We start from the raw sequence: 56,302 nt of genomic DNA on the forward strand, positions 1-56,302 counted from the left end.
CAGATTCAAGGCTCTGGGCGGCTGCGCTTGCCGGACGGCGGGATCATGCGGATCGGCTATGATAGTCAGAATGGCCGCGATTATACCGGCATCGGCGCGCTGATGCGCACCCGCGGGCTGCTGCAACCGGGGCAGACATCGATGCAGGGTATCGTCGCCTGGCTACACGCCCACCCGGAAGAGGGCCGCGCGATCATGCAGGAAAACAAGAGCTTCGTGTTCTTCCGCGAACAGCAAAGTGCCGCTCAGGGCGCGCTGGGCTATGTCGTGACCGGGGGGGTGAGTGCTGCCGTCGATCCCAAATTCGTGCCGCTGGGCGCGCCGATCCTGCTGTCGATGGATCGGGCTGATGCCTCGCGGCTGTGGATTGCGCAGGATACGGGCGGCGCCATCCGGGGGCCCAATCGCGTCGATACATTCTGGGGGGCAGGGGATGAGGCGCGCATGATCGCCGGTGGCATGGCCGCGCGCGGCACGGCCCTTCTGCTCCTCCCGCGTGGCACGGTCGCGCGGCTGGCGGCGGGGAGCCCCGATGGCGGAGCGCCGATTAACCGCTGACGAAGCGGCGCTGTGGCGCCGTGTGATGGCCACCGTCCGACCCGCGCGCGCCGCCCCGGCAAAGGCGAGCCTGACGAAGCCAGGCGATGTCTCAAGTGATCCCGCACCAACCAGGACGCAGGCGGCCAAGCCTGCAAAGGCTGCCCGTGCTGTTGCTAAGCCCGCCGCTGTGCCACCCGCTCGACCCAAACCCGGCGTGACGCTCGACGGCAGCTGGGACAAAAAACTGGCGAAAGGGATTGTCTCGCCCGACAGCGCGATCGATCTGCACGGGCATACGCTGGAATCGGCTTATCGCGTGCTTGATACGGGGCTTGATCAGGCAATCCGGCGGGGCGACCGGGTGCTGTTGCTGATTACCGGCAAACCGCCGCGCCCGGAAAGCGAACGGCCGCATGCGCGCGGGCGGATTCGCGATGCGGTTGGCGATTGGCTGGCGGCATCGCGCCATGCCGCCAGGATCGCCGCTGTCCGCCCGGCGCACCCCCGCCACGGTGGCGCTGGCGCACTCTATATTGTTCTTCGCCGCCCGGCTGCCGAACGAAATTATTAACCTTTCGCTGTCATCCCGCTGCAATTGCAATCGGCGCGCGTTCGCGATCGAAAGGGAGCCCAAAACGGGATGGAAGGAGCCTCGCTCAAGAGCCGCGCAATTACTTTTGCGATGGCATCCGGTGCGGTGGCCTTTATTTTGGCGCTGGTCGCCACGTCCAATGGCGCGATCGATGCTCAAAGCGTGTCGCGCGCGCTGATACCGGCGATTGTCTGCGCGGTCATGTGTTGGGCGTCGACCGAACGCGCCATTGCCTCTACCGCCGCCGCCATTGATGCCGCGATTGCCCGGCTCGCGCGCGCTGCCCATGGCGACCTGCAGGGCGAAATCCCCAAGGAAATCGGCGAAAATGTGCCGCAATTGGCCCAGGCGATGGAGCGATTGTTCGAACAGATCGGCACCAATCTGGACAGTGTCCATCGGCTGGCCATGTTTGATCCTGTTACCGGGCTTGCCAATCGCACCAATTTTCGCCGCAGCTGCGAACGACTGCTGACGGAGATGCCGGCGGGCACGCCGGCCGCGCTGTTTTTTATCGATCTCGATCGCTTCAAGGCGGTGAACGATACGATGGGCCATGCCATGGGCGATATGCTGCTCGGCATGGTCGCCAATCGGCTTCGCGCCGTCGCCGATCGCGTCACAGCGGACAGCGGCAAGCCGCAGCCCCTGATTGGCCGGTTGGCGGGTGATGAATTCACCATGTTCTTCCCCGAAGTCGGTGATCCGGCTGAGGCGGCGCGGATCAGCCGCGGTGTCTTGTTCGCGCTGGGCGAAACCTTCGATATTGCGGGCCATGATGTTGAGATTGGCGCGTCGATCGGCATCGCCATCAGGCCGGAGCATGGATCGACCCTGACCGAACTGATGCGCGCTGCCGATGCGGCGATGTATCATGCCAAGGCGACCGGTCGCGGACGCGCGGAGCATTTTTCTGAAACGCTCGCAGCGCAAATTGCCGATCGCGCCCAGCTTGAATGCGATTTGCGCGCCGCGATCGACCTCAATCAGTTCGCGCTGGTCTTCCAGCCGCAGATCAGCCTGCCTGAAGGGCGCATCGTCGCGGCCGAGGCGCTGCTGCGCTGGCGGCATCCTACCCTTGGCGTCAAACTGCCCGGTACGTTTATCCAGCGGGCTGAGGAAACCGGCCTGATCGTCGAGATTGGCGAATGGGTCATCGCCACCGTCGCCGATACGATCGCGCGCTGGGGCGACATGGGCATTGAACAACGGCTGGCGATCAATATCTCGCCGCGCCAGCTTGATCATGTCAGCTTCTTCCGGCGCTTGCGCGAAGCGATGCATGCCGCCAACGCACCGGCGCGGCTGCTCGAACTCGAAATTACCGAAACGCTGGCCATGCATTGCAGTGAGGAAGTGATCGACGCGATTGCGACGCTGCGGGCCGACGGTGCGACCATTGCGATCGACGATTTCGGCACGGGCTATTCCAATCTCGCCCGGCTGCGCGATTTGCCGGTGGATCGCGTGAAACTCGACCGCAGCCTGATCGAACACATCGCTGTAAAGCCCGAAGCGCGGACGATTGTGCAGGCGGTCATCGGCCTGATCCACGGGCTTGGGTGCGAAGCGGTTGCTGAAGGTATTGAGACCGCAGCCCAGGCCGATGTCCTGCGCGTCATCGGCTGTGACGTGATCCAGGGCTATGCGATCGCCCAGCCGATGGATGAAGATGATTTCATCGCCTGGTCGCGCACCGACAAGCGTCAGGCACTGGCCGGCTGAAGGGCCTGCGTGACGATATCGGCATAGATATCGGTCAGCAGGTGCAAATCCTGAAGGGCGACCGCCTCATCAAGCTTATGCATCGTCGCATTGACCAGGCCGAATTCCACCACCGGGCAGATTTTCGACAGAAACCGCGCATCCGATGTGCCGCCGCTGGTTGATAGTTCAGGCGCGTAGCCGGTCTGGCGTTCGATCGCCGCGCTGATCAGCGTTGAAAAATCGCCGGGCGGGGTAAGAAATGCCTCCCCGGAGACGCGCGCCATCACTTTGGCGCCGGGCGCATGGCGATCGACAATCTCGGTAATGCGCGCGGCCAGCGCGTCGCCGCGATGCAGATCGTTGAACCGGATGCTCAGCCGCGCACTCGCCAGCGCCGGGATGACATTGGTGGCCGGATTGCCGACGGTGACATCGGTGACCTCGATATTGGAGGGCTGAAACCAATCGGTCCCCTGGTCGAGGTCGATCGCCTGGATTTCGCTTAGGATCGCGGTCATCCGGCGGATCGGATTGTCAGCGAGATGGGGATAAGCGACATGGCCCTGCTTGCCGGGCACATCGATCCAGATATTCAGCGAACCACGCCGTCCAATCTTGATCATGTCGCCAAGCCGGGCAACCGATGTCGGCTCGCCGATCAGGCACAGATCGGGCTTCAGGCCCTGTGCCGCCATTCGCTCCATCAGCGCCACGGTACCAAAGATTGCGGGGCCTTCCTCATCGCCGGTGATGATCAGGCTGATCGTGCCCGCATCCGCCGGTATGCGCGCAATGGCAGCGACAAAGGCGGCAATCGCCCCCTTCATATCGACCGCGCCGCGCCCATAGAGAAGGTCGCCGCGCTCTGTCGGCACGAACGGGTCACCGGTCCAGCCGGGGCCCGGTGGAACAACGTCTAGATGCCCGCCAAAGGCGAAATGCCGCCCGCCGGTGCCGCGCACCGCCAGCAGATTTTCAACCGGCCCATCGGGGCTATGGCCTGTGACAAAGCGGTCGACCGTGAAGCCCAGCGGGACCAGCATCGCCTCCAGCGCGTCGAACACCGCAGGCGCTGCGGGGGTGACGCTTTCACAGGCAATCAGCGCCTTGGTCAGCGCGACAACATCGGGCAATATTGTGGTGGCATTCATGGAGGCTGCATTGCCCAAGCTCGATCTCGACACAATCCCCCAAGCGAACACCACCGGCTATCCCGATCCCTATGACAAGCCCATGGCAGGCCGGTGGTTCCGGCGGTTGGCCCCGGCCGGTGGGCTGACGGCGATGGGGGTCAGCCATGTCGTGCTCAAGCCCGGCGGCTGGTCCTCGCAGCGCCATTGGCATGATGATGAGGATGAATTTGTCGTGATGTTGACGGGCGAAGCCGTGCTGGTCGACGACACGGGCGAAACCATTGTCCGGGCGGGCGATTGCCTCACCTTCGCCATGGGCGATGGCAACGGCCACCATCTGCAGAACCGGTCAGACGCTGATTGCAGCTTTATCGCCGTTGGGGCCGGCAATTTGAAAGGGACCGGCCACTATGCCGATATCGACATGATTTTTGACGATCAGGGCTATTACCACAAAGACGGCACGCCCTATCCGACCAAGCGGATACGCTAGCCGATCATGCCGCAGGTGGCCGCTCATATTTGTCGATCACCCATTCTTCGTCCTGCGCGGCGGCAATCCAGTCTTGCATCCAGCGATGGCCAATCACTGCATCGACATACGCCTGGGCGAAGCGCGGCGTTGGCAAGCCATAGGTGGTGATGCGCGTACACACCGGCGCGAACATGATGTCGACGGCGCCGAATGCGCCGAACAAATAGGGCTGGTCGCCGCCGAAGCGGGCACGCGCCTGCGCCCAGAGTTCGAAAAGCCGCTCCAGTTCGGCCGTCACGTCAGCATGGGGCGTTTCTGGCGCAAAAATCTGGCGAACATTCATGCCGTGGCGACTGCGCAACGCCGCGAAGCCGGCATGCATTTCAGCCGCCAATGACCGGGCAAAGCCGCGCGCGGCGGGGTCACTGGGCCAGAATTTCGTCCCGCCGGTTTTTCCATCGAGATAATCGATGATGGCCAGGCTGTCCCAAACCACGGCATCGCCATCCCATAGGATCGGCACCTTGCCGCCCGACGGCGCGATATCGGGTGCTGCGCGCCGCGTCTGCCAGTCAGCGTCGAACAGTGGCACGACGACTTCGTCGAACGCCAGCCCGGATTGCTTGCAGGCCAGCCAGCCGCGCAGTGACCAGGATGAATAGGCTTTGTTGCCGATGATGAGTTTAAGCATCTGCCCGGAATAGCGGTCGGTCAGCGCGGCGGCAACCGGGAGCGCAGCACTACAGCGCCTTCAGGCAGATCGCGTCGAGGCCGAAACTCTTGACCATCACCATGCCTTCGATCGTCACCAAGAGGCGGGCGGCATCGGCTTCGCGGGCCTCAGGCGTGGGACCGTCCAGCTGGGCGATTCCCCAGGACAGAAACGCGCGGCCGATCTGCTCCGCGACTGGCCGATAGAGCGAGTCATTGCGCGCCGCCATGCTCGCCACTTCCAGCCAGACGCGCATATAAGGCCAGAATGCGTCGGCCAGCACCAGGTCCAGCAAATGCGCTTGTAGCGCCGCCCGATCGAGCTTGCCACGGGCTGTGCCTGAATCCATCAGCACCATCATCCGCTGCGCAATGCGTTCCAGCGTGGCGGCCATCACGGCCGTTTTGTCCTTGAAGTAATAAAGCAGCATCCGGTCGCTGATGCCGGCCGCTTGCGCCAATGGCCGCAGACTGGCTGCAGACAGCCCTTCAGCGAGGACAAAATCCGCCAGCTTGTCGAGCAGGGCATCCCGGCGCTCGTCTGATTTCACCATTGCTCGTTCGACCCTTGCGGCGTGTGCAGCGTAATCATCGCTACAATCATCCGTCCCCTTCGCACAAATCGGCGCAACAGGGGAGGGGCTGTCAAAGGAGACTGGCATGCCGACCGGCCAAGAGGCGTGAGATGGTCTGCTGGGCGCATATCTGGTGCTCATATCGAGCAATATTGGTGCCCTATTCTCTCACCTGAGGCGGGGCTGCAACACCGTTTGAGTTTGTGACGCAGCCGATACAATATCATTGCCGCAGCGTGACATATGTATGAAACTTGCACCAAGGCGCGAATGACGGTCGCCGTCGGCAGGGACGGAGTGCAGTAGCACGGGCCGGCCAGCGACCACTTTGTGCGCCTGGTTTTTTTGACCAACCGCCCGGTCTCTCCGGGCAAATTCGGGGAAATGATGATGAAGCGAATGACTGCCGGTATGAAGCGCCTTGCCAGGCTGACCCATGGAACGCTTGGCCAATTGAGCGGCGCTTCGGCCATCGCCGTAGCCGCTCTGCTGGTAGCAAGTCCGGCGGCCGCCCAAAGCACCGACTCTAATACCGCCCCAAAGGCTGAAGCTGCTGCGGAATCGGGTTTCGACATCGTTGTTACTGCCCGCAAGCGTGAGGAAAGCATTATCGATGCGCCGGTCGCGATCAGCGCCTTTGGCGGGGAGACGCTTAAGTCGCTCAATGCGCGCAATCTGGAAGATGTCGGCAAATACGTCCCCAACCTGACGATCAGCCGGTACGGCGTTGGCAACACCGCCCAGGCCGCGATTTTCATCCGCGCCATCGGCTTGCAAGACCATTTGATCACGACCGATCCGGGCGTTGGCGTTTATCTGGACGGCGTCTATCTCGGCCGTCAGCTCGGTTCGAACCTGTCGCTGCAGAATATCGAACGGATCGAAGTGCTGCGCGGTCCGCAGGGCACGCTCTATGGCCGCAACACATTGGGCGGTGCAGTCAACATCATCACCCGCAAGCCAGGCACCGACGAATCGATTGAGGTCGATGCGCAGGTCGGGTCGCGTGGGCGGATCAATGGCAGCTTTTATGCCGATACCCGTATCTCGCCGACGCTGGCGGTGTCGCTCAACGGCAGCTACCAGAGCCGGGATGGCGTTGGCGATGCAGTCAATATCGCCAGCCCCAGCGCGCGCATTGGCGAGCAAAATGATTTCAGCGGCCGCGCCGCCGCTTATTGGACGCCGACCGACAATTTCTCGATCCTGTCCTCGGTCGATTTCGTCCGCGCGCGCGACGGTCAGTCACCCTATCGCGTCGATATCTATGATCCCGTTGCCGCCGGGTTCACTGCCGCAACCCAGGTCCGCCCCGATGATTCGGGCACGGATGTGCCTGGCCTGGAGTCGACATCGCTTGATCTGTTTGGTGCGTCGATCACCGCCGAGCTGAAGTTGAGCGAGGAAATCACGACCAAGCTGATCACCAGCTATCGCCAGACCAAATATACCGGTGGTTTGTCGGATACCGACAATATCTCGCGCCAGTCGGTCTTCCCGGAGACGGGCGATGCCGAGCAGGTGTCGGCCGAACTGCAGCTGAACGGCGAATTCGATGCGTTCAACTTCGTCAGTGGCCTTTATTATTACTATGAAAATGGCAGCAACGAATCCCGCCCGGCATTCTTTTTCGGTGGCAATAGCGACTACCGGATCCAACAGCGCACCAACAGCTATGCCGTCTATGCCAATGGCAGCTACAACATCACCGATCGGCTCTCGATCGGTGCGGGCGTGCGCTATTCGAATGATGACAAGCGGGCAACGGCGCGCTTTTCAAGCTTCGCCGGCCCCGTGACCCGTAGCGCTAGGTATGACGAGGTGACGGCGCAGGGGAACATCACCTACAAGCTGGACGACAACAACTCGGTCTATGGCACGATCCAGCTTGGCTACCAGCCGGGTAGCTTCACGCCGCGCCCCTTTGGCGGGCCGAGCTCGTTCAACGCATCGCCCGAAACGACCGCGACCAACTATGAGATCGGCTATAAGGGCCGCATCACCCCCAACTGGGTCGTGCTGCTCTCGGCCTTTACGACCACATATGACGATCGCGGACTGCCTTACTCGTTCATCAACGCCAATGGGTTCAACACGGTAATCATCGCCGCTGACGCCCGCGCGCGCGGGATCGAGGCGGAAACCACGGTCACGTTTGGCGGGTTCAAGCTGAAGGGGTCGCTGGGCTATCTCGACAGCACGATCACCCGTGTGAATTCGCTGCCGCCGGCCTTCTTCCCGACGGGCGGCACCCCGGTTGCTGGCGCACCGACCGCGCTCAGCCCCGATTTCACTGGCGCGGTGACGGCGGCCTATACTTATGATCTGCCCAGCGGATCGATCACCGCCCAGGCCGATTATTCGTATCGCGGCCAGCAATTCGGCCAGCCGGTCGCACGAACCAGCGAAATCATTAATCCACGCAGCCTGGTCGGCTTCAACATCAAATATGAAAATGAAGCACGCGATCTGGCGTTCAGCGTCTATGGCAGCAACATCTTCAACAAGGTCTATGACCAGGGTCGGCTCGACCAGGGCGGCTTTGTTGGGGTGGTTGTCAGCAATGACCGCAGCGAGTTCGGCGTGCGGCTGACCAAGAAGTTCCGTCAGCGTTGATCAGTGAAAATCACCGGGGCGGCATGTGCTGTCCCGGTGATTGCCTAGAGGGTGATGACTTTGGATTGGTCCAAACCATACGCCGTTCGCCCTGAGCGAAGTCGAAGGGCATGCGGAGCGTGTGGGCTTCGACTTCAGCCCTACAGGCTGAAGCCAGTCCTGAGCGCCTGCCTTGCCAGGCAGTCGAAGGGCTCAGCCCGAACGGGTATGAGGTTGAATCGACCTAGCGTCATCACGCTCTAACTGATCGCTTCGATCACCGCCGCGCGCAACTCAGGGATTCCGAACCCAACTTCGCTTGAGGTCGCCATGATGTCCGGATGCGCGGCGGGCCGTTTGCGGGCTTCTGCCGCCGTCGCATTGGTGACGTGAAGCAGCTCGGTCGGCTTGATCTTGTCGGCCTTGGTCAGCACCAGGCGATAGCTGACCGCTGCCTTGTCGAGCATTTCCATGATCTCATGATCGACATCTTTCAGCCCATGGCGCGAATCGACCAGCACCAGCACGCGCTTCAGCACCTGCCGCCCGCGCAGGAAATCGTTGATCAGGAAGCGCCATTTCTTGACCATGTCCTTGGGCGCCTTGGCAAAGCCATAGCCCGGCATATCGACGAGGCGGAAGGCGAGGGGGGCGCCCACGTCGAAGAAGTTCAGTTCCTGCGTCCGCCCCGGCGTATTCGATGTGCGCGCGAGGGCATTCCGGCCCGTCAGCGCGTTGAGCAGCGATGACTTGCCGACATTGGAGCGGCCAGCAAAGGCAATTTCCGGCACATCGGGATCGGGCAGAAATTCCAGCGTGGGTGCCGATTTCAGGAAGCTGATCGGCCCGGCAAATGCCTTGCGCGCTGCCTCCAGCATGTCTTCGTCAAATTCAGCCATGCCGGATCATTTCTTTGGAATCGGCTTGGCCGGTGTTTTCGGGGTCGCGACCAGCATTTCAGGATGCCGCGCATAGAGCAGCCGCTGCTGCAGGATCGTCAGCACGTTGGAGGTGATCCAGTACAGCTGCAGGCCGACCGCAAACGGCGCCATCACGAACATCAGCATCCACGGCATGATTGCGAAAACCTGCTTCTGCGCCTCGTCCATCGGAGCCGGGTTCATCTTGAACTGGAAGTACATCGACACGCCGAGCAGGATTGGGATGATACCGATCGCGATGAAGACGGGCGGGGTAAAGGGAAGCAGGCCAAACAGATTGATCGGCGTCAGCGGATCGGGCGCGGCCAGATCGCGGATCCACAGCACGAATGGCTGGTGGCGCATTTCGGTCGACAGCAGCAGCACCTTGTACAGCGCATACATGACCGGAATCTGCAGCAGCGTAGGGCCACAGCCGCCCAGCGGGTTCACCCCTTCGGCCTTGTAAAGTGCCATGATTTCCTGCTGCTGGCGGGGCTTATCGTCCTTGTAGCGTTCCTGGATCGCCTTTTGCTTGGGCTGGATTGCCTTCATCTTCGCCATCGAGGCGAACTGGCGCTGGGCGATCGGGAACAGCAGGCCGCGAATGGTGATTGTCAGCAGGATGATCGCGACGCCGAAATTGCCGACCAAACGGAACAGGAAATCGAGATAATAGAAGATCGGCTTTTCGACGATGCGGAACCAGCCCCAGTCGATCGCCTTGTCGAAATTGACGATATTGCCCTGGTCCTGATATTTGTCGATCAGGCGAACTTCCTTGGCCCCCGCGAAGAAGCGCGTCGTCTGGCGCGCGACCTTGCCGGGCTGGACCTTTACCGGCGTGGTCGCGAAATCGGCCTGGAACGTGTCGCCCGCCGCGCGGAAACCGGCATGAACCTGGGCATTTTGATCGGGAATCAGCGCGGTCAGCCAATAGATATCGCCAAAGCCGAGCCAGCCACCCTTATTGTCGAAATAATTGGGCCCCGGCTTCACATTTGCGCCGAACACCGAACCGAAAAAGCTGCGGTCCGTGCCCTGCAAATTGGGGTAGCCGATGTCGTAATTCGCGCCATTGCCGAAGACGCCGATTGGCCCGACATGGTTGACCCAGCTATCCGGGTCCTTTGGAAGCCCGGTACGTGAGACCAGGCCATAAGGGCGAGCCGTGACGGGCGCTGCACTGCCATTGCCGATCGATTGGTCGATCGTGAACATATAATCGGCATCGACTGAAAATTTGATCTGGAAGCTGACGCCCTGCGCATTGGACCAGCGCAGGGTGACGGGCTTGCCGGGGATGAGGGCCGGTGCGTCAGCGGTCCAGACGGTGTTCTTGTCGGGCGCGGCGATGCCGTCTCCGGCCCAGCCAAAGCCAGCGAAATAGCTATGTTCGGTTCCCGATGGCGACAACAGCCTTTCCGGAGCCGATTTCTTGTCGATCGTCTGGCGATGATTGAGCAGCACCAGATCGTCGATCCGCGCGCCCTTCAGGTTGATCGAGCCTTTGAGCGACGGGGTAACGATCAGCACACGCGGTGTTTCGGCGAGCACGACGCGGCGATCGCGATTGGTCTTCGCGGTATCGACGACAGGCGTGCCGGCGGCACTCGTCACGGGCTTGTCGGCCACAGGGGTGGTTTTGGTGATCGCTGGGCGCTTTGGCGCTGGCCATAAAGTCTGTGCGACGATCGGCCAGCCGACCAGGATCAGCGCGGCGATCGCCAGGAACAGCACCATGTTGCGATTTTCTTGATTCACTGGAAACAGCCCCGATCGTGCAGACGTGAATTTTTAAGGAACAGGGTCGTAGCCGGACCCGCCCCAGGGATGGCAGCGCGCGATGCGTTTGGCCGCGAGCCAGCTTCCCTTGAGCGCGCCATAGCGGCGAAGCGCCGTGATTGCATAGGCCGAACAAGACGGCGCGTATCGGCATGAGGGCGGTAAAATCACCGATGGGCCCAATTGCCAGCCGCGCGTCAGCAGGATCAGCAGCTTGGCGATCATCGCGCTAGCTTCCCCAGCGCCTTTACCAGATCAGCCCGCAACTGCGCAAAATCGCGATCTAGGCCACCAGCGCGGCCAATCAGCACATGATCGCAACCGGGCAGGCCGGCCGTTGGCAGCACATCACGCGCCAAGGCACGCAACCGCCTTTTCATGCGGTTGCGGATCACGGCGTTGCCGATTTTCTTGGTCACCGTGTAGCCGATCCGCATGTCCGCCACGCCATCGGCCCGGTCACGCGCAAGCAGGACGAATCCCGGCATCGGCGCGCGTTTGCCCGCATTCGCCGCCAGAAAATCGCGGCGAATGGTGAGGGTTTTTATGCCGACAGCTTCTTGCGACCGCGGGCGCGGCGTGCGCGCAGGACGTTGCGCCCGCCCACCGTTGCCATCCGCGCGCGGAAGCCGTGGCGGCGTGCACGCACCAGATTGCTCGGTTGAAAGGTCCGCTTCATCACTCATTCCCTGATCATCAGAATGGAAAAGGCCGCCAAAAGCGGCGGCCGAATGTTGGCGGGCCTTAAGCCAAGGTGCGCCCCAAGTCAACGATGACAATTGGTCAGACGCGGCGGCCACCGACGAAATCCCTGATCGTGCGCAGCGCCAGCCGGAAGCGCGAGAGTTTCTTGCCTTCTTTGTCTACCGGCCTGTCGCGTTCGAATCGGCGCAGCGCGCTTGCGCGCCGCAGCCCGAGATCGGCAAAATAGCCCAGTTGCGGCCAGCGGCGCTTCAATCGGACGAAGAACCGCTTTGACCAAGCCGAATTCTGCAACATCAGCGCCAGCCCGGCGGCAAACACGAAAACCCCGCCTGGCCCCGGAATCGCGCCGACGATCGGCGAGACAATGATGATCAGCGCACCAAGCACGGTCAGCCCAGTGCGAAGTGCGGCGCTGCGGGGGCGAATGGGGTGCAGTTCGCTCATCGGGGTGATGTGGGTCCGGTGTATTGTTTTAACAAGACAGTAGGGCTGTGCTTTCTTGTTTTAAAAAAGCAGGTATGAACAGAGGATTAGCCGCGCGGCGGAGGCGAAATGGTCGCGATTGTTTCTACAGTGGCATATCTCGGGCTGGAAGCGCGCGCTGTAGAGGTGCAGGTTCAGGTGGCGCCGGGGGTACCGGCCTTCAATGTGGTGGGGCTTGCCGACAAGGCCGTGGCTGAAAGCCGGGAACGCGTGCGCGCCGCCATCGCGGCACTTGGCCTTGCTCTGCCCCCCAAGCGCATCACCGTCAATCTTTCACCGGCTGATCTGCCCAAGGAAGGATCGCATTATGATCTGCCGATCGCGCTTGGCGTTTTGGGCGCGATGGGGGTGATCGATGCCGAAACGCTGGCGGACTATGTCGTCGTCGGCGAATTGGGGCTGGATGCGCGGATCGCGACATCCCCCGGCGTGCTGCTGGCCGCCTTGCACGCATCGGAGAATCAGAAAGGGCTGGTCTGCCCCGCCGCGCAAGGATCCGAAGCGGCCTGGGCGGGCACGATCGAGGTGATCGCCGCGCCGGATTTGCTGTCGCTGCTCAATCACTTCAAGGGCCATGGGCTGCTGGCATCGCCCGCGCCGGGAGAAGCCGACGCGCCCGATCACGGCCCTGACCTGCGCCAGGTAAAGGGCCAGGAAACCGCCAAGCGCGCGCTGGAGATCGCAGCGGCGGGCGGCCATAATCTGCTCCCGTTGTTGACATTAGACCCCCATAGTGACCTGACGCATCCATGGCCACCAAACACACCCCCGCTTCCCCGCGCAAAGCCTACTCCTACCTTCGTTTCTCGACGCCCGAACAACGCAAGGGGGACAGCGAGCGGCGGCAACGTCAGATGGCTCAAGCCTACGCGACAAAGCACGGACTCACGCTTGATGATGGCCTGACATTTCACGATCTGGGCGTATCTGCCTTTCGTGGCCAGAACGCAGGGGCGGGTCGGCTGGCGTACTTCCTGGAGGCTGTTCACACCGGTCTAGTCCCTCAAGGTTCGGTTCTATTGGTCGAACAGCTTGACCGCCTGAGCCGCGTAGCGCCGCGCAAAGCTGTGGAGGCCCTTGGGGCCATTTGTGACGCAGGGGTGTCGGTCGTCACCTTGAACGACGAACGCGAATACACCTCAGAGTCCCTCGACAATAACCCTACGGACCTTCTTATTTCGGTCGTCACCTTCATGCGGGCGAACGAAGAAAGCGCCACCAAGTCTAGGCGTCTGAAGCAGGCGTGGGAGGCCAAGAGAGAAGCGGCTGGGAGCGACAAGCCGCTTACCGGCATGGCTCCCGCGTGGCTGAACGTAAGCCTAGAGGCCGGAACCATCGAACTCAACGAGGACCGGGCGGCCATCGTTCGCCGGATATTCGATATGACGTTGGCAGGGGTTGGACAGCACTTGATTGCTGAGACGTTCAACCGGGAAGGCATCAAGCCGTGGGGGCGGGCACGCTTTTGGCAGCGGTCGTACATCGCCAAGATATTGGCTAACCCGGCTGTCGTCGGGACAATGACCCCGCACCACATGGACTATACCAGCGGGGTGAAAAGCCGAAAGCCGCTAGAGGCGCTGGAGGGCTACTTTCCAGCCGTGGTGTCCCCCGAGACCTTTGCGGACGTACAGGCCCTTGGTGCCTCTAAGAGAGCGCCGGGGCGGGGGAAGGGGGGCGGGGCCCCGCTGTCCAACGTCCTAGCCGGAATGGCCAAATGCCCTCTTTGCAACAGCACAATGACGAGAGTGCAGAAGGGGGCCCGAAGCCGACCATCCCTTGTCTGTGTGAAAGCCAAGGCGGGGGCGGGGTGTGAATATCATTCGATCCCCTACGCCTATATCGAGATGGCTATTCTGGAGAGGCTCTCTGAGCGGCTTCGCGATGTGCCAGCCGGGGGCCCCGGAAATGACGATGACGAGCAAGCTATCCTGAACCTGAGCGAGCAACAGGACGCCCTAAGGCACAAGGCGCGGACCCTCTTGGACAACCTTTCCTTTGAGCGATCCCCGGCCCTCGTCGCGCGGCTACGAGAAACTGAGACCGAGCTTGAGGCCGTTACCGCTACCCTTTCGGCCCTATTGGAACGGCGTGAGGTAACGTCCGGGCCCCTTATCGGGAATAGGGTGGGGCGAGTATTGGACCTGCTATGCCCTGAGCCGCCTGAGGGGCGCTTGGCGGACCTTGAGGACAATATCAACCGGGCAGCGCTCAACGCCGCGTTAAGGGGCATATTCACAAGAGCGGTGATAAACTGGTCAAACGGAACAGTAGAGTTTGAGTGGACGCACGGCGGAACCACTGAATTGCCATTCATGTGGGCAAGATAGTCGTCATTTGTGGATTATCGCTACTTGTGGTCACTGTGAGACTCCGCTGTCACTACTGAGATTTGTTAGATTTTACAGATTGCCTAAGCTGTCCTGTCTACCCCAACACTGTCTTGCGTCTATCGGGGCGCAATGCGGGCAGTATGAACCATGCCGATCGGTCCAATCGAATTAACAGACGGGTGTGCAACTCCAATGGGGGACGGGCACTATGCGGTCCAGCAGCGTGACGAATACGGCAAGCCTCAGTCGGTAGTTGTGAATGTCGATGATCTGCATAAGATGCTTGCGGCCCTGAGCGCTTGAAGGGGCTTTGGGGCCATGCTCCCCTGTGACGCACTCAGGGGCCCGCCAGAGGCCTATGGAGACTTAGGGGTCGCCCGGTGACACTTAGGCATCATCGCGCCCTGTGAGTCCTCTATGGGCCCCTGAGGATGCCATGGGCCTTGGAGCCTAAGGCAAGGTGATAAAAAACCCCCCACGACCCGAAAGGGCGTAGGGGGCTTTGCTGCTACTTGATCTCGGTAATCGTCCACCCCTTGGGGGCTGAAGGGACCGGGCGGGGTCGGCTGACACGAGAGTGCGAGCTGCGGCGGGGCTTGTCGAGCGAAGGCGTCAATCTCGAAGTGCCAAACCAAATCGGCTTGCGGTACCATCGGCGTAGGGCAAAGGGGACCCGTGGACATAGGGGACCCATAAGTCACCTTAGGGGACCCACTGATGCCTGAGGGCATCCCTACCCCCGATACCCCCGCCACGTGCCGCTGCCCGCCGCCCGTGCCGGTTGATGGCGCACATTGGCCGAAAGGCGCGGCTGGCGCTGTGACATTCGCCGTGCGACATTTGAGCCGCATTGCGGGGACGATGGGCCTACTGGGATGCAATGGGGGTATTCCGATGAAACACGCCTGGACGCTGCTCTTGCCGTTGGCGGCCTGTACCCCGAGCCCGAACGATCGCATTTGCACCACTCCCACGGAGTTGCCAGCGGTGGGAGACTGGGCCGGTTGCGTCCACCGCTGGTCTTATCGCCTTGCGAAAACTGAGGGCCCCGTCTCGGTAATCGCTAAGAGCGTAGTGGGCGGATGCGCCGATGCGATTGCCGCCGCCGACGATCAAGCCGCTAATGATGCAATGGCAGGCGAAACCGAGAAGCCAAAGCCCCTAGCTGACAAGGCCCTAGGGCTTGCGCTGTTTCATGTCGCTCAAGCCCGCGCGGGACACTGCGCTATTCCCTAGGCCGGAATGCCGTCCGTTTAACGAAAACGACGGTTGCTAGTGTGCGAGGCATTGATCGAAGCGAAAAGGCCGATGTAGGCTACGCCTAAACAATAGGCGAAACCGATGCCTCTCGACATTGAAGCGATAGTGAAACCCCTAACCGATCTGGCAGAGCCGGTGGTCGGAACAATCAGCGATACGTGGCAAGCCGTCATAGGAGACCGTATCGCTGTATGGCGTCTAATGAACGCATTGAACCTCCAAAAGAAGGTTTCGGAACAACTGCTTTCAAATGGTCTCATAATTAACAGCACTCAAATTCCCGAACGCTATGCGTTTGCGTGGTTTGAAAAGGCAACCGAGCAAGACGAGCCCGAAATCCAAGAACTGTTTGCACGCTTACTTGCACGGGCTGCCGAGGGAGATGCCGATGCAATTGATCGTCGGCACATCGATACTCTTGCGAGTTTTACCCCGACAGACGCGGTAGTGATGAAGAAGTTTTATGAGCATGGGTGCGATAGACCGAGACAGATGTTTGACGACGAAGAAATAGACCCACAAATAGAAATGGATGAAACGCATTTCCATTTTTCTATCAAAAAAGAGATGGGCAGCATCAACGCGTGGAAGGCAATAGAGCATTTATTGGTTCTAGGAGTGATAGAGAGGAGCTTTGAACCTCATCAAGACACTCTTTCTACGGCGTTCAGTCGTGGCAAAAGCGGTTATGGTACACTTTGGCCGAATAAGTTGAACTTTACGCTTTACGCCAAGCTTTCAGCCACAGCGAACGGATGGTCTCTACATCGCGCTCTCGATTAAAACGTAACCGTGCGCCTCTCGGCCCGCCGCCACGATCCTGCCTATCAAGCACCGCGCCCGTCTGTATTGAAAACGAACGGTTTCGAGCCCTGCCTATACAGTGTATCGAATAATAGCTTGACAGGGTTTGCGATACAATTGCATTAACGAGCTACGTTATCGATACAAGGATGCACGACATGGCCCGCACCTTCGCCTATTGCCGCGTGAGCACCCTGGACCAAACTACCGACAACCAAATCGGGGAGATCACAGCGGCGGGCTTTGCCGTCGATCCGAAGCGCGTTGTGGAGGAAACGGTCTCGGGCTCCACCGCTGCCCGTGAGCGCCAAGGCTTCGCTAAGCTTATGGACCGCTTGGAAGACGGGGATGTGTTGATCGTTACTAAGCTCGATCGATTGGGCCGCAATGCCATGGACGTGCGGGCAACCGTGGAGGCCCTAGCGACTGTAGGCGTGCGGGTGCACTGCCTGGCCCTAGGGGGCGTTGATCTTACAAGTTCGGCCGGGAAACTCACAATGGGCGTAATCAATGCCGTTGCTGAATTCGAACGGGATTTGATCGTGGAGCGGACGCAGTCAGGGCTTAAGCGGGCGCAGGCGGCGGGGACGGTATTGGGCAGGCCTAGCGCATTGACCCCCGCGCAACAGGAAGCCGTGCGGGAACGGAGGGCCGTTGGGGCATCGCTGGGCACCCTTGCGAAGGAGTACGGGGTGCGTAGGGCGACAATCCAACGGGTGATGCGGAAGGCCCCTGAGACGCCCTGAGACGTCGAAGGCCTGGGGGTGGCGGCTCTCGGCAAGACAAACGAGGGCGTTGCGTCTAGGTGGGCTTCTACCGGGGCCTTAGAGGGCTGCTATATGCGGGCTGGCATCAACGGAGTTCCAGACTTCCGGTCAGTGTGTTGGTCCATTTTTGCACCCGTCACCCCTTCCATTTAATGTAACTTTATATCATTGCTGAGCGAGGCCGATCAGGGAGTCCGCCGCCCCCCCGCCTTGCCGCCTGCCTAGCCCTAATTTCGGAGACGACGTTCGGACGGCGGAGGTAGGCGTCGGAATATCGAAGGTCGTTCCATTCGCCGCGCCACCCTGAGAATTTCAAGGGGACAGGCGGAAGCCGCCTGTCGCTGTCGATCTGGAGGAACATGGCCGGGTTGTCCGGTCGGGCATTTGGGCAGAGTTGCCGCGCCTGTCGCTTGACCCATGCGGTGATCTGCTGACCCTTCCCAGCATCGTAAAGATTGGTCCAGTAGAACACGCCAGTCGGGGAAAGCACGATTGCGTCTGTTACACCCTCAGGCCCGTATTCCAGCGCGATGCGCTTGCAATGCGCCGGGAGCGATGGAGTGTTAACAAGGTCCGTGCTGGACGTAGGCCAGCCCAAAGCCTCTTGAAGGTCGAGTAGGGAGAAGTAGGGCACCCCGCCGTCCTCAAAGGTGATGGAGGCGATAGGCTTGTCTCCAAAGAGCAAGTCCGTGGAGGTTTCATCTGAATTGGTCATTGTCGGTTCCTTAGAGGTGGGATGAGGCCATCACGCCACGGGGAGGCCATGAGGTGCTAAAATATTCGGGCCATGACACCACCCAATGTCCGTGCGAACACAGTGTGTTAAGTGTGTATATCACCAGCAAGCTTGGTAAGATGATGTAACTTTGTATCATCGTCATGTCTGTGTCGGAGAGGGACCCCGAGAGGGCCTCATGCGGGCACTGCATCACTTTGAAATCTGAGGGCTGACGCCCGCCGCCGAATGCTCTATGCATAGCGTGAAGCTTGGAGCGATATGATGGTAATCCACCCGAGCGTTATCGGTACGCGCAAAGAGATGATCTATGAAGACGGCCAGTGGAAGAGCGTGCTGGTTGTAGAAACGGGCTTGCAGATCGACCCCGCAAGGCCGGACTATGACGCCAATCAGGAGGGTGCGCTCCAAACGGCGATCGTCGATTTTATGAAAGCGCATCCCAATTTGATCGATGCTGTTTATGTTCGATCGCGGCGTGCAGACGCCTAAGAGCCCCACCGACAATTAGCGCTCCCCCACCTCTCAGTGAATGCGTGGAACTGGAGGGGAGGGCATTCCCAGCGTGTTCGTGAAGTAGCGGGCGAAGGCGGCTTTGAGTGCTACCGCCGCTATGTCGCGCTTGGACCGAGGGACGCAAAGCGCGTCATGGACCGGCAGGAACCCGATGCCTTGTGCCCTAAGGTCCTTCATGGCCATCATCATGATTTCCGCTTCATGATATTGGAGGTCGTGTGTGCTTATGCCGTGGCCTCCTAGGCCCCTCAGGACCGGAAACCGCTCAAGCGCCGCACGTCTCGCACGGGCGTAGCGTTTGCCGCCGCCGTCCGGGCTTGAGGTGCCCAAGGCCCGCATGATCCATGTCTTTACGTCTTCCCGCTCGATATCGGGGAAGCTGTATGTCTCCCCGTCCGGTGCGAAGGGGAGCCCGAGAAGGCCGTGAAGGATCGTAAGGTGCGCTGCACTGAGGTCTACCTCTTCGACCTCTTCACTATTTATGCGGAGAGTGGCTTTGCGGGCCCTGCGGCCTGCCCCTGAGTCCTTGCCGCTATCACTCAGGCTTTCGTATGCGTCGGCACGTGGCATCGAATAGAACCGTCCGCCCCATTGCCACGCGAAGCCCGGTTGATCCGCCTTGCTGTAGAGACGGCGGAGGCCCGCGAAGGCAATTCCTTCAATCCGTCCATCCTCCATGAGGAAGGCGTTAAGGCCCTGCATTTCTGTTGCCAAAGCGGAGGCCGTCCGGTCCGTTGGGTCGATCGGCACCCGTTGGACCTTCTCAGCACGTCGGGCCTGCGGGGTTAGGCTCTTCTTCATTGCCCGCGCTTCAATCACGTCGCATGTGGTGGGCGGTGGAGCCTTACCCCTACTAAAGTGTGCCGCAAGGTTGCTTATGGTTACGCCATGCTCTTCGGCCATCTGGAGGAGGCGGGCTGTTGGCCTGAAGGAGGTCGGGGCGGACGGTGGCTGAACGAAACTCTCATCACCTTCGGCCTGGGGATACCTGAAGCCCTTGAGTTCCTCCAAGAGCCCTTGGCCGCCCATAGCGTCTCGCAGGGCCTTGAAGGCGGTGGGTGTGCCTGGATATTTGCGAAGCGCGACATCGGCTGTGCGCAGCTTGCTCCAGCGCCCTACCGCCCTGGCGTGGAGGAGGTCGGCAAGGAAGGGACCAAGCGCCTCTCTGTAGCGCCGCTGCATCGTGGGGCGGGCTTGGACCTTGCGACCCCTGGCGGGGACGATAACGTGATTTATGATGGTGGTGATGAATGCTTCAGCCTGTGGCGACTTGGGGCCGCCTGAGAGCAGCATAGAGCGGGCGAAGGTTCGGGCGTCTCGCCTATCGGACACACGCTCAGGAAGCATCATCTCCCCCAGCGACATGAGGACGTGCATGGGTGATCCTTATTGTAATTATGAATGGTCCATCTTGAGGGGACCTAAGGGCTAAAGGGGCCCACTAGCATTAGGCATAGTGCCCTAAAAACTCTGGACCGGAGACGGTCGGACGGCGCGGGTGGCTCGGTAGGTGGCGAAAGTCCCTGGATGTGTTTGGTTGTTCCATAGTGAGGAGTAATGGACCCGCCGCATGGCCCCTGCATCGGCTGGTTGTGCGTCAGTCAGGACTAACGGCGCAGCCGCGATCTGGACGCCATCGCGGAGGTTGTGAGCGGTTAGCGCTCGGCTTTCGGACAGGCAGTTTTCGGAAGGTTGTTCTATAGTCGGCACTAATGGGTGGTCCGGCCTAGACGCCACCTACTCCACCGCTCCAGTCTGAGGCCCCCTATCTTCCGCTAGATCGAACCGCCGCCTAAGGACTTCCATTCGCCGGGTAGGGCGGGGAGGGGAAGCAAAGCGATGGATGACTGGCAAAGCGCGGCGTTACCCTGGATAGCGATCGGGATATCAATCACTGCGCTATTCATTTCGTGGTTGAGCTACCGCGTAAGTAAGTCCAGCCAGTTATCTGAACGGCCTTACTTCGATGAAACCGACATTTCCAACGGGCAGACCTTGAAGCTATGCGGTGACAATGCCGAACATTGGCAACTCAAATCAATCCGCCTTCTTTGGCCGCTGACCAATCAATTTTGCCGTAACGACGGGACATATGATCCCGCGACCGGTAAAGTGAAGCCCATTATGGTTCCAGTCGGCCGAAAGATATACGGGTGCAAGGTAGTGTTCGTTTCCGATTCGTCCCGGCCATCATTTCTCTGGGCAAAGGCAGAATCAAAAACACGCCCCAAATACACTATCAGGCGCTTTATAAGAGTTAGACCTATAACAACCCAATGAATATTGCTTGAGCATTCACTTACGGCAGCCTTTCGAACGGCGTTCAACTGCGGCGGACTTACGACGCTCAGCGCGATTCCCTAATGCGCTCCTCTTTACTTGAACTGCCGACTTCTTCGCTGTTTCGTTCGTCAATTCTCGTAATAAGGCAGTTTGCGCTCTTGATTCTTCAAGAATCTTCCGATTGATTTCGGTTTGAGTTCGAGACTCTGCTAGAGCCTCCCGTGCATCATTGTCAGAGTTATGACCGACCCAGATAGTGTAGATCATCGCCAATATCGTAAAGATCAAATTCCAATCGATTCTTGTCCTGTCGCTTCTCTCAATTATTTTGGCTAGTTGACCACTGATTTTGCTCAACTGCTGAAGCGCATCATCTGAGACAATGGCCCCGGTCGCGGCCTCTTTCACCACCTGACTTGCAGCATCGAGTTTTTCCCGTGTCATACCGGGGGCGCGGAAGGCGGAAATCACTTCGCCTACAAAATCATAGGTGCCAGATTGAAGATTGGCATGCCCACCGCATTTTGGGCATGGCACACCGACGCCTTGTATCCTCACGCCTATCAAGTCTGAGAACACTATGTCTTGCGAAAGGCCGCGATATCCGCAGCGCTGACAATTGACGGGAATAGACATTGCCGCTCCTCTGTAGGGAACGATCGCTAGGCTGACTCATGGGGGGGCGTCCAGCGGTTAACGCCTGAAAGGTTCAGCCCCGTAAATGCACGAGGGTTAACTGCCAGTCCTAAAGGTCAATAGCGACCGTAAACTTCAAGGGAACCTAGCGCCCCCGTTGCCAATCGAGACCGTTGCAGCCAAAACACCTCCATGCGGAAACGGGCGGCAATCGAGATTGAGGCAGCAGTCATCGGGGCGCTCTTGCTTGCCTCAATTGTAGGTTGGATCATTGGGTAAATTACCTCCGCTCCTATTGGGGACCCAGGGGGTCTAGGAGGGCAGAAGCCCCACCCTGGTCGTGAGTGGCCAAATGGCCCCAGGTGTGCCGTACGGGGCTAACAGGCCCCCTCAGGGGCATATGACTACGGGCCGCCATTGACTGCGTTTCCGAATTGTTCGATATATGAACTAATGGTGTTCCCCACGGCGACCCTCGACCCCAAGCCCTTCAAGGCCTTCGATGCGCGACCTGCGCCGGACGTCATTAGGTCCTATGCCGAACAGATCGTAGCAACCGGACACCCCGAGTTGATCCCCGACCTTTATCACCAGCCGATAGGTAAGGATGAGCCTTTCCTAAACCTTCGCCCGCTCGAGGTGGCGAAGGATCGACGGGCGGACGGCACTATGATGCCCTGTCCCCGGTGTGCAACACCGAATAAGTTCCTGTCGGGATGGCTGATATTCCTCACAGACCTCAAGGCCATTGCTTGCGTCGGTAACGATTGTGCGGGCGGCGCAGTGCAGATGGCGGCGAACCGTGAATATGAAGAGCGATTGAAGAGAGAGCAGGAAGAAGAATACCTCCTGGAGGCCCTGCCGATGCTTAGAGATGCTCTGGCCGAAGCGGCTCTGCTTGCCCCACGGGCCGAAGTCGCCACAGCGCTCCACAAAGCGCTCAGGAAACTCAAGGAGCCTTTCGCTGCTCTACGCGATGCCGCCAGAAACGGAGGGCAGCTCAGCGTCAACGAGGTCATGCAGACCACGAGTGGCGGGCCATCGGGGATACGGACTAGAGGCTCCAGTGTCCAAACCCGAACGGTGCGGTTTGGCCTGCTTGCCGGGGCGGGGGCCTTCGTAGGCGCGTTCGATCCCTTGAAGGCCATTCAGGAGGTCCGCGCTGCCTTTGAGAAGTTCCAGTGTCACGATGACAATGCGGCTCTGGAGGCTGTAGCGAGCATGACGGACGAGCAACGGGCGGCGGCCTATAAGAGTGTCAAAAAGTCCTACAAGCGCCTGGCAGAGGCCCGTGCTGACTTAGACGGATTTTCCGCCTTCTTCACCGATGCCAACCTAGACCGGGTCAATGAATGGGGACGCCACCAGGACGCACCCGTGGCCATCGAGCTGATATTGCGTGGACAAGGGGACGGAGCATCCCGCCTTGACTATAAATATCGAAGCGGTGCCACGGCTGACTTCGCCAGTATCCCCATTCGTCCCGGCTACATTTGACGTAGGGGTCTTTTGGAAACAACATGCTGATGGTCGGCCCGCCGGGGTCGGGCAAATCGCTGATGGCATCGTGCCTTCCGGGCATTTTGCCGCCCCTGGATTCAAGCGAAGCGCTGGAAGTGTCGATGGTGGCCAGTGTTGCAGGCACGCTCAACGGCGGGCGGCTCACCCGCACACGGCCCTATCGCAGCCCGCATCACTCCGCCTCGATGGCGGCGTTGGTCGGTGGCGGGCTGAAGGTGAAGCCGGGCGAGGTTAGCCTCGCGCATCTTGGCGTGCTGTTCCTCGATGAACTGCCCGAATTCCAGCGCGCCGTGCTCGATTCGCTGCGCCAGCCACTCGAAACCGGCACCGTCAGCGTCGCGCGGGCGAACGCGCATGTCACCTTTCCAGCGCGGGTGCAGCTCATCGCGGCGATGAACCCGTGCCGTTGTGGGCATCTGGGTGATGCAGCGCTCGCCTGCTCGCGCGCGCCGAGATGCGCCGCCGATTATCAGGCCAAGGTCTCGGGGCCGTTGCTCGACCGCATCGACCTGCACGTCGATGTCGCCGCGGTCAGCGCCGCCGATCTCGTCCTGCCGCCACCGGCCGAGGGTTCAGCTGAGGTCGCCGCGCGTGTAGCGGCGGCGCGGGCGATCCAGTCGGCGCGCTATGCCGATACGGCGGCACGGACAAATGCGGAGGCCGACGGTCCCGTGCTGGACGCCGTCGCCACCCCCGACGATGCAGGCCGCAAGCTGCTGGCCCAAGCCGCCGAGGCAATGCGTCTGTCAGCCCGAGGCTACACCCGCATCCTCCGCGTCGCCCGCACGATCGCTGATTTGAGCGGGAGCGAAGGGGTAGGGCGCATCCACATCGCTGAAGCGCTCAGCTACCGGCGGCAGGCGCCGCGGAGTTAGTTGGAAAAGCAATTGGCGGGAATTGGTGAGCGTGGTGTTTAGTTGCCGTTCAGTCCGGTTTAAAAGCCTTGATATCGAACGGGACCGAAGAACTTAGCGCTCCGCCAAACTTGTCAGCCGCACATTGGGGGTGAGCGAACACTTCTTGCATAGTTCCGCTATGATCCTCCCATAAGCCTGAGAGAACAATGCGGACAGCGCCGCTGTCGGCTTTTGCTATGCCTTCATCGCAATAGCAGCATTGATATTCGAGTCTGCCCATCGTGACTGCTACATCGCGCTACGGTCGTATATCCGCAATAGAAGCGATTGTTGCCATCTCATCCACCCGTCACCCCGGCCTTGTGCCGGGGCCCACCTCCCCACCCGCAAGGTCGGCTATTGTTGTGCTGTCGCTCCCGGGGACACAATACCGCGCTCCCGGGGACACAATACCGAACTCGATCGACCGCCCCGCGCGCATGCCGCTGTCCTACAGCGCCGGCAAATGCTATCGCCGCGCTCGCTCTTTCAGACCGTCAATCATCACCCGTATTGCGTGCCCGCAACGCGGCTCCGCAATAGGCAATGGCAATCCGCAACTTCCGCAACTTCACGATGCGCAAGGCAGGCCCGACAGACGCCTGACCACGCCATATGCCACCAAGCGCCGGCGCCGGCCCCGATTCCAGAATCACCCTAATGAACGCCAACCAGCCCCGGCGCCGCAGCGATCGCATCAGTGCGAACATTCGGGAACATTCGCCTCCGGGCTAAGCACCAACCGACGCTCGCATCCCCGGAACGCGTCGGATCAGCGCGCCTCCGCGCCGCCGATCGCGACAATCTCAATCGCATCCGCCCGCCCGCCAAAATCGAGCACCTCGCCCACCTCAGCGCCAATGAGCGCGCGAGCCAGCGGGGCAGTAAACGGAATCTTGTCGTCCGCTCCCTCCGCCTCATCGCTCCCCACCAGCGTCACCTCGCGTTCCGCGCCATTCAGCGTGAATCGCACCCGCGACCCGAACGCCACCCGGTCGGCTGGCGGCGGTGGGGCGAGTTGCGCGCTGGTCTTGCGCGTGATCCAATAGCGCCATTGCCGCTTGGCATCGGCAAGGACCTTCTCCTCGGGCTCAGCCGCGATCACCGCCTCCACCTCAGCCAGCTTCGCCTCGATAATCGCCAGCCCGGCTGTCGTCACCAGATTGGGGCCCGGCGGAATCGGCAGCTCGAATTTGGGCTCCAGATGCTCCTCATCGCTCTCCCGGCGAAACGCGACGCTCATGATTTTTCCTTCATTGGCGATATATGGCGCGCAACGCCCGATAATCACAAGACGCCCCATCTTGCAGCAGCGCCCGGCTTGGTCTAGCGAGCACTGCGTTGCGGGCGTGGTGGAACTGGTAGACGCGCCGGACTCAAAATGGCGTTTGGCCTAACAAACTGACCAAAAAACATCGGAAAATCAACAATTTATCGTTAGGCGATCGACCTAAAAAACCCTTACACATGTCTTACACAGTTTGGGGTGTTCGATATGCCAGTTGAGACCCATGTTTTGATGGATGGAGCGCTTCACGTTTATCGCCGTGAGAACAGCCGCTACTGGCAATGCTCGACTTACCTTGGCAGTCTAAATCATAGACAGACAACCAAAGAGGTCAATCTTGCGGCCGCCAAGGATTTCGCCCGCGACTGGTATATGGAGCGGTGCGTCGAGGATCGCCAACGCCGACGCGGTGGCGCTCCCTTGCTGGACAACCCTGTCCAGCTCCTTGTCGCCGGTCCCGGCGCGTCGACCGATGGTCGGCGTCGGCGAACGCCCACTGGTCCTACCTTCGGCGATGCCGCCAATGCGTTCGCCAGCGAATTCGAGGTCATTACGCTTGGCGAGCGCAATGCCGAATATGTGAAACAGAAGTCGGATCACGTCCGCGTTCACCTCCTTCCGTTCTTCGGCAAGTTTGCTCTTGGCGACATCAACGCGGGCACGGTTCAGGAATATCGGGTGCATCGACAAACGTCGCGGCTCGACCCCAAAACTGGCAAGCCGAAGAAGCCCGCCCGTGCGACGTTGCACGGCGAGGTGGTAACACTGCGCCAAGTGCTGAAGACAGCCAATCGCAAGGGCTGGATCGACGCGCTTCCCGACATGTCGGCGCCCTACAAGACGTCGGGCAAGGTCGAACACCGCGCGTGGTTTTCGCCGGAGGAATACAAGATACTTTATGAGGCGACGCGCGAGCGGGCGAAGAACCCGCCGAAGGAGCGCTGGCGAGAGGTCTGCGAAACCTTCCACGATTATGTGCTCTTTATGGGCAACACCGGGTTACGACCCGACGAGTCTGCTCGTCTTCAGACGCGCGACGTCAAAATTGTGCAGGATGAATCGACCGGCGAGCGCATCCTGGAGATCGAGGTACGCGGCAAGCGCGGCGTTGGATTTTGCAAGTCGATGCCGGGGGCGATCCTACCGTTCGAGCGGGTTCGAAAGCGCAAGCAGCTAAAGCCGACCGATGTCATATTTGGGAAGACGCCGCGCGAGCTGATGAACACCGTGCTCGACGAGCTCAACCTGAAGTTCGATCGCGATGACCATATCCGAACCTGCTACAGCCTCCGGCACACTTATATCTGCCTGCGCTTGCTCGAAGGCGCAGACATTTACCAGGTTGCCAAAAACTGCCGCACAAGCGTCGAGATGATCGAGAAATTTTACGGACGACATCTGAAGAACAACATCGACGCGTCTGCGGTCAATGTTCGCAAAGCGAAGCCGAAACCGATCGCCGCTCGCAGAAAGGCCACGAAGCCCGCGACGTGACGCGCGGTGCTTGCCTTTGGCGTTGCGCCAAAATTTGGCTGCGCTATAGGCAACGGCGTCGCGGGCGTGGTGGAACTGGTAGACGCGCTGGATTCAAAATCCAGTTCCGAGAGGAGTGTGGGTTCGATTCCCACCGCCCGCACCATCTGATTTTGCAGGTTCCGACAAGCCCACCGCACGGGGGCTGGAACCTGCATCAGTGGAGCGCTTTGGGCTGGACGGCCCGCGCTCCGCTGCGCGAAATGACAATCGAACGGCATTGTCATGCTGGCATTCGGCAGACCATCCGGGATGCAGCCATCGCCAACATTTACGCAGTTCGTCGAGCCCTCTGGCTCGCGCAAGAGCTCCTTTGCGTTCATGCGGGCTTTGCCGACAGCATGGGTGGTTTGCAGCCTGGCCACTTTTGGGCAGCGCCGAAGCGATATCGGCCGTTCCTTCAGCTGAAAGACGACAGCAGCTCCGCGCTCCAATTGTCGCCATTCAAAGCGCTGATCGGCGTCCCTAAAACCTGCCGTTAGTTTAGGCTCGCCGCTGCGCCCCCACAAAGGTCCGGACCTAAGGACTTACCCGCCATTCCCTCTGTGATCGCCGAATAATGGCTTTCTGCAGAACCTGACGTTAGGGCGTTTGCCCGCCTTTACGTCGCTAGAGCAAAGTTGGCCGAGATGAGAAAGCCGGATTCCGAGCGGCGAGGTAAGGATAGCTGGTTTTCGTTCGGGTATGTCGTGTTGGGATGCGGCACGCATTGACAATTAGATAGACTTGTCTAATTATTGCTGATGAGCAGCTCGGGCACAAAAGATATTTTGATCGAAGCCATGGCCTCCAGTCTGCAGGAACATGGCTATCGCTCGACCAGCACGACAGAGGTGCTGGCGCTGACCGGCGTTTCCAGAGGTTCGCTCTATTTCCATTTCCCCGGCGGGAAAGAGGCATTGGCGGCGGCTGCGGTGCACGCATCTGGCGGACGTATCACCAAATGGATCACAACGGAGTTTGCGGACGGCCCCGATGCCTCGGCTGCAACTTGTCGGCTTATTGACGGCTTTGCTGAGGCGCTGGACGCCAGTCAATTCACCAAGGGGTGTCCAGTTGCTTTGAGCGCACTGGAGGTCGGTGAGCACGAGTCCGTGCTTCAAGCGGCCATCCGAGCCGTATACGCGGATTGGCAGTCGGCCATCGGCGCCGGCCTCTTGGCGCGTGGCATGGGGCCGGATGCTGCTGAGAGGCTATCGGAACTCGCGCTCATTCAGATCGAAGGCGCGCTGCTGCTCGCTCGCGTCAGCAAATCAACAAGGCCGCTGATGGTGGCGAAGGCGGCGCTCGCAAATGCAATCGGAGAAACACTTTGAAGAGAGCTTGGGGCCTGGTGCTAGCTGTGCTGGTTGTTGTCGGTCTCATAGGTGCGGGCGCCGTCGTGTTGACGCGACGCCACATTGATATCGCCGCCCATGCTGAGGGTTCCGTCGTCCCGCGAACAGCGACGCCAGATTTTGGCCTGAGATTCTCAATTTTGCCTACGGCCACGATCATGGCGCCTGAGGGTGTTATGTTTGAGGGGGGCAACTGGCTGCGGCAACGGACCATGGCGCATAGCGCCGTGTTGATCTGCCATCCGAAAGGTCTGGTCCTTTTCGACACCGGTCTTGGGCGCGCGATCGATAACCAGATTGGCGAATTCTCGCTGCTGCAACGCCTGGCGTTCCGCTATCAAAAGCTGTTGCCCGCGGCTGACGTCATCGCCGCAACCCACCCTTGCCCCAGCCGGCCGGTCATCATCATCCCCTCGCATCTGCACTTCGATCATGCCGGGGGCATAGAGGATTTTCCGGATGCGAACGTTTGGATCCAAGCTGACGAGCTGCGGCAAGCGCGTATCGGTGGTGCCCATCAAGGATTCTTGCCGGGCCAAATCGACGCCAAAACGATTAGATGGCGACCGTTCGTTTTCAGCGAGCGACCCTATGAACAATATCGCCAATCACAAGACGTTTTTGGCGACGGCAGTCTTATACTTGTACCGATGGCCGGGCACACCGTAGGCTCGGTTGGCCTCTTCATAAATACCGGAGGGCGCCGTTATTTTCTGACCGGTGACACTACCTGGGCACTTGAGGGTTTTACTCGGCCAGCTCACAAGTTTTTTGCGATGCGCCAAATGGTCGACCTCGACCTCCCGAAGATGGACGCCGAGATCGTCGGCGTTCGCCGACTGATGGCGCGCGATCCCAAATTGACCGTTATTCCAGCCCATGACACTGCAGCCTATCCGGCGAGCGCCATCTACCCCCGCTGGATCGGAGGAGGGAAATAAGCGTTTTTATAGCCGTCATCGCGTGCCACGCGATCACGCAATAGGCGAGCTCGAACCTGATACGCCACCCGCGTTCCCAGGACCTGCCAGACGGCAACCGGCCCAGTTCTCGCCGTTTGTCTGCGGACATCAAGTGACTGAAACCGGACGCTTAAGCGCTCCATCCGCCATCGATATTGTAGGTGGAGCCTGTGACAAATCCCGCTTCTGGCGGTGCCAAGTACGCGACGAGGCTTGCAACCTCATCGGCAGTTCCATGGCGTGGAATGGCAAGCGGGGTTCTATTTAGGGCGGCGTTAGGGCCATCTGCCGGATTTCGTTCGGTGTCGATCGGCCCCGACTGCACCAAGTTCGCTGTGACTTCTCGCGGCCCTAGATCGCGGGCCAAGCCACGTGTCATCCCTCCCAGAGCCGCCTTGCTGGCGGCATACAGCGTTCCGCCCGCACCTGGCATCCTGTCCGCGACGATGCTGCCAATTGTGATGATACGCCCGCCCTTTGTCATGAGGGACGCGGCCCTCTTCGCGGTGAGGAATGGCGCTTTAACATTGAGCGCAAATGATCGGTCGAAAGCGTCGTCTGCGTAGGTCTCAAGCGCACCGAGGATCGCTGTCCCTGCCACACTCACGAGAATGTCTAAACCGCCGAATGAACCGCGCCGGGTCCGTCGGAGTTTTGAACGCCTGAGAATGCGCTGCTCATAAATCATCACCAGAAGCCGAATCAGCTCGTGCGATAAGTTAAAACAGCGAAGGGGAAGTGCAATTTTAGATCGCATCTGAGGTTTATTCGTGTCCGCTATCAGTACCGGTGGCCGACTGCTACATTGGTCTGGCAAAATTATTGACAGGGATGGTCGGCGAGAAAAGCTGCAATCAGCGCCGCACAATGGTCGGGCGCATCGCGGTGCGGCATGTGACCAGCGATAGCCACCCGTTCGACATGCGCATTGCGGCAAGCTTCTGCAATCGCATGGGCCATAGCGGGCACGAACACCTCGTCGCGATCGCCCCAGATCACCAGCACCGGACAATTGATCGATTCGATCGACAGGGTGACGTCCGGCATGGTGATTTTGTCGGTGGGCACCTCGAGTGGCGCGGCCCGATACCAGGCGAGCATGGCTTGCCACACGCCGGGCCGCGTCCAGGCATGGCGATAAGCCGCCACATCTTCAGGCGTGAGAGCGCCCTGCTGCAAAGGCTCTCCTAGAAACTGTTCGATCAGGCCGTCGACATTGGCCTCGTTGAAGCGCGCCCCGGCACCTACGGCACGCAGATCGTTGATGTATTGGGATGCTACGCGCTGGGCGGGGTCGTGCCAGATCATCGCTTGCAGCACCCCGAGGGGCGGCGCGTTCAGCGCAATCAACGCGGCAATGCGATCGGGGTGGGCCGTCGCCAAGGCAAAGGCCAACACCCCGCCCCAATCGTGACCGCACAGACAGACCGTCGCCAGGTTAAGCGCATCGAGTAGGCCAACAATATCATCGATCAAAAGATCGAGCCGATAATCAGAGTCCGATGTCGGGCGTTCGCTATCGCCATAGCCGCGCAGATCAGGGGCGATCACCCGGTAAGAGCCGGCAAGCCGGTTGGCAATCGGACGCCAGGCGCCGGCATGATCGGGGAAACCATGGAGCAGAATGACGGGCGGACCCCGTCCTTGCTCAAAATAATGCAGCGTGATCCCGTTGACCGAAGCGTAGCCATGCCGAGTTTCGAGTGCTGCGGCGATAGGAATGGGTGGGCCGGCCATCACGGCTGACCATCTGCCACCCGCGGGCGATAGTTGGAGCGGGCGGAATCGACAATCTGCCCCTGCCGTGCTGCGAACATCGAAGCGACGGTGACCAGCGCTTCGGGCGAGACTGGAAGAACTTCGAACAAGTTGCCTTCGGGGTCGCTCCCACACGACGACCGCGAGACACCAAATTGATGCGTGGGGGCCTTGCAGATCGATGCCCACCGCGTGCGGCGGTGCACCGTAGGTGGCAACGTCGTCGCCTTGGAATGAAAGGTAGCTCCGTCCCGGTGTTGCCGGGCCGCGGCGCTCGGCGGGCTTGGTGGCATTGGCTGTAGCCAAACCCGCGCATACGGCTGACTCCCGTCCGGCGGATGTCGCCGGCAACCATCGGACAGAACCTGTTCCACCACATCCGTATTGTTTCGTGACAAGGGTCGATCTCGCGCGCGAACACCAGATCCTCCTGGTTCCGCAAAGACAACAAGTGATGGATTTACGTCATGATGACCAGCCGGATCAACGCGGGTGCCGAGGTGACGCAGTGAAACGGGCTGGCCGGGTTGGCGCTGAATTTGCGGATCTTCCGGAGGGATACTCACGCCCGCGCGTATGTGCCACGATTGTCTGACGATGCCCTTCGGCCTCATTTGGATTCAAGTGAAGAATTGCTCGGCGCAGCATGGTGCATCTCTAGTCCGGTGGCCCAACGGCGCTGAAAACCTCGCCAATATTTGTTCTGCGTTGGCCCAGCAACCATTCCATTGAGTTGCTCCCCAAATGAAGTCGGCCATTCGCCCCCGTCGGAATCGATCGTCGGGACCGCAAGATAGGCGCGCTTGGCCTCTTCGCCCTTCAGCGTCAGGTCCAGGAAGGCGGTCACGAAGTGCTGGTTGATGGCGTTAAGCCGGTCGCTGCGCCATACGGGTTCTTTCAAAAACTCGGCGGCGACAAACGGAGCGTCGGGGGCCAGGTTAAATTGATTGCCGACGATGTTGTGACGGGCCTCACGGTAGACGAGCATATAGCGATCGCTGCCTGTCATATTCTTGAAAAGCCAGGAAACACCATCCTTGAAGTTGACTACATCATCCTGGTCGCCCGCGACCAGCAGGACAGGATGGGTGATCCGGCCAAGCGCGGCGGCATCCCAGGCTCGGCTGTCGGGCTGGCCGCCCCAAGGGGAGAACAGGACAAGCGCTTTGATCTGAACGGCCTCCGCTGCAGCCTGGCTAAGCTGGTCCTTCGCCGTCTGCGGGATTCGGGCAAGCGGCCCGTCATCCAGCCGATAGGGCGCACCCGCCGAATTGATTGCGCCATAGCCGCCCATCGAATAGCCGATCAGCCCGACGCTGCGCATATCAATCAGCTTTAGATAGGGTGCCTTTCGGGCGCGAACGTCGCTGGCGATCCGGGCAAGAACCTGTCGCTGGTCGAGCGTCCGGTCTACCAGGACGTTGCCGAATGATGCCAGGAACGTCGCGACGCTATCCGCCGGCATGTCCTGATGCTCGATCGCCGCAACGACATATCCGTGCGAGGCGATATGTTCGGCAAGGTTGCTGAACTGAGTGCCCCAGCCGCCATATCCGTGCGACATTAACACCAGGGGGAAGGTGCCGTTCGGCAACGGCCTAGCGTCGGCAATGGCTGTGCCCTGGCTTGAGAGGGGGAAAGGCGGCTGTGAGGGAAAATGCATGACGTGATCATAGCGAGCACCCTTGCCCTTCGCCGTCGAATCAGCTGGATACCAGTAGCGCACGGCAATGATGCGGTCGGCAACCTCTTCATGCCCGCTCACCATGCTGAGCGCGGTGATGCGCCCGCGCGCCGGCAGGGTCATCTGCACAACGGCGGTGCCGAGTCGATAGCTGCCCGACCGAGCAAGTTCGGGCATTTCTCCCGCCAGCCCCGCATGGACTGTCGGCGTCAGTTCATAAGCAGCCATGGCCCCCCCCGTGGCAATGATGGCAGCAAGGCCAAGGAACAATCGCTTCAGTCTCATCGCGGGACATCCTTCAGATCGCAAATCCAGCAGCTATTGTGTTGATGTGCAAACCCCGAAATGGTCCGGCACTGGCCAACATGCGAGCCGATTGCATATTATAATTACACTTATCGTCAAAAAGAAGCGGGCTGGTATGGTACCGGCGGCACGTCATTGCGCCTTCAGGCCACCATCGACGGGTAGGGCCGCCCCCGTCACAAATGACGATGCGTCACTGGCCAAAAACAGCACGACGGCGCCGATTTCCTCGGGCTGTGCATAGCGGGCAAGCGGAATCATGGCGGCAAATCGTGCCCGCAGCGCGGCGATCTCCGCTTCGGTCTTGCCGGCTTCAAGGCTGAGCATCATCGGCGTCTCGGTCATGGCCGGACAAATGGCATTGACCCGAATATTGCGCTCCGCGAGCTCAACGGCAGCAACCTTTGTCATGCCGATGACAGCGTGCTTGCTCGCATTATAGGCCAGTAAAAAACGCCCTCCACCGAGCCCAGAGACTGACGACATATTGATGATGGAACCGCCGCTCTGCATCAGGCTGGCAGCGCATTTCATACCCAGGAATACCCCCCGACAGTTGATGAGCATCACCTTGTCAAAGTCGGCGACCGGGTAGTCCCAGAGTGCACGGCTCGGCCCGGAAATGCCGGCATTGTTGAACATGATATCGAGGCGACCAAACGTTCTGCGAACGACACCGGTCACCTGCTCCCAACTCGCTTCGTCAGCGACGTCGCATTCGACCGTTTCCAGACGCTGCCCGACCGCGGCGCAACCGTTCCGGAGCGGCTCCCAATTTGCGCCCGGCAGATCGAGCGCCACGACGTTGGCACCGGCGCGCGCCAGCATAACCGCGGTGGCCAGGCCGATTCCCTGCGCGGCGCCTGTTACCAGCGCCACCTTCCCCTCCAGCGTGCCTTCAACCGCCATACTCTTTTCCACTCGCCCTGAAGTGCCGATTTATTAGACCATAGGTCAATTCACAGCAGCACATACCACGATCTGCCGTGGAATTCTTGCCAAATCGACCCTTGAGTTGACGATTCAGCTTGCTTACTGACTTTATGTATAATACGTATCCCAAGTCAAGCATCTCGACCCGTATGCAACCGGGCACAATGCGATGCATCAAGAGGGGGAGTTAAGACTATGGTATTATTACGTAAATCTGTTTTCCTTGGATGTGCAGCCTTGCTGTTCGTGCCGCTTAGCCCCGCCGCAGCCGAGGTGCTCGGGACCGATAATGATACCAAAGATGCGCCAAAGGCGACTCCAGCGCCGCCTGTGTCGGACGATAGCGCCAATGGATCGCCCAATGATATCATCGTGTCCGCGCGTAAGACGCGCGAAACGCTGCAGGATGCGCCGCTTGCGGTTTCGGTGCTGACTGGCGAATTTCTGGATCGCACCGGGTTCGTGCAGCTCTCAGACGTTGTTCGATTCGTTCCCGGCGTCAGCATTTCCCCGCTGAATACGGCGCGCGCGACCGGCACCAAAATACGCGGCATTTCGACCTTCAGCTTTAGCGACGGGTTTGAATCGAGCGTTTCGACGGTAGTCGACGGCGTCGTCCTCGGACGCGAAGCGCAAGGTTTCACCGATTTTCTCGATGTCCAGTCGATCGAAGTTATCAAGGGGCCACAAGGCACGCTGTTCGGCAAGAACGCATCGGCGGGGGTCATCAACATCCAGACGAATAACCCGGAATTTAAATTTGGCGGCAGGGCAGAGGCAAGCTACGGCAGCTTCAATGAAACAAGGCTTCGGGGGACGGTAACGGGTCCAATCGTCGGAGACACGCTCGCATTCCGTGTGACGGGCACATATAACCGTCGTGATGGCGTGTTGGTCAACGCGATCGCCGGCCAGCCCGACCTTAACGACCGCGACACTTACGCTGTTCGCGGCAAACTGCTGTTTCAACCCAGTGATGCGCTGAAAATCGTTTTGACCGGCGATATCGAACGGGGGAGCAATCGCTGTTGCCAACCGACCTATCGGGTGGCCGGGCCACCGTCGGGCGCCATTCCGTTCGCCACCAACACAGGTGTCCTGCAGTTGCGCGATGCGCTTGCGGCGCTCAACATCGTTGCTGGACCCAGCAATCGCCGGGTCGGTGTGCGTGGCGACCGAATTTTCGAGGGGACTAACTCTGGCGGGCTTGCGCTGAACCTCGATTATGATTTCGGCTCGACGTCGCTAACGTCGATCACGGCGTGGCGACAGTGGAACATCGACGAATTTAACGAAGCAGACGGTGTTTCGAACTCCAATCTCAATAGTCGCAACGGCACCACCGTTGGGACCGAGCAATTCACGCAGGAACTGCGGCTGAACGGCAAGATCGGTTCGGTCGTCGACTATGTCGGAGGCCTGTATTTTTTCCATCAAGATCTGGACGCGCACGGGCGGGTCGATATCGAGTTTGGCCTGCCTTTCCCGCCGTTCTTCAACGTTCGAACGCGCGCCGACCGTACGGTCGAGACCAACAGCTATGCCGCATTTGGCGAGGCGACATTCAACCTGTCGCGTAAGGCCTCGATCATCGTCGGCGGGCGCTACACCCACGACACGCTGCTCGCCACCTACAACCGTGTCTCTACCGCGATCAATCCGGCGGCGCCCTTTGGGGCGTTTTTCGGGCCCAATGTTATTGGCGTCCAGCCGGTCCGGAACGACAATTTCTCCGGTCGCGTGATCGGGCGGTACTTCTGGACCGACGACATCATGACCTATGTTTCCTGGTCGCGCGGATATAAGGGGCCGGGCATTGACGTGGCGGAAAGCGTGAACGTTGCGGCTGTCCTCAGCCCCGGCGGCTTGCCGGTGCTCAAGCCCGAAATCCCGACACTGTATGAAGCCGGGCTCCGGACCGCGCTTTTTGACAAGGCACTGACGACCAACGTCACCATATACAGCCAGGACCTGGAAAACCTCCAGACGATCACGCAGACGGCCGTCGGAGCGGCCCAGAACATCGGAATTGACCTGCTGAGGTCGAAGGGGATCGAAGCTGAGGTAATCCTTCGGCCAAAGGCCTTGCCTGGCCTCACGCTCAGCGGTTCCTATACCCTCAACGATGTCAAGATTGCGAGGTTCACGGCTATCCCCGCGCTCAATGGCAGGCAATTCCGAGATAACGCCCATGATTTCTATTCGATCGTCGGCGATTACCGCACCAAGCTCGGTCGCTCCGATTTCGAGGGGTTCCTGCGCGCCGAGTGGAACTGGCAATCGGCCAAAAACACCGATCTGAATGGCGCGGCTTTTGCCAATGTCGATGCCTATGGACTGCTTAATCTGCGGGTCGGAATCAATGGGCCAGACAATCGGTACGGCATCGCATTTTCTGTCGAAAATGCGACCGACCAGGTCTATGCCAATTACATTCTGGGCAGTTCCTACCGGCAGCTCGACGGGACGTCGGCGACGCAGTTCATCGGCGACCCACGGACGTGGCGGATTACTGTGCGCACCAAGTTCTAATCGGGCGAGCTATCCGATTGCGATGAGCCGCAGGCCGGGTTCTGAAGGGAGCTGGATCCGTCCTGCGGCACCGCTTCGCACTGCAAAGGATTGCTGATGATTTTGGGTATTCATCATGTGACACTGGCGGTGCGCGATCTGGCAGCAGCCCGAGACTTTTATGGCGCGGCAGCGGAGATGCAGGAGATGGCTGTCTCCGAGTCTGCAGCGCTGGCGGCGATAGATCATGATCTTGGCGGCATGGATTCCAACCATTGCCTGCTGGCGGGCCGCAACGGTTATCTCCTGCTCATCGCGCCGCAGTGGCCAGGCGGGGTGCCCGCGCCGGTTGCCAACCCGATCAACCGCGCGGGTATTCGCCATTTTTGCATCCAGAACCATGATATCACGCCGCTTGCCGCCGCGGTCGCGGCGCACGGTGGCAGTCTGATCGCCCCGCCGCTCGATCTGGGAACCGGCAACCAATACGCCTATGCGCGCGATCCCGAGGGCAGCATCATGGAGATTGAGGGGCTGCCCTACGCCCCTATCGCAGAGCCGACCTGGCTCGCCCATGTCGCGCTGGTGACCCGCGACATGGAGCCGGCAATTGCGTTTTATGCTGCGCTGCTCGGCACCGAGCTCAAGAGCAGGGGCCGGTTCGGGCCGGGGCCGCAATTCGACAGGATGGGCGGGCTCGTCGACGCACAAATCGAGGGGGCGTGGTTGCCTGCGGGCAACCTACAGCTCGAACTCTGGCAATTCCATGCGCCCCAAAGCCCCGCCGAAGCAACACGCCATCTTCTTGATCCCGGCTACAGTCGCCTGTGCCTCGAAAGCGATGATCTCGATGCGGATGCGGCGCGACTGGTTGCGCTTGGTGGCGCGCTGCTGAGCGGATGTCTGGAGAGCAAACAACTTCGCACGATCCTTGGTCGCGATCCTGAGGGAAATCTCGTCGAGATCGTCGAATTGCGGGGGTTGGGTGCAGCGTTTTCGCTTTCAGCGTTGGCGGCACCGGACATTTGCAAACGAGTCGAAGCAGGGCGGTGATCGTTCGGCCTCGTCAGGCGTCGTCATTTGACCGCTGGGGCGCAGAAGTGTATTGACCTTTTATATAATAATAGGATTGAGTCGCGGCTTCTCGAGACTTTGCAGTCCTAGCGCCACCCCGCAATCGCGACACCGGAGAGGAGATGGACATGACCTATGCAGGCACCCGGCGGATCATCGACGTCGACAGCCACCTGATCGAGCTCGAAAATTTCCTGTTCGATACGGCCAGCGCCGACGAGAAGGCTATGCTCCCGTCGATGCTCGACCAGCAGCCGGTCATCCAAAAGCGCGATCGACTGGAACTTGGCCGCGAGCAATTCCTTGCCCGGCAAGGTGATGCCGCGCTGACTGCCGAGTATGAAGCGCAGATTCTCGACAACAGCAAAGTCGGCTGGGGGCGTCTGGGTGCTTTCGATCCGGTCGAGCGATCCCGTGCGATCGATCTGTTCGGCTATGAGATCCAGTTGGTGCTGGCGACTTTCACCTTTCACCAATTTTATAATGATCCCGATCCGGCAGTGCGGGAAGCCGGCGCACGGGCGCTCAACCGGGCGATGGGCAATTTTTGCCGGAATGACCCCCGCATGCGCGCGGTCGGCTATGTGCCGCTCGGGCTCGGGCCGGACAAGGCGATCGACATCATCGACGCCGGGCTTGCCGATGGTTGCTTTACCTTTGCAGTCGACACCAACGAGAGCAACGCGGAGGGCCGATCGTTCACGCATGCCGATTTCGATCGTGTTTGGGCGAAATTCGTCAGCCACCGGATGCCGGTGGTCAGCCATGTCGCGCTTAACGGCCATTATGATCCCGTTTCTCCGAGCTTTCGCAACAACGGCCGTGTCTTCCACGAAATCGGCGATGACGCACCAGCCGGGGAAATCGGCGTGATGGCCATCGCCAATTCGGTGCAACTGTTTCTTGGCGCGATGATTTATGACGGCGTGTTCGCGCGGCATCCGGCGCTGCGCGTTATATCGATGGAGCAAGGCTGTCTCTGGCTGCCGGGATGGCTGAGGATGATCGACTTCACGGCGAATGTATTCAAGCGCCTGCGCCCGTTTGAAGAAATGCCTTCGATCACCGCGAAGCGCCACATCAAGGTCGCCCCCTTTGCTGGGGAGCCGGTGGGCTGGGTGATCGAGCAAATCGGACCCGAAATGCTGGTCTATGCATCCGACTACCCGCATCCAGAGGGATCTGGCGATCCGATCGGCAAGTTCGAAGAGACGATGACGAACTGCGATCAATCGACCATCGATGCATTTTACTACAATAATATGGCGGAGGTTCTGCACCTTTCGGATTCTTGACTAGCGCGACGGGAATAGCACCAGATGTCACTGCAATCAGATCGGCATCTGCTGATGGCCGGGCATCCCGCTGAGCGGGAAGCCGCCGAGCTGCGCGCGTATCTTGACAGTTGCACGGGCATCCGCGGGCTCGAGATACTGGAGCCGGGCGAGCTCGAGCGGGCGGTGGCACTGTTCCGCCGCGACGGCTTCGTTGTCATCGCCAACGTCCTCGACAAGGAACAGACAGCTTTTCTGGCCACCGGGTGTTGTGCCGTTGCCAACGATGTTCTGGCGCTCGACGAGCGGCGCGGCGGCAACCGTGGATCGCATCGCTATTCGTTTGGCGGGTCGAGCCTGACGCGAAGCCAGCTGCATCGCCCCGAGTGGCAGATGCTGCTCAATCTGCCCTTCGTCGACGAACTCGTCACGGCAATCTTTGGTTCGCCAAACTTCGCCTTGCGCGCGGCAAGCGGCGATTTCTGTCTGCCCGGCGCGATCGAATACCAGCCGCTGCATTCGGATGTAAGTGACTGGGTCAGCGCCGTGCGATCACCGTTCAGTTCGTTCGTCGATCCGCGCGGGATCGTGACGATTCGCGACCTGCCCTGCCCCTATGTCTGTGTCAATTTCCTGCCGCAGGATGTGACGCGGCTTAACGGCCCGACGCGCCAGATCCCAGGCACACAACATTCCCGTTTGGCGATCCCCTCGCTCGAGGACGAACCTGAATGGATGCGGCTGAGCACGGTCTGCCCGGCGCCTGCAGGCGCGATCATGGTGCGCGACGTGCGCGCCTGGCATGGCGGCACGCCCAACGTATCGGACACAATGCGGTCGATTCCCAACCTCGAGTTCTATGCGCCATGGTTCACCGAGCCGACCGTGCCTGGGATATCGTTCCAGGATCACCAGCGACTTTCGCCCCGCGCGCAATATCTGACACGCTATTGCGTCGCCGATTCGAGCGTCGAGTTGCGGACCGGCGCAACGCTCTTCGCACCGTGAGGCGCCCCCCTGGAGCAGCGCAATGAACTATCGCAACCTCGGTCGATCGGCCCTGAAGGTCAGCGAACTGTGCCTGGGGACGATGAATTTCGGGCCGCGCACATCGGAGGCGGAGAGCTTCGCGATCCTCGGTGAGGCGATCGACCTCGGCATCAACTTCTTCGACACCGCCAACCAATATGGCGGCCATCTGGGCGTCGGCACTACGGAGACGATCCTGGGCCGATGGCTGGCCGAGGACCGCACCCGCCGCGACCGAATCGTGCTGGCCACCAAGGTTCACGAGCCGATGTCGAACGATATCAACGATCGCGGGCTTTCGGCGCGGCACATCCAGATGGCATGCGACGCGAGCCTGAAGCGGCTCGGGGTTGATCATATCGACCTCTACCAGTTCCATCATATCGACCGGACTGCCCCGATCGAGGAAATCTGGCAGGCTGCGGACCGGCTCATCGCGCAGGGCAAGATTACCTACCTAGGATCAAGCAACTTCCCCGGCTGGAAGATTGCGCAGGCGAACGAGAAGGCGATCGCACGCCATGCGCTGGGCCTCGTCTCGGAACAGACCCTCTACAACCTCGTCGAGCGCCGAGCAGAGCTCGAAGTCATTCCCGCATGCCGCGCTTATGGCGTGGGCGTCATCACCTGGAGCCCGTTGGCAGGTGGATTGCTGGCGGGGCGGGCCGGGGAGAGCGGCGGCCGGCGGGATTCGGAGGGGGTGCGCGAGCAGCTTGCCGCTCGAGCGGATCAATTGGCGCGCTTCGTCGATTTGTGCGCCGAGTTGGGAGAAAGCACCAGCGCGGTTGCGCTCGCCTGGACGCTGCACCAACCGGGCATTACCGCGACGATCGTCGGGCCGCGCACGCGCGAACAACTCGCCTCGATCGCGGACGCGCCCGACCTCCGGCTCGATCCAGAGGTGCTGGCGCAACTCGACGCCGTTTTTCCGCCGTGCGGCGCGGCGCCCGAAGCGTATGCATGGTGACGGCGCCAGACATCACCTGTGATCGAATGTGGCTGGAGGGCAGGGTGCCGGTACAGAACGGCTATCTCGCCTATCACCGGACGGGCGGGGACGGCCCGCCGATCTTGCTGGTGCACGGGCTGACCGACAACGGGCTATGCTGGCGACGCACCGCGAGTACGCTTGCCAACGAGCATGACATCGTGATGCTCGATTCGCGCGGCCATGGCGACAGCGCCCGGTTGGCGGTCGGCACCGCGCATGATCCCGCGGCCGACATTGCTCAGGCGATCGATGCGCTCGGCCTGCACGCACCCGTCGTGATCGGGCATTCGGTCGGCGCGCGCGCGGCGGCGTCCTTTGCGGCAGCTCATCCCGATCGACTCTCGAAATTGGTGATGGAAGACCCGCCGCTCGTACTACCAATGACCGGCGACGAAGGCGTCGCTCGGCGACAGGCCTTCCGCGCCAGGGTGACCGAGATACGGTCGCTCGCCGCCGCCGATATCGCGGCGCTCGGGCGGGTCGATCATCCCGATTGGCACGACGATGATTTTCCCGACTGGGTTGTCGCCAAGCAACAGGTCGATCCGGACGCCATGCCGGGCATGGGCGACGATTGGCAGAGCGCGTTGAGCCAGATCGCCGTGCCGACACTGCTGATCCACGGCGAGTCCGCGCGGGGCAGCATGGTGAGCGCCGCTGCTGCGGGCGAGGTAATTGCGCTGAACCCACGCATCCGCTCGGTGCGGATTGCCGGGGCCGGCCACAATGTCAGGCGCGAGCAATTCGGCGTCTTCATCGCCGAAGTACGCAGCTTTCTGCGCGAGGAATACTGAGCACCGATAAAGTCAATCAAGCCTGGCAGCATAGCGGGCAGCGAACGGGGAGATGACGAGTGGCCACGATTGAAATGCACGACGTTCCGGAGACGAATGGACCGGCGCGGAAGCCTTCGCTGCCGGTGAAACTCGCCTACAGCCTTGGGCAGGCCGCACAGAATGGCGGGTTCGACGCAGCGATCGGCTTCATTTTCTTTTATTATTCGGCGGTGCTGGGGTTGGCGGGCAGCCTGGTCGGTGCCGCGCTCGCGGTCAGCCTCGCCTTCGACGCGGTGGTCGATCCATTGGTCGGTTCCTGGTCCGACAACATCAAATCCGCGATGGGGCGTCGATTGCCGCTGATGCTGGTTGCGGTGCCGCTCGTCAGCATCTCGATGGGCCTGCTGTTCTCGCCGCCGCCGGGGCTGGGGCAGATCGGCCTGTTCGGCTGGCTGGCCGTGATGTCGGTCGCGGTCAGGAGCTTCATCTCGTTGTTCAACGTCCCCTACATCGCGCTGGGCGCCGAAATGACGTCGGATTATACCGAGCGGACCAGCGTGGTTGTTTACCGCGCCTTTGCCGGCATCTGCTCTGGCGTTGCCGTAACAGCGATCGGCTATTCAGTGTTTTTCGCCAATGGCGGCTTGCAACGACCCGGCGGCTATCCCGGATTCGGCTGGTCCGTTGCGGCGTTGCTGTTCGTCTGCATGGCCGTATGCTGCCTCGGCGTGCGTCGCTATGCCGCTGCGCTGCCGCAGCCCGAGCAAATGCACGGATCAATCCTGCGGCGCCTGCCCGAAGAGCTGAAGGAAATTTTCGCCAACCGATCGTTTCGGCTGCTGTTCATCTCCGCCGTCGTGATCTTCATCGCGGTTGGCGTCAACGGCAGCCTGAACAACCACGCCTTCGTATTCGTCTGGCAGATGAAGAGCGAGAAGATTCAGTTCATCGGATATGCCTATCTGATCGGCATCCTGCTCGGTGTCTTCGGCGCGCCGCTGATGCAGCGGCTGATGGAAAAAAAGAACGTCGTGATCATCGGCTTTGTGCTGCTGATCGCGAATTGGCTGGTGCTGCAGGGATCGATGCTGACGGGCGGTTACTTCCCGCTGGGCGACGCCGCCCTGCAGCCAATGCAGTTCAATTCCTTCGTCGCCGGAATCGGCACGGGCTTCGTCCAGGTTGCCTATCCGTCTATGATGGCGGACGCCTCTGACGAGCATGAATATCTATTCGGGCGCAGGCGTGAAGGGCTATATTTCGCCGGACTGGGATTCGCCGGTAAGGCGGCAACCGGTCTCGGCGTAATGGTCGCCGGCGTTGCGCTCGATCTGATCGGTTTTCCGCACAATGTGCCGCACGGCACCGGGGTGGTGCTGCCCGCCGCGATGCAGAGTCGGCTGGTGTGGATCTGGGGGCCAGTGCCGGCGGTGATTGCGATCATCTCGCTGATGATCCTGTTTTCTTACAGCATCTCGCGTGCGCGCCACCGTGTGATCGCGGCCGCGCTGGCGCGAGGCGAGACCATGGCCTGAGGAATTCGCTCAACTGGTGGAAGATACTGTCTCGACGATTATGTCAGGCGCGGTGCCGGCGGGCGTTTGGTAGCCGTCCTGTACGGCGCGACGCACTGCGGGCACGGCTTCCGTCGGCAACAAGGCCACGACCGCGCCACCGAAGCCGCCCCCAGTTATGCGTGCGCCACCCTCGCCGCCAATCGCCGCATTGAGGCAATCGGCTAGCGCGTCGACCGCAGGCGTACTGACGTCGAACAGATCGCGCAACGACGCGTGACTCTGCCGGATCAGTACTCCCAGCCGAGCGAGGTCGTGTTGCTCGATCGCTGCGACTGCTGCCCGCGTCCGCGCGATCTCGCCCACAACGTGCCGCGCTCGTCGACGGACCGTCGGGTCGAGATCGGTGGCCTCCACGCTTGCAAGATTCGTATCGCGCAGGGACGCAACCCCAAGGATGGTGGCGGCCGCTTCACAATCCCGGCGGCGTTGGTTGTACTGGCCATCGACCAGACCGCGTACCACGCCCGACTGGGCGATCATCACGGACCAGTCGGACGGCAGTGGCACGATCCGGTGATCGAGGCTCCGGCAATCGAGCAGCAGGGCGCTACCCGGTTTGCCCGCCGCAATTGCCATTTGGTCCATGATCCCGCAATTGACGCCAGCCCAGCGACGTTCGGCGGCTTGCGCGGCAAGCGCCAGCGCGTGTGGCGCGGGAACATCACCACCTGCCGCCGCCGCGAGTGCGCGACCGATCGCGACGCACAGCGACGCCGAAGATGAGAGCCCTGTCCCGCGCGTGATCGATCCGCTGATCGCCAGTCGCGCGCCGCCCACCGGCAAACCCGCCGCGCGCATTTCGGCGGCCATCCCGCGCAGGTAGGTCCGCCAGCCGACCGGCGTCGTCGGCTCGACCGACCCGAGCGCGACGTGATCATGCGTCTCGCCAATATCGAGCGCGACAGCGGCAATCTCTTCGCCACGCTGCGCTCGCCACGCAACAGCCGTTCCAGCGGCGATCGGCATCGGCAGGACGAGACCGTCATTATAGTCGATATGCTCGCCGATCAGGTTGACGCGCCCCGGGGCAAAGCTGACGCCATCGGGCGCGCCGCCGAAATGGCGGGCAAAGCCGGCTGCGGCACGTGCACCGGGCGTCACTTTGGTTCGACCGCACGCAACCGGGCTGCGGCGCTTTCGGGCGTCAGGTCGCGCTGCGTCTCGGCAAGCAGCTCGAAGCCGACCATGTGCTTGCGCACGGTGGCGGAGCGTAGCAGCGGCGGAAAGAAATGCGCGTGCAGCCGCCAGTGCGCGGTATCGTCGCCCAGCGCGTGCGGTGCACCGTGCCAGCCCATCGAATAGGGAAAATCGCAGTCGAACAAGCCATCGTAGCGCCGCAACAGGCGCGACAGAATGTCGGCGAGCGCGGCGCGCGCGGCACCTCCGAGATCCTCAAGCCGCGCCGCATCGCCACGTGCCACCAGCAGTGTCTCGAACGGCCATGCGGCCCAGTGCGGGACCAGCGCAACCCAATGATCATTGCTCTCGACCAGCCGTTCGCCCGCCGTCACCTCGGCCGCGACGACATCGTCAAGCAGCACCGTCCCGCGTTCGCCGAGCCAGCGGCGTTGGGACGCGTCTTCGCTGGCGACGACCTCGGGGATGAAATCACTGGCCCAAGCCTGACCATGGGGGTGCGGGCTGGACGCGCCCATCATCGCGCCCTTGTTTTCGAAAAGCTGGACATGCGCCCAGCGAGCACCCAGCTCGACGGAAAGCTTGCACCAGCGATCGATCACGCGCCCCACATCTGTCGTCGGCATGCGCGCGAGCGTCGTGCCGTGATCGGGCGCGTAGCAGATGACATGCGCTTCGCCCCGGACGGCGGCGATTTCGAAAATACTGTCGGTCGACAAGTCCACGTCGCTTCCCGTCGCGAGGAGCGCCGCGAAATCGTTCGGGAAGATGAAGGTATCGGGATAGGCCGGATTGATTTCGCCGGTCGCGCGCGCGTTGCCGGGGCAGAGATGGCAGCCCGGGTCGTGCGACAGCATGACAATGGCCGTCCTGGGTGAGGCTTCGCCTCGCCACGGCCGTTTGGCGCGATGCGGCGACACCAGTAGCCATTCGCCGGTCAGCAGGTTGCGGCGGCGATGCGGCAGATCGGCGATGGTCGGGGTCGGCATGCGGATGCGTTCCGATTGAGCGACATTTCTTGCGGTCAGATCGTCTGCGCCCTTGACCCCACCATGGCAGGAAGGGGCGATCCAGATTGGCCAGCGCTGCACATTCTACAAAGGGAAAATCGTATGCGCACCATCGAGCACCAACGATTGCCCGGTCATCAGGCGCGATTCCTGGGAGGCAAGGAACACAGCTATCCCCTCGACGTCCGCTAGCGTGCCGATCTGCCCGGAGGGGGTGCGACGCAGAGGTGCATCGCGGAACGCCTGCGGCGTATCGAGTGACATCTCGGTTTCGATGAACCCCGGCAGGATCGCGTTGACGGTGATGCCCGCGGCGCCGAGCTCGATCGCCAGCGCACGCACCAAGCCGGTGACGGCAGCCTTGCTCGCCGAATAACCACCACCACCCGGAATGCCAAGGAGTGCTGCGATCGACGATGTGACGACTAAGCGGCCCCCGGTGCCTTGCGCGACGAATTGCGCGGCTGCCACACGAAAAGTGCTGACGACGCTGTGGAAATTGAGGTGCATGGTCTGCTCCCATGCCTCGGGGGGGAGCGCAAGCAGCGGGCCGCGCGCGCCGGAACCCCCGGCATTGGCAAAGCAACTGTCGAGGCGCCCGAACGTTTCGAGCGTCGCCGCCATCGCCCGATCGACGGCTGCAGGATCGGTCACGTCACACTCAAACGCCGCGGCGAGGACGCCCATTCTCTCCAGCTCTGCCCGCGCCTCGGCGTTTCGCTCCGCATTACGGCCCCAGATGGCGATGCTGGCGCCGGCCTTCGCCAAGCCCCGCGCCATGCCGAGGCCGAGCCCTGCATTGCCCCCAGTGACCAGTGCGACATGCTTTGACAAGTCAAACAACGTTCGTTCCTCTTCGACTTGGTTTTTCTGGCAGGGCCATGCTGCAACTCGGTGAAACGCGATGCCGATTTGCCACTGATTGAATTGGGAGGATGGCATTTATTGTATGAATGGTCAACAATGACGTCGCAGCAGCGCGTCACCTTGTCGCACCTGGCGAATTGATCCTATGGCAGGGGAATCAAGCAGCGTCGTGTCAGGCGACAGGTCTATGCTGCGCTAGCTCGTCGGCGCGCGGAGCGGCTGGCGGCGGACAACATATTCATCTTTGACATGGACGATCGTGCCGATGATCATGGTGACTGTCAGGTCCTCGAGCGTCTTGAGGTCAAGGTTGCCCCGCTGGAGATAGGCCCCGGCCGATGCCGGCAAGCCGAACGAGATGTCGGTCGCGGCCCGCGCGATATCTCGTGGCAGATCGAAGTGATGAATGACAATCTCGGTAAGATAATCCACCGCGCGGTCGCGGCTGAATTCGGTTGGGTCATGCGCCTGAGACACGCTGGGTTCCGACTGCAGCCTTTCGATGAGCAGGCCTCGCTCGTGCATATAAGTCAGATAAACATGCGTAATCGACCGCACGAGCTCCTCGAATGTGGTGGCCGTTGCAGCGGCTTCCGCCTGCAGGCGCCGAAAGCGCTTCATCTCGCGCTGATAAAGCTCGCGCAACAGCTCCGTGAGATTGGGAAAATAGGCATAGACCAGCGACTTGCTGATCCCCGCTTCCTTTCCGATGCGCTCGACTGAAAGCTGCGCAACACCTTCGCGGGCGATCATGGCGGCCGTGTGGTCAAGGATGAGCGCTTTGCGCTCTTTAGGGGCCAAGCGGCGACGTGAGCGCGATGCGGCAAGCGGCATGATGATCGATTAGCACAAATTTCAAGCAAAGGAACAATAATGCGGGCCCAATCGAGGCCGCGCCGGCCTAGATCGCCGCGGTGCTCCCCCCGCCATCAGGATCTTTAACCGCTGCATGGGGCGCTCCAGTTCGCTCTGTCGGTGTCAGGATTTGGGGTCGACCTCACGCTGGTTGCGGCACGACCTCAACAGCCGCCGGACCGCAAATTGCGATCTGCGAAGGGTCGCAACGTGAACCCTTGCTGGTGAGGATAGTTCCGCCCGCTTCAGGAGCCGGATGGATTGGGGAAGTCTTTTTGCAAGCAGGAACAGGCGATTACAATGCGCACGCGATCCGGTGGATATTCGAGCCCGTCGATCCACCCGACAATCAGCCGCGAGCAAGGAACCGAGGAGGGCTGTTTGGACAACCGGAGGGATCGCCTGAACGAGCGACCGGAGTTGAGGACGCAGGGATGGGCGCTGAACGTCCAACTCTGGGTCTTGCCACCGCGCTGAATCTTGCGCGGTGGGCGGGCAAAGATCATGGCCGCCTGGGAGAGATGCCTCACATCATATCGGGCTGGCCACGCACCATTTGGAGTGGCAAGTCTTGGTGTTCGTTCTGTTCATGGGGGGCCTCACATGACTATCGATCCGCGGGCGGCAGCTTCACCGCAGATGGTCGCCTCGCGTCGAGGCCTGATTTATTCGGGAGCGCTGGCGCTTCTTGGGGGCTGGATGTCGCGATCGGCCCTCGCGCAGGGCATGTGCCAAAAGGGCTATGAGACCAAGGCTTGTCCCCTGCCAGTGGACCGTGCGACGGCGTCGATCCCTGCGATCTTTCCTCGAACGGGTTGGCAAACGGTCGCGCTCGATCACATCACGTTCGATGTGCCTGATTACCGGCGCGAAGCAGCATTTTACGTCGCCCTGATGGGGTGGACGCTGCGAAGCGATGATGGCGCACAGGCTATTCTCGACATCGGGTCATGGGGGTCGGTTGTGCTCAAATCAGCGCCCAATAGTCGGCGGGCGGCGGTCAAGGGCTTTTGCTTTGTGATCGAGCCATGGGACGCTCGACGGGTGGAGGCGGCTTTGCAGGTGCGCGGGCTGAATCCCGTGCGCGAGGATGGCCGCAGCGGGTTTGAGAGCTTTCATTTCAAAGACCCGGACGGGTGGAACGTCCAGATCTGCAACGACAAGGGCATTGCGTCTGGGCGTCGTGCCAGGCCGCTTGCCGCGCTTGAAGCGCCTGCACCGTTTGAGGCCACCAGATGGAAGACGGTCTGGCTCGATCACCTTTCCTTCCGGGTGACCAACTACAAGGAGACTGCGTCGTTTTATGCCAATCTGCTGGGCTGGAAGCCCGTGTACGATGAGGGAAGCCAAATCGAGCTCAAGATCGGCGATATCGGCGACATCATCGTGCGCGGCGGCAATCAGTTCGACCCCGGTTTTGACCGCAACGCGCAAAGGGCGGCTCAGCTCGACCATATCTCCTTCGGCATAGCGCCATGGGATACCGATGCAGTGAGGGCGGCGCTCGAGACCCGGAAGCTGTTTGTCCGCGTGGATACGTCGACGCCCGATGAAATTCATGTCGCCCCTTACAAGAGCTATCACACGTTCACGCCGAACAATTTCGACTTACAGATCAGCTTTGTGAGTCGCAGCAACCGCCTCGCTCAGCCGAACGCCGTACGCCCCGAGGCCTTGGCAGGGGCGGCCAACAGGCCGGACTAAGCTGTCGTTTTTGATCATGGACGCCCGGCTGCGCTGCGCCCGTCGCTTGGTTGAACGCGTCCTCGAAATTATCTCACCCGACGCCGCTATCCACTTTACCGGTGCCGGCCACATGTCGGGCCGCGACTACGCAAAGTGGATGGGCGAGGCGCTCGCCAATCTTGAAGCGTTAGAGGTCACACCAATGGACTGCGCTGGTAATGGCGAGCTGCTCTACATCGCTTGGGAAGCCTCGGCTAAGATCCAGGGAGAACGTCGTACCTATCGCGGCGTAGACCGTTTTCGCCTGAAGGACGGAATGGCCGTCGAAGAGCACGTCATCTTCGATTCCGCGGTCCTAACACCCGAAGGTCGCGGCGGTATCGAAAGGACGTGAAACCGGAAGGCCGAGCTTCAGAATGGATATTCCCAGCCGCGAACGTCGGACAATGGTACGACTAGTTGCCCCCTTAGGTCGTAATGAACGGACGTCCAGTTTCGGGAAGGCCTCAGAATTGCTCCAACGTCCACAACTGGGTCAAAGCGCTATACGCTGATGGCTGAACGAACGGCTGGGTGTGGCAATTGCGCACCAAAACCTGACTGTCGGCAACGTCCAACATTCAGGCCATCGCCTCACAATCACACTCATCATGACATTGTTTGCGGGTGGCCAAGCACGCCGGCTGGCGGACGGCCGCTATGCTGCCTAGCGTTTGGGTTATCGGAATCTGGTGTCCGGGCAGGCCTATGCATTACCGAAGCCGCTGACTTCGGGCCTACCCACCAGGGAACAGAAAAACGGTCGGCAACCGTTATGATCGCCGACCGTGAAGGTTACTTCGGGTGCTTGATCCGCTCGCGTTCGGTCGTAGCCGGATGGGCCTTGGCGTAACGCTCGGTTACGAACTGACCATCCTTCGAGCTGCGATGCGACACTTGCGTCGGCACTTTTTCTTTCGACATTATCGTATTCCACTTCGTCATTTTGGGGCGTGTTGATGCCCCGAGGAAGCGGCCCTTAACGTTGCGTCCATACAAAGCCGTGCTATGGGCACGGAGCTAGTCTCTGGTGGATCGCTTTCCCGTACACGGGCCGCGAGATGCACAGGGAAATTTTTGGGGCGCGGCTAGGCCGCGTCCCATTTTTTCTAAAGCAGCTCCTTTTTTTCGCTGAGCCGGGCATGGGCCTGAACTAGGCCTGCCGATTTGAAACGTTCGAGATATTGATCCTGGGTCGGTTTCGAGACCGTCATCGCCGCACGGTGATGGCGACACGCGGTCAGCGCCTTCGTCCGATCGATATCGATGATGTTCACGATGAAATCGTCTGGATGGACGACTTCGAGCTGATAGGGTGCAACCTTCTCGGTCGGAAAATGCTTTAGATTTGCCGTGATGATACCGTGGCATTTGCCGACGATGGCGGCTGCAAGCACGTGGCGATCGCCGGGATCGGGCAGATCGAGGATCGACGCAATCGGGCCATACCCCTCGACGATTGCATCGGGGAACTGCTCACGCATGATCGCTTCAAGCTGGTCGAGCTTTTCGTCGATCATATCCGGATGCCGACGCTGCACACTGCGTCGCCATTCTATCAGAATGTCCGCTGACCATACCGGGCGAAACAGGCGCTCCGACGCGAACCAGAGCATTGCACCCCGCAAAAACGCGGGGTGCAACACATTGGCGTCAAGCATCGCTGAGTATCGCCCGACGAGCATCGATCAGTCCTTCGAGCCGACGATTTCGTCGTCATAGAGCCCAAGCTCTTCGTCCAACGCGACCATTTTCTTGAGGCTCTCGCTCCGCGCGAAAGCCGTTTTCGTGCGGTAGTTCAGCACCTCTCGGGCTTTGAGTTTCCGGTGAGTACCGACCATTCTGTAACCGATCGCATTCTGTTCGAGCAGCTTGACCAGATACGGACGCGAAACGTTCAGAAGGTCTGCGGCCTGCTGCGTCGTCAGTTCGGCATTCACCGGCACGATAGCAACGGCGTTGCCGTTGCCCATCTCGACCAGCATGGTCACGATCATCCGGAAAATGCTCATCGGCAAGCTGATCGGCTCGACATTCACTATGTCGCCATCAACAGGTTGTGGCACAAAACTGACCGATGGGCTGCCGCGATCCAGCCGCGACATAGCCCGCGCTGCGGTACTCGCTGCGGCGATATCTTCGGTACTGGGTTCGTGCAGCTCTTCAAAATTTACAGCTAACGAAGCCATGTTTTTGCTCCTTCTATATCTGGCGGGCATATATGCGATAATCGCAATAAATGCAACAATCGAAATAAACGAAACGAGTTGAAATTTGGTTGCATCGTTCGTTGGCGCTCGCTTCCAACGTCCATTGTTGCTCACTGAAAATGCTTTTCGACGCCTGCGGGCAAGCCCGCACCGCGCTCTATTCCGCAAGCCCGTCTGCGCGGGCTTGCTCCACCGAGCGGCCTTTGGCGTCTCGGCCTGCCGGTGACGATCGCTGGCGCGAGGGGCAGGGGGCCCGATGGGCCGGGCAAATGAGCGGGGCTTTCTAAGGTCGCACTCTTTCCCGCTGCGCTCCTTGAGGGTGCGGCGTCTTTGAGCTGACCCGCTGGCGCTCTTGCCTCTCTCCTTGTCGGTCGCCCGCGGTCGGTCTGCGCTGCGTCCCTTTGTCGGGGCTGCGCTCTCGCGCAACGACCGGCAGGGACTTGCTTGCCGCCGCAGGCCGTCCGTCGGCGTCGCACCGTGCAAGGGTGCCGTTGTTGGCGCCGCGTAGCGGCTGCGACGCCTGTCGGCTTCGTTGCCTGTGAGCGGGGGAGCCTGACGGCTCCGTTTTGCCGATTGGGTGGGAACACCAAGGGCTTTGCCCTCTCGTTCCCAAAGCAGAATAGCCGCCCCCGAGTGGCGGTCGCTGCGCGCCCGCTGGCCCGCGCCAGGGCGTCGATTCAGCTTTCCCTCCCCCTCCGATCCTCGCCGGAAGGCAGGCCGCATGTCGCAGCCAGTGCGGCTTTCTGCCGAAGGAAGGAAGGTTTCAGATGACCGATTTGCTGTTGGGGTATCGCGCTTGTGGCGCAGAATCCCGTGACGATTATTTGCGCGACATCGCCAACGAGAACGGCTTGCCGCTGGAGTGTGTTCGCAAGATCGCCGACCGGCTTGGCGAGCGCGAGGATTTCGGGGCGCTTGTCCTGATTTGCGAAGAGTGCCACGCGCGCCGCGCCCATCTTGGACAGGGGCGGGTGCAGTGAGCGCCGCCCTTTGCACAACCCGCGAGCAGACGGCGCGCATTGCCCGTTTGAACGATCAGGCACGGCAAGCGATGGGGGTTGCTTGCACCGCCGTTGCCACAGTCGGGTTTCGGTCGCTGCCCGAAGCCGATCAATCATCTGTCCGCGAGTTGATCGAGACTTTCGACACCTTCGACGACGACAACGACCCGCACGGCGAGCGGGATTTCGGGACGATCTACCAGCTTGTTTGCGGTCGCTGGACGACCGAGCGTCCGCAGTCGCGCGATGACGAGCGCGAACGGGTGTTCTGGAAACTCGATTATTACGACCGTGCCATGCGGTTCGCCAGCGAGGACGCGGCAAATCCCGCGATCACGCGGCGCGTCCTGACCATCATGCTTTCCGATGAATATTGAACGGAGCGACGCCCGTGAAACGCAAAGCCTTGCCCACCGTCGCAGCGCCCGACCCCGATCAGATCATGATGGCGGGTGTTGCGCCCGTCAGCGTGGGCGAACGGCTTGGTTGGCTTGTCGAGCAGCCGATGCAGCCCCGCCGTGAACAGCGCCCGCTCGATATCGGGTTTTGGGACCCGATGCGAAACCAGCTCGAAATGTTCTGACACCCCAAAAATCAATCAATCACCCAATCACCAGCCGTCCAACCAAGGATTTCGCCATGACACTCCAGACCGTCAAACTCTCGCAGCTTCGCCTGTCGCCGTTGAACGTGCGGCGCGTGAAGCCCAAGGCCATCGACCAGCTTGCCGCCGATATGCTGGCGCACGGCCAGTTGCAGAACCTTGTCGTTTACGCCGAAGGCAATCGCTTCGAGGTTGCTGCCGGAGGCCGACGCTACCGAGCGTTCAAGCAGCTTGAGAAGGCGAAGGCGATACCGTCCAGCCATCCGGTCAGCGTGGACGTGCGCGACAAGGCCGAGGCGGTCGAACTGTCCTTGGCCGAGAATGTAAGCCGTGAGGATATGCACGTTGCCGATGCGGTGATCGCTTATGGCGATCTTCGCGCTGCGGGCAGGTCGCCCGAGGATATTGCGGCGCGGTTCGGCGTGGCGCTGTCCTACGTCAGGAAGGTGCTGCGTTTGTCGGCGCTGCACCCCGATGCGCTTGCCTGTCTGGCGCGCGATCAGATCGGCATGGAGGCGGCACAGGTATTGACCCTGACCGCCGATCACGACCGCCAGCTGGAGGCCTTGAAGCGGTTCGGCAACAGTGGTCATCAAATCCGGCGGATGCTGACCGAAGAGAAGGTCGGCACGACCAGCGCGCTGTTCCTGTTTGTCGGGCATGAAGCCTATGTCGCGGCGGGCGGGACGATCACCGCCGACCTGTTTGCGGAAGGAGGCGACGGTTACGCCGACGACCCCGCTTTGGTCGAGACGCTGGCAACCGCCAAGATGGCCGAGATAGAAGCGGGCTACCGTGCGGAAGGATGGAGCGATGTTCGGGCATCGCTGCAACGCCCCGACGACTATTATACCCTTGTAACTGTCCACGCCGAGGGGAAGCGCGAGCCGACCGAAGCCGAACAGGCCGAGCGCGCCCGCATTCAGGACGCCGCCGACGCGCGGGCAGCCGAACTGGGCAAGGGCAACCAGTGGAGCGACAGGGTGTTCAGCGGCTTCGAACGTGACGCTCGCATCCTCGAAAACCGCCTGCGCGTTTTCACCGACGCGCAGAAGGCCGAAAGCGCCATGATGCTGTTCGTCGGCAATGGCGGCGAGGTCGAGGCGAAGGCCATCCGCACCAAGCGGATTGCCAAGGGCGGCAGCGACGATGCACCGGCCATCAAGCCCGATTATTCAGGGGCGATGATCGAGACGCTTTCTAAGATCAAGACGCTGGCGGTGCAGGAGGCGGTTGCGACCAACCCCGCGCTTGCGCTCGACATCTTGCTCGATTGCCTTGTCGGGCAGGGCATCCACAACGAGCCGTCCTATTATTCGCCGCTGTCGCTTCGGCTCGAAGGGTTTAATTTCGCAGTTCCCGATGACATGATGACAATGGCCGAGATCGCATCGGTCGATGAGATCGGCGGCAGCGACTTCGCTGCCTTGCCCGAGGTCAACCGGTTCGCGGCCATTCAGGCGATGGACGCCGAGGCCAAGGGTCGTTTGCTGGCGTTGCTTGTCGCGCGCCAGATCAACGGCGGGCAGTCGTCGGGGATGCGACGGGATCGTCGCCACCAAAGGTTCGACCAGATCGCCTTTGCCTCTGGCGTCGATATGGTCGCCAAGTGGCAAGCGCCGGTCGCCTTTTATGACCGGCTCAAAAAGCCTGTGATCGCCAAGATTATGACCGAGGTGCTCGGCAAGCCCGCCGCCGATAATTGCGCCAAGATGAAGAAGGGCGAACTTGCCGCCGCCGCTGCCGAGCGGATGGCGGGGAAGGGGTGGCTGCCACCCGCGCTTGTGATCACGGAGCCGTCCGCCGAGGTCGCGCAAGAGCGTACCGACGGCGATGAGGAAGGCGACGACGGCGAAGGCACAGAGCTTGAGGAGGAAGAAGCGGCTTGAGGGTCGGGAGGGCGGGCCGAACGGCCCGCCCTCGTTTCGTTGATTAAGTGTTCGCGCGGCCCGTCCCTGCTGGACGGGCGCAGGCCGCTCGTTCCGACCGGACTGAAATCGGCACGGCAGCTTATAGCTGCCGTGCCGATCCGCGCGAAGGATAGGCAGGCCAGCCGCTGCGCGTTTAGAAAGGGGCATGATCGAGACTCCTCAATCGCCCTGTGTGGCGGTCTGCGTGCTCAATGCGCGCGTAGGGTTTAGCAAAGGTTGCGGTCGCACCGTCGCCGAGATCGGCGAGTGGGGCGGCGCGACTGCCGAACGGCAGCGCGAGATTCTTGGTCGTCTCCCGGAGCGGTTGGCGCAGCTTGCCGCTGGGCTCCAGGTCCCGCTCTGATCGTCGATCCGTCTTCGTCGCGAACCCAACCCGCAGGCTCGACCGATCACCGTCCTGAAAATGCCGCTGCCATTGTTGCGGCGGATCGCGGTGAAGGTTCGGCGTTCGTGGCCTTTTACCCCGATCGAGCGTGCTGGTGGACAGCCAGTCTGTTCCAGCGAGAGCGGCCCAGCGAAGCCGCATGGAACGGTTGAACTGGCCCGTGGTGTGACTTTGCAGACCACGATGTCGATGCGGCCAGAACCAATCGCGCGAAGGTTCAGCATGTCTTCTTCGTGTCCAGGGTTGGCAGGGCGATTTCCTTGTTTGCCGGTTTCGTGGCCGCGCGCGTCACCTAATACGATCAAGCAAAAAACCGGACGCCCCAAGATGCCCGCCAAGGCGGGCGGGGCGTCCTACGGTTTCCCCGCCGTGTTTCACCGGCGCGGAGCCTCCGTTTTTTGGCTGGATCGCGGCTCCTTCTCGGCCCCCTTGAAGACCGTCAGGAAATCACCCTGCAATCCAAGACGGAGTAAGACCCATGCAGAACATCGCAGAATTTCGGATCATCGGCCGCATCGGCAAGATCGAGGTCAAGGAGAAGGTCACTTATCTATCGGTGGCCTCGAACTACAACCGCAAGGACGGCGACGACTGGAAGACCGACGCCCACTGGAACAGTGTCACGCTGTTTGACAAGCTCGCCAAGCGGCTGACCGCAAGCAAGGGCGACCTGGTGCACATCACCGGGCGCGTTCGCCAGAACAGCTACGAGGCGGGCGGCACCACGCACTACGATGTCGATCTGATCGCCGACGGGATCGCGATCCTGGCGAAGAAGGACGGCGGCCCCGCCGATGATGAGAGGCAGGACTGATCAGCCAGCGGGGCGGCTTTGCCGCCCCGCTTCTTTTTGTTGGTCTGTCTGAAAGTCGGTACCGGTTCTTTGCAGGTCGGTCGATGGAGGCTCCATCGGCTGGCGTTCGGTGTGCTTGTTTTTGTTTCGGGGGCGGAAGGATTTGGCAATGTCGTTCAAGCGATGAAGCATCGAAGTCCATGATAGCGGTGTTGTTCGGTTTTGATTGTATCGGTATCGTTACAAGTTTTTTTGGCGCATCGGACGCTTGATCGCAAATATCGGGAACGGATTCGTTCTGTTTTTTTGGCTCCGATATTTCGAAAGCGGTGGATAATTTAAGTTTCGCAATTTCCGTCTTCGTCCTTTTCACTTTGGCTTGTTAGGTAGGGTTTGTGTAATGGCAGGATAAGCTATACGGCGTGTTTTGTATTACGTTTCAATGGTGCCCATGGGAAAACGAATGACATGACCACAAACCCCCTCAGTCGAACCGGTCCCCGGATGACGATGCTGACGGCAAGGATCGATGCCGAAACGCTCGCGGCATTCGATGTATTTGCCGAAGGTCGGGGCGGTCGGAGTGCGGTCTTAAGGCAGTTGATCGAGCAGACCGCGCAAGCGAACGCCGACGCGCCGCGCATCGAGCGGCGCGAAACCACCGCGACAAATCGCGTGTCGGTGCGATTCACCGATGTCGAAAACGCCGTGCTTGAACACCGCGCATCAGAGCGATCGACCGATCGCGCGGGCTGGATCAAGGCGCTGGTCCGGCGAC

54 protein-coding genes, 1 tRNA gene and 2 pseudogenes (2 of these 57 running past the window's edge) are annotated in these 56,302 nt (G+C 60.8%); 32 read left to right on the plus strand and 25 right to left on the minus strand.

Going from position 1 to position 56,302, the window contains the following annotated elements; all coding sequences use genetic code 11:
* The 3 genes from B7Y43_RS03575 to B7Y43_RS03585 form a co-directional block, all read left to right on the plus strand.
* On the plus strand, positions 1–558 hold the end of the coding sequence (locus B7Y43_RS03575; RefSeq protein WP_374130250.1) for a murein transglycosylase A. It extends 699 nt beyond the left edge of the window; the window shows 558 of its 1,257 coding nt (coding positions 700–1,257); the start codon falls outside the window, past its left edge; its stop codon occupies positions 556–558.
* Positions 533–1,111 (plus strand): Smr/MutS family protein, encoded by a 579-nt coding sequence (locus B7Y43_RS03580; RefSeq protein WP_374130251.1) that lies wholly within the window; start codon positions 533–535, stop codon positions 1,109–1,111. The genes B7Y43_RS03575 and B7Y43_RS03580 overlap by 26 nt, the downstream gene beginning before the upstream one ends.
* Before the next feature lie 69 nt (positions 1,112–1,180).
* Positions 1,181–2,857, plus strand: a complete 1,677-nt coding sequence (locus B7Y43_RS03585) for a bifunctional diguanylate cyclase/phosphodiesterase (RefSeq protein WP_374130252.1) — start codon at positions 1,181–1,183, stop codon at positions 2,855–2,857.
* Here B7Y43_RS03585 and dapE read toward each other — a convergent pair.
* Positions 2,839–3,990 (minus strand): succinyl-diaminopimelate desuccinylase, encoded by a 1,152-nt coding sequence (gene dapE, locus B7Y43_RS03590; protein WP_374130253.1) that lies wholly within the window; start codon positions 3,988–3,990, stop codon positions 2,839–2,841. The genes B7Y43_RS03585 and dapE overlap by 19 nt on opposite strands.
* A gap of 10 nt (positions 3,991–4,000) precedes the next feature.
* On the opposite strand from dapE, the gene B7Y43_RS03595 reads away from it, so the two are divergent.
* Positions 4,001–4,465, plus strand: coding sequence for a cupin domain-containing protein (locus B7Y43_RS03595; RefSeq protein WP_374130335.1), 465 nt, complete (start codon positions 4,001–4,003; stop codon positions 4,463–4,465).
* A gap of 4 nt (positions 4,466–4,469) precedes the next feature.
* Here the strand turns inward: B7Y43_RS03595 and B7Y43_RS03600 are convergent, their stop codons facing one another.
* A complete protein-coding gene (locus tag B7Y43_RS03600; RefSeq protein WP_374130254.1) occupies positions 4,470–5,138 on the minus strand; it encodes a glutathione S-transferase family protein in 669 nt (222 codons plus the stop codon).
* A gap of 49 nt (positions 5,139–5,187) precedes the next feature.
* Positions 5,188–5,712, minus strand: a complete 525-nt coding sequence (locus B7Y43_RS03605) for a TetR/AcrR family transcriptional regulator (RefSeq protein WP_374130255.1) — start codon at positions 5,710–5,712, stop codon at positions 5,188–5,190.
* 420 nt (positions 5,713–6,132) lie between these two features.
* Between B7Y43_RS03605 and B7Y43_RS03610 the strand changes: the two genes are divergently transcribed.
* A complete protein-coding gene (locus B7Y43_RS03610; RefSeq protein ID WP_374130256.1) occupies positions 6,133–8,349 on the plus strand; it encodes a TonB-dependent receptor in 2,217 nt (738 codons plus the stop codon).
* Between the two features lie 239 nt (positions 8,350–8,588).
* Here B7Y43_RS03610 and yihA read toward each other — a convergent pair whose 3' ends face one another.
* From yihA to B7Y43_RS03640, 6 genes are all read right to left on the minus strand, one after another.
* Entirely contained in the window at positions 8,589–9,227 is a 639-nt protein-coding gene (yihA, locus tag B7Y43_RS03615) for a GTP-binding protein (protein WP_374130257.1), read from the minus strand.
* Positions 9,228–9,233: 6 nt separating this feature from the next.
* Positions 9,234–11,012 (minus strand): membrane protein insertase YidC, encoded by a 1,779-nt coding sequence (gene yidC, locus B7Y43_RS03620; RefSeq protein WP_374130258.1) that lies wholly within the window; start codon positions 11,010–11,012, stop codon positions 9,234–9,236.
* 33 nt (positions 11,013–11,045) lie between these two features.
* The gene (gene yidD, locus B7Y43_RS03625; protein ID WP_374130259.1) at positions 11,046–11,258 is read right to left on the minus strand and encodes a membrane protein insertion efficiency factor; all 213 of its coding nucleotides are present in this window, start codon (positions 11,256–11,258) and stop codon (positions 11,046–11,048) included.
* On the minus strand, positions 11,255–11,581 hold the full coding sequence (gene rnpA / locus B7Y43_RS03630; RefSeq protein WP_374130336.1) for a ribonuclease P protein component: 327 nt from the start codon (positions 11,579–11,581) through the stop codon (positions 11,255–11,257). Before rnpA ends, yidD begins: the two co-directional genes overlap by 4 nt.
* Positions 11,578–11,712: a 50S ribosomal protein L34 gene (gene rpmH / locus B7Y43_RS03635; RefSeq protein ID WP_294101983.1), complete on the minus strand. Its 135-nt coding sequence runs from the start codon at positions 11,710–11,712 to the stop codon at positions 11,578–11,580. Before rpmH ends, rnpA begins: the two co-directional genes overlap by 4 nt.
* A gap of 104 nt (positions 11,713–11,816) precedes the next feature.
* Positions 11,817–12,182: a hypothetical protein gene (locus B7Y43_RS03640; RefSeq protein ID WP_374130260.1), complete on the minus strand. Its 366-nt coding sequence runs from the start codon at positions 12,180–12,182 to the stop codon at positions 11,817–11,819.
* A gap of 108 nt (positions 12,183–12,290) precedes the next feature.
* On the opposite strand from B7Y43_RS03640, the pseudogene B7Y43_RS03645 reads away from it, so the two are divergent.
* From B7Y43_RS03645 to B7Y43_RS03660, 4 genes and pseudogenes are all read left to right on the plus strand, one after another.
* Positions 12,291–12,933, plus strand: a pseudogene (locus tag B7Y43_RS03645) (magnesium chelatase domain-containing protein); the annotation flags it as partial.
* Between the two features lie 37 nt (positions 12,934–12,970).
* A complete protein-coding gene (locus tag B7Y43_RS03650) occupies positions 12,971–14,551 on the plus strand; it encodes a recombinase family protein (RefSeq protein ID WP_374130261.1) in 1,581 nt (526 codons plus the stop codon).
* A gap of 1,344 nt (positions 14,552–15,895) precedes the next feature.
* Entirely contained in the window at positions 15,896–16,597 is a 702-nt protein-coding gene (locus tag B7Y43_RS03655; RefSeq protein WP_374130262.1) for a hypothetical protein, read from the plus strand.
* 179 nt (positions 16,598–16,776) lie between these two features.
* Complete coding sequence (locus B7Y43_RS03660) at positions 16,777–17,364, plus strand: recombinase family protein (protein WP_374130263.1); 588 nt, start codon at positions 16,777–16,779, stop codon at positions 17,362–17,364.
* Positions 17,365–17,545: 181 nt separating this feature from the next.
* Here B7Y43_RS03660 and B7Y43_RS03665 read toward each other — a convergent pair whose 3' ends face one another.
* On the minus strand, positions 17,546–18,100 hold the full coding sequence (locus B7Y43_RS03665; protein WP_374130264.1) for a hypothetical protein: 555 nt from the start codon (positions 18,098–18,100) through the stop codon (positions 17,546–17,548).
* A gap of 282 nt (positions 18,101–18,382) precedes the next feature.
* Here B7Y43_RS03665 and B7Y43_RS03670 point away from each other — a divergent pair, with 282 nt between their 5' ends.
* A complete protein-coding gene (locus tag B7Y43_RS03670) occupies positions 18,383–18,613 on the plus strand; it encodes a hypothetical protein (RefSeq protein ID WP_374130265.1) in 231 nt (76 codons plus the stop codon).
* A 33-nt stretch (positions 18,614–18,646) separates the two neighbouring features.
* Here B7Y43_RS03670 and B7Y43_RS03675 read toward each other — a convergent pair whose 3' ends face one another.
* Entirely contained in the window at positions 18,647–20,014 is a 1,368-nt protein-coding gene (locus B7Y43_RS03675; protein WP_374130266.1) for a hypothetical protein, read from the minus strand.
* Between the two features lie 918 nt (positions 20,015–20,932).
* Positions 20,933–21,556 (minus strand): hypothetical protein, encoded by a 624-nt coding sequence (locus B7Y43_RS03680; RefSeq protein WP_374130267.1) that lies wholly within the window; start codon positions 21,554–21,556, stop codon positions 20,933–20,935.
* A 453-nt stretch (positions 21,557–22,009) separates the two neighbouring features.
* Here B7Y43_RS03680 and B7Y43_RS03685 point away from each other — a divergent pair, with 453 nt between their 5' ends.
* Both B7Y43_RS03685 and B7Y43_RS03690 read left to right on the plus strand, forming a co-directional pair.
* Positions 22,010–23,053, plus strand: a complete 1,044-nt coding sequence (locus B7Y43_RS03685; RefSeq protein WP_374130268.1) for a hypothetical protein — start codon at positions 22,010–22,012, stop codon at positions 23,051–23,053.
* Positions 23,054–23,067: 14 nt separating this feature from the next.
* A pseudogene (locus tag B7Y43_RS03690) lies at positions 23,068–23,952 on the plus strand (YifB family Mg chelatase-like AAA ATPase); the annotation flags it as partial.
* A gap of 793 nt (positions 23,953–24,745) precedes the next feature.
* On the opposite strand, the gene B7Y43_RS03695 reads toward B7Y43_RS03690, so the two are convergent.
* Entirely contained in the window at positions 24,746–25,216 is a 471-nt protein-coding gene (locus B7Y43_RS03695; protein ID WP_374130269.1) for a GreA/GreB family elongation factor, read from the minus strand.
* 252 nt (positions 25,217–25,468) lie between these two features.
* On the opposite strand from B7Y43_RS03695, the gene B7Y43_RS03700 reads away from it, so the two are divergent.
* The 4 genes from B7Y43_RS03700 to B7Y43_RS03715 all read left to right on the plus strand — a co-directional run bounded on the left by B7Y43_RS03700 (position 25,469) and on the right by B7Y43_RS03715 (position 29,072).
* Positions 25,469–26,755, plus strand: coding sequence for a site-specific integrase (locus B7Y43_RS03700; RefSeq protein ID WP_374130270.1), 1,287 nt, complete (start codon positions 25,469–25,471; stop codon positions 26,753–26,755).
* A 60-nt stretch (positions 26,756–26,815) separates the two neighbouring features.
* Positions 26,816–26,900 (plus strand) — tRNA-Leu (locus B7Y43_RS03705).
* A 637-nt stretch (positions 26,901–27,537) separates the two neighbouring features.
* Complete coding sequence (locus B7Y43_RS03710) at positions 27,538–28,110, plus strand: TetR/AcrR family transcriptional regulator (RefSeq protein ID WP_374130271.1); 573 nt, start codon at positions 27,538–27,540, stop codon at positions 28,108–28,110.
* Positions 28,111–28,136: 26 nt separating this feature from the next.
* Entirely contained in the window at positions 28,137–29,072 is a 936-nt protein-coding gene (locus B7Y43_RS03715) for an MBL fold metallo-hydrolase (protein ID WP_374130272.1), read from the plus strand.
* A 151-nt stretch (positions 29,073–29,223) separates the two neighbouring features.
* On the opposite strand, the gene B7Y43_RS03720 is transcribed toward B7Y43_RS03715, so the two are convergent.
* The 4 genes from B7Y43_RS03720 to B7Y43_RS03735 form a co-directional block, all read right to left on the minus strand.
* Positions 29,224–29,781: an SDR family oxidoreductase gene (locus tag B7Y43_RS03720; protein ID WP_374130273.1), complete on the minus strand. Its 558-nt coding sequence runs from the start codon at positions 29,779–29,781 to the stop codon at positions 29,224–29,226.
* Between the two features lie 131 nt (positions 29,782–29,912).
* Entirely contained in the window at positions 29,913–30,830 is a 918-nt protein-coding gene (locus B7Y43_RS03725; RefSeq protein WP_374130274.1) for an alpha/beta fold hydrolase, read from the minus strand.
* Between the two features lie 631 nt (positions 30,831–31,461).
* Entirely contained in the window at positions 31,462–32,820 is a 1,359-nt protein-coding gene (locus B7Y43_RS03730; protein ID WP_374130275.1) for an alpha/beta hydrolase family protein, read from the minus strand.
* Between the two features lie 153 nt (positions 32,821–32,973).
* Positions 32,974–33,750 (minus strand): SDR family NAD(P)-dependent oxidoreductase, encoded by a 777-nt coding sequence (locus B7Y43_RS03735; RefSeq protein WP_374130276.1) that lies wholly within the window; start codon positions 33,748–33,750, stop codon positions 32,974–32,976.
* A gap of 270 nt (positions 33,751–34,020) precedes the next feature.
* On the opposite strand from B7Y43_RS03735, the gene B7Y43_RS03740 reads away from it, so the two are divergent.
* The 7 genes from B7Y43_RS03740 (at position 34,021) to B7Y43_RS03770 (ending at position 42,964) form a co-directional block, all read left to right on the plus strand.
* A complete protein-coding gene (locus B7Y43_RS03740) occupies positions 34,021–36,306 on the plus strand; it encodes a TonB-dependent receptor (RefSeq protein WP_374130337.1) in 2,286 nt (761 codons plus the stop codon).
* Positions 36,307–36,402: 96 nt separating this feature from the next.
* The gene (locus B7Y43_RS03745; RefSeq protein ID WP_374130277.1) at positions 36,403–37,338 is read left to right on the plus strand and encodes a VOC family protein; all 936 of its coding nucleotides are present in this window, start codon (positions 36,403–36,405) and stop codon (positions 37,336–37,338) included.
* A gap of 149 nt (positions 37,339–37,487) precedes the next feature.
* The gene (locus tag B7Y43_RS03750) at positions 37,488–38,654 is read left to right on the plus strand and encodes an amidohydrolase family protein (protein WP_374130278.1); all 1,167 of its coding nucleotides are present in this window, start codon (positions 37,488–37,490) and stop codon (positions 38,652–38,654) included.
* 24 nt (positions 38,655–38,678) lie between these two features.
* Positions 38,679–39,641 (plus strand): phytanoyl-CoA dioxygenase family protein, encoded by a 963-nt coding sequence (locus B7Y43_RS03755; RefSeq protein WP_374130279.1) that lies wholly within the window; start codon positions 38,679–38,681, stop codon positions 39,639–39,641.
* Positions 39,642–39,663: 22 nt separating this feature from the next.
* Positions 39,664–40,629, plus strand: a complete 966-nt coding sequence (locus tag B7Y43_RS03760; RefSeq protein WP_374130280.1) for an aldo/keto reductase — start codon at positions 39,664–39,666, stop codon at positions 40,627–40,629.
* A complete protein-coding gene (locus tag B7Y43_RS03765) occupies positions 40,623–41,447 on the plus strand; it encodes an alpha/beta fold hydrolase (protein WP_374130281.1) in 825 nt (274 codons plus the stop codon). The genes B7Y43_RS03760 and B7Y43_RS03765 overlap by 7 nt, the downstream gene beginning before the upstream one ends.
* 59 nt (positions 41,448–41,506) lie before the next feature.
* A complete protein-coding gene (locus B7Y43_RS03770) occupies positions 41,507–42,964 on the plus strand; it encodes an MFS transporter (protein WP_374130282.1) in 1,458 nt (485 codons plus the stop codon).
* A gap of 9 nt (positions 42,965–42,973) precedes the next feature.
* On the opposite strand, the gene galK is transcribed toward B7Y43_RS03770, so the two are convergent.
* From galK to B7Y43_RS03790, 4 genes are all read right to left on the minus strand, one after another.
* Entirely contained in the window at positions 42,974–44,107 is a 1,134-nt protein-coding gene (galK, locus tag B7Y43_RS03775) for a galactokinase (RefSeq protein WP_374130283.1), read from the minus strand.
* Positions 44,104–45,132 carry a UDP-glucose--hexose-1-phosphate uridylyltransferase gene (locus B7Y43_RS03780; RefSeq protein ID WP_374130284.1) on the minus strand — a complete coding sequence of 343 codons (1,029 nt, stop codon included), beginning with the start codon at positions 45,130–45,132 and terminating at the stop codon, positions 44,104–44,106. Before B7Y43_RS03780 ends, galK begins: the two co-directional genes overlap by 4 nt.
* A gap of 105 nt (positions 45,133–45,237) precedes the next feature.
* Positions 45,238–45,996 (minus strand): SDR family NAD(P)-dependent oxidoreductase, encoded by a 759-nt coding sequence (locus B7Y43_RS03785; RefSeq protein WP_374130285.1) that lies wholly within the window; start codon positions 45,994–45,996, stop codon positions 45,238–45,240.
* Between the two features lie 219 nt (positions 45,997–46,215).
* On the minus strand, positions 46,216–46,854 hold the full coding sequence (locus tag B7Y43_RS03790; protein ID WP_374130286.1) for a TetR/AcrR family transcriptional regulator: 639 nt from the start codon (positions 46,852–46,854) through the stop codon (positions 46,216–46,218).
* Between the two features lie 525 nt (positions 46,855–47,379).
* Here B7Y43_RS03790 and B7Y43_RS03795 point away from each other — a divergent pair.
* Both B7Y43_RS03795 and B7Y43_RS03800 read left to right on the plus strand, forming a co-directional pair.
* The gene (locus B7Y43_RS03795; RefSeq protein ID WP_374130287.1) at positions 47,380–48,579 is read left to right on the plus strand and encodes a VOC family protein; all 1,200 of its coding nucleotides are present in this window, start codon (positions 47,380–47,382) and stop codon (positions 48,577–48,579) included.
* Positions 48,580–48,595: 16 nt separating this feature from the next.
* Complete coding sequence (locus tag B7Y43_RS03800) at positions 48,596–48,955, plus strand: nuclear transport factor 2 family protein (RefSeq protein ID WP_374130338.1); 360 nt, start codon at positions 48,596–48,598, stop codon at positions 48,953–48,955.
* Between the two features lie 440 nt (positions 48,956–49,395).
* Here the strand turns inward: B7Y43_RS03800 and B7Y43_RS03805 are convergent, their stop codons facing one another.
* From B7Y43_RS03805 to B7Y43_RS03815, 3 genes are all read right to left on the minus strand, one after another.
* Positions 49,396–49,524: a hypothetical protein gene (locus B7Y43_RS03805; protein ID WP_374130288.1), complete on the minus strand. Its 129-nt coding sequence runs from the start codon at positions 49,522–49,524 to the stop codon at positions 49,396–49,398.
* A 185-nt stretch (positions 49,525–49,709) separates the two neighbouring features.
* Positions 49,710–50,285, minus strand: a complete 576-nt coding sequence (locus tag B7Y43_RS03810) for a PIN domain-containing protein (RefSeq protein WP_374130289.1) — start codon at positions 50,283–50,285, stop codon at positions 49,710–49,712.
* A gap of 3 nt (positions 50,286–50,288) precedes the next feature.
* Positions 50,289–50,789, minus strand: a complete 501-nt coding sequence (locus B7Y43_RS03815) for an excisionase family DNA-binding protein (protein ID WP_374130290.1) — start codon at positions 50,787–50,789, stop codon at positions 50,289–50,291.
* A gap of 788 nt (positions 50,790–51,577) precedes the next feature.
* Here B7Y43_RS03815 and B7Y43_RS03820 point away from each other — a divergent pair.
* The 6 genes from B7Y43_RS03820 (at position 51,578) to B7Y43_RS03845 (ending at position 55,545) form a co-directional block, all read left to right on the plus strand.
* Positions 51,578–51,790: a hypothetical protein gene (locus B7Y43_RS03820; RefSeq protein ID WP_374130291.1), complete on the plus strand. Its 213-nt coding sequence runs from the start codon at positions 51,578–51,580 to the stop codon at positions 51,788–51,790.
* The gene (locus B7Y43_RS03825; protein WP_374130292.1) at positions 51,787–52,188 is read left to right on the plus strand and encodes a DUF3768 domain-containing protein; all 402 of its coding nucleotides are present in this window, start codon (positions 51,787–51,789) and stop codon (positions 52,186–52,188) included. The genes B7Y43_RS03820 and B7Y43_RS03825 overlap by 4 nt, the downstream gene beginning before the upstream one ends.
* 14 nt (positions 52,189–52,202) lie before the next feature.
* Positions 52,203–52,394 (plus strand): hypothetical protein, encoded by a 192-nt coding sequence (locus B7Y43_RS03830; protein WP_374130293.1) that lies wholly within the window; start codon positions 52,203–52,205, stop codon positions 52,392–52,394.
* A 56-nt stretch (positions 52,395–52,450) separates the two neighbouring features.
* Complete coding sequence (locus tag B7Y43_RS03835) at positions 52,451–54,304, plus strand: ParB/RepB/Spo0J family partition protein (protein WP_374130294.1); 1,854 nt, start codon at positions 52,451–52,453, stop codon at positions 54,302–54,304.
* 187 nt (positions 54,305–54,491) lie between these two features.
* Positions 54,492–54,689 (plus strand): DUF1289 domain-containing protein, encoded by a 198-nt coding sequence (locus B7Y43_RS03840; RefSeq protein ID WP_374130295.1) that lies wholly within the window; start codon positions 54,492–54,494, stop codon positions 54,687–54,689.
* Between the two features lie 520 nt (positions 54,690–55,209).
* Positions 55,210–55,545, plus strand: coding sequence for a single-stranded DNA-binding protein (locus tag B7Y43_RS03845; RefSeq protein ID WP_374130296.1), 336 nt, complete (start codon positions 55,210–55,212; stop codon positions 55,543–55,545).
* On the opposite strand, the gene B7Y43_RS03850 is transcribed toward B7Y43_RS03845, so the two are convergent.
* The gene (locus B7Y43_RS03850) at positions 55,546–55,704 is read right to left on the minus strand and encodes a hypothetical protein (protein WP_374130297.1); all 159 of its coding nucleotides are present in this window, start codon (positions 55,702–55,704) and stop codon (positions 55,546–55,548) included.
* 288 nt (positions 55,705–55,992) lie between these two features.
* Here B7Y43_RS03850 and B7Y43_RS03855 point away from each other — a divergent pair, with 288 nt between their 5' ends.
* Positions 55,993–56,302, plus strand: the 5' portion of a protein-coding gene (locus B7Y43_RS03855) for a hypothetical protein (RefSeq protein ID WP_374130298.1). It continues 257 nt past the right edge of the window; the window shows 310 of its 567 coding nt (coding positions 1–310); its start codon is at positions 55,993–55,995; its stop codon lies beyond the right edge, outside the window.

The sequence above is a fragment of the Sphingomonas sp. 28-62-20 genome (assembly GCF_002281505.1).

Bases quoted from the DNA above. Each gene is read 5' to 3' on its own strand.
- B7Y43_RS03580 (WP_374130251.1), top strand. From the start codon at position 533: ATGGCGGAGCGCCGATTAACCGCTGACGAAGCGGCGCTGTGGCGCCGT.
- B7Y43_RS03585 (WP_374130252.1), top strand. From the start codon at position 1,181: ATGGAAGGAGCCTCGCTCAAGAGCCGCGCAATTACTTTTGCGATGGCA.
- dapE (WP_374130253.1), bottom strand. From the start codon at position 3,990: ATGAATGCCACCACAATATTGCCCGATGTTGTCGCGCTGACCAAGGCG.
- B7Y43_RS03600 (WP_374130254.1), bottom strand. From the start codon at position 5,138: ATGCTTAAACTCATCATCGGCAACAAAGCCTATTCATCCTGGTCACTG.
- B7Y43_RS03605 (WP_374130255.1), bottom strand. From the start codon at position 5,712: ATGGTGAAATCAGACGAGCGCCGGGATGCCCTGCTCGACAAGCTGGCG.
- B7Y43_RS03610 (WP_374130256.1), top strand. From the start codon at position 6,133: ATGACTGCCGGTATGAAGCGCCTTGCCAGGCTGACCCATGGAACGCTT.
- yihA (WP_374130257.1), bottom strand. From the start codon at position 9,227: ATGGCTGAATTTGACGAAGACATGCTGGAGGCAGCGCGCAAGGCATTT.
- yidD (WP_374130259.1), bottom strand. From the start codon at position 11,258: ATGATCGCCAAGCTGCTGATCCTGCTGACGCGCGGCTGGCAATTGGGC.
- rpmH (WP_294101983.1), bottom strand. From the start codon at position 11,712: ATGAAGCGGACCTTTCAACCGAGCAATCTGGTGCGTGCACGCCGCCAC.
- B7Y43_RS03640 (WP_374130260.1), bottom strand. From the start codon at position 12,182: ATGAGCGAACTGCACCCCATTCGCCCCCGCAGCGCCGCACTTCGCACT.
- B7Y43_RS03650 (WP_374130261.1), top strand. From the start codon at position 12,971: ATGGCCACCAAACACACCCCCGCTTCCCCGCGCAAAGCCTACTCCTAC.
- B7Y43_RS03655 (WP_374130262.1), top strand. From the start codon at position 15,896: ATGCCTCTCGACATTGAAGCGATAGTGAAACCCCTAACCGATCTGGCA.
- B7Y43_RS03660 (WP_374130263.1), top strand. From the start codon at position 16,777: ATGGCCCGCACCTTCGCCTATTGCCGCGTGAGCACCCTGGACCAAACT.
- B7Y43_RS03665 (WP_374130264.1), bottom strand. From the start codon at position 18,100: ATGACCAATTCAGATGAAACCTCCACGGACTTGCTCTTTGGAGACAAG.
- B7Y43_RS03670 (WP_374130265.1), top strand. From the start codon at position 18,383: ATGATGGTAATCCACCCGAGCGTTATCGGTACGCGCAAAGAGATGATC.
- B7Y43_RS03675 (WP_374130266.1), bottom strand. From the start codon at position 20,014: ATGCACGTCCTCATGTCGCTGGGGGAGATGATGCTTCCTGAGCGTGTG.
- B7Y43_RS03680 (WP_374130267.1), bottom strand. From the start codon at position 21,556: ATGTCTATTCCCGTCAATTGTCAGCGCTGCGGATATCGCGGCCTTTCG.
- B7Y43_RS03685 (WP_374130268.1), top strand. From the start codon at position 22,010: ATGGTGTTCCCCACGGCGACCCTCGACCCCAAGCCCTTCAAGGCCTTC.
- B7Y43_RS03695 (WP_374130269.1), bottom strand. From the start codon at position 25,216: ATGAGCGTCGCGTTTCGCCGGGAGAGCGATGAGGAGCATCTGGAGCCC.
- B7Y43_RS03700 (WP_374130270.1), top strand. From the start codon at position 25,469: ATGCCAGTTGAGACCCATGTTTTGATGGATGGAGCGCTTCACGTTTAT.
- B7Y43_RS03710 (WP_374130271.1), top strand. From the start codon at position 27,538: ATGAGCAGCTCGGGCACAAAAGATATTTTGATCGAAGCCATGGCCTCC.
- B7Y43_RS03720 (WP_374130273.1), bottom strand. From the start codon at position 29,781: ATGATTTATGAGCAGCGCATTCTCAGGCGTTCAAAACTCCGACGGACC.
- B7Y43_RS03725 (WP_374130274.1), bottom strand. From the start codon at position 30,830: ATGGCCGGCCCACCCATTCCTATCGCCGCAGCACTCGAAACTCGGCAT.
- B7Y43_RS03730 (WP_374130275.1), bottom strand. From the start codon at position 32,820: ATGAGACTGAAGCGATTGTTCCTTGGCCTTGCTGCCATCATTGCCACG.
- B7Y43_RS03735 (WP_374130276.1), bottom strand. From the start codon at position 33,750: ATGGCGGTTGAAGGCACGCTGGAGGGGAAGGTGGCGCTGGTAACAGGC.
- B7Y43_RS03745 (WP_374130277.1), top strand. From the start codon at position 36,403: ATGATTTTGGGTATTCATCATGTGACACTGGCGGTGCGCGATCTGGCA.
- B7Y43_RS03750 (WP_374130278.1), top strand. From the start codon at position 37,488: ATGACCTATGCAGGCACCCGGCGGATCATCGACGTCGACAGCCACCTG.
- B7Y43_RS03755 (WP_374130279.1), top strand. From the start codon at position 38,679: ATGTCACTGCAATCAGATCGGCATCTGCTGATGGCCGGGCATCCCGCT.
- B7Y43_RS03760 (WP_374130280.1), top strand. From the start codon at position 39,664: ATGAACTATCGCAACCTCGGTCGATCGGCCCTGAAGGTCAGCGAACTG.
- B7Y43_RS03765 (WP_374130281.1), top strand. From the start codon at position 40,623: ATGGTGACGGCGCCAGACATCACCTGTGATCGAATGTGGCTGGAGGGC.
- B7Y43_RS03780 (WP_374130284.1), bottom strand. From the start codon at position 45,132: ATGCCGACCCCGACCATCGCCGATCTGCCGCATCGCCGCCGCAACCTG.
- B7Y43_RS03790 (WP_374130286.1), bottom strand. From the start codon at position 46,854: ATGCCGCTTGCCGCATCGCGCTCACGTCGCCGCTTGGCCCCTAAAGAG.
- B7Y43_RS03795 (WP_374130287.1), top strand. From the start codon at position 47,380: ATGGCCGCCTGGGAGAGATGCCTCACATCATATCGGGCTGGCCACGCA.
- B7Y43_RS03800 (WP_374130338.1), top strand. From the start codon at position 48,596: ATGGACGCCCGGCTGCGCTGCGCCCGTCGCTTGGTTGAACGCGTCCTC.
- B7Y43_RS03805 (WP_374130288.1), bottom strand. From the start codon at position 49,524: ATGTCGAAAGAAAAAGTGCCGACGCAAGTGTCGCATCGCAGCTCGAAG.
- B7Y43_RS03810 (WP_374130289.1), bottom strand. From the start codon at position 50,285: ATGCTCGTCGGGCGATACTCAGCGATGCTTGACGCCAATGTGTTGCAC.
- B7Y43_RS03815 (WP_374130290.1), bottom strand. From the start codon at position 50,789: ATGGCTTCGTTAGCTGTAAATTTTGAAGAGCTGCACGAACCCAGTACC.
- B7Y43_RS03820 (WP_374130291.1), top strand. From the start codon at position 51,578: ATGACCGATTTGCTGTTGGGGTATCGCGCTTGTGGCGCAGAATCCCGT.
- B7Y43_RS03835 (WP_374130294.1), top strand. From the start codon at position 52,451: ATGACACTCCAGACCGTCAAACTCTCGCAGCTTCGCCTGTCGCCGTTG.
- B7Y43_RS03840 (WP_374130295.1), top strand. From the start codon at position 54,492: ATGATCGAGACTCCTCAATCGCCCTGTGTGGCGGTCTGCGTGCTCAAT.
- B7Y43_RS03845 (WP_374130296.1), top strand. From the start codon at position 55,210: ATGCAGAACATCGCAGAATTTCGGATCATCGGCCGCATCGGCAAGATC.